At 62.3% G+C, this 56,809-nt stretch carries 48 protein-coding genes and 7 pseudogenes (2 of these 55 only partly in view); 19 read left to right on the top strand and 36 right to left on the bottom strand.

What is annotated here, in order from left to right:
• Positions 1–374: the 3' portion of a hypothetical protein gene (locus tag NKH16_RS19790; RefSeq protein WP_352901293.1), read on the top strand. 427 nt of this gene lie to the left of the window's left edge; the window shows 374 of its 801 coding nt (coding positions 428–801); the start codon falls outside the window, past its left edge; the stop codon is at positions 372–374.
• A gap of 732 nt (positions 375–1,106) precedes the next feature.
• Here the strand turns inward: NKH16_RS19790 and NKH16_RS19785 are convergent.
• From NKH16_RS19785 to NKH16_RS19745, 9 genes and pseudogenes are all read right to left on the bottom strand, one after another.
• Positions 1,107–1,421 (bottom strand): annotated as a pseudogene (locus NKH16_RS19785) (DUF736 domain-containing protein); the annotation flags it as partial.
• 716 nt (positions 1,422–2,137) lie between these two features.
• On the bottom strand, positions 2,138–2,665 hold the full coding sequence (locus NKH16_RS19780) for a hypothetical protein (RefSeq protein ID WP_352901290.1): 528 nt from the start codon (positions 2,663–2,665) through the stop codon (positions 2,138–2,140).
• 200 nt (positions 2,666–2,865) lie between these two features.
• The gene (locus tag NKH16_RS19775; protein ID WP_352901287.1) at positions 2,866–3,375 is read right to left on the bottom strand and encodes a GNAT family N-acetyltransferase; all 510 of its coding nucleotides are present in this window, start codon (positions 3,373–3,375) and stop codon (positions 2,866–2,868) included.
• A complete protein-coding gene (locus NKH16_RS19770; protein ID WP_352693593.1) occupies positions 3,375–3,656 on the bottom strand; it encodes a type II toxin-antitoxin system TacA family antitoxin in 282 nt (93 codons plus the stop codon). The genes NKH16_RS19775 and NKH16_RS19770 overlap by 1 nt, the downstream gene beginning before the upstream one ends.
• Positions 3,657–3,814: 158 nt before the next feature.
• Positions 3,815–4,234: a hypothetical protein gene (locus NKH16_RS19765; protein ID WP_352518116.1), complete on the bottom strand. Its 420-nt coding sequence runs from the start codon at positions 4,232–4,234 to the stop codon at positions 3,815–3,817.
• Positions 4,224–4,484: a type II toxin-antitoxin system prevent-host-death family antitoxin gene (locus tag NKH16_RS19760; protein ID WP_352518109.1), complete on the bottom strand. Its 261-nt coding sequence runs from the start codon at positions 4,482–4,484 to the stop codon at positions 4,224–4,226. The genes NKH16_RS19765 and NKH16_RS19760 overlap by 11 nt, the downstream gene beginning before the upstream one ends.
• A 62-nt stretch (positions 4,485–4,546) precedes the next feature.
• Complete coding sequence (locus NKH16_RS19755) at positions 4,547–5,488, bottom strand: DUF2493 domain-containing protein (RefSeq protein ID WP_352814023.1); 942 nt, start codon at positions 5,486–5,488, stop codon at positions 4,547–4,549.
• Between the two features lie 248 nt (positions 5,489–5,736).
• Positions 5,737–6,792, bottom strand: coding sequence for a DUF7146 domain-containing protein (locus NKH16_RS19750; protein ID WP_352725379.1), 1,056 nt, complete (start codon positions 6,790–6,792; stop codon positions 5,737–5,739).
• 12 nt (positions 6,793–6,804) lie between these two features.
• A complete protein-coding gene (locus tag NKH16_RS19745; RefSeq protein WP_352901281.1) occupies positions 6,805–11,310 on the bottom strand; it encodes a strawberry notch-like NTP hydrolase domain-containing protein in 4,506 nt (1,501 codons plus the stop codon).
• Positions 11,311–11,493: 183 nt separating this feature from the next.
• Between NKH16_RS19745 and NKH16_RS19740 the strand changes: the two genes are divergently transcribed.
• Positions 11,494–12,687 carry a DUF1173 domain-containing protein gene (locus NKH16_RS19740; protein WP_352689067.1) on the top strand — a complete coding sequence of 398 codons (1,194 nt, stop codon included), beginning with the start codon at positions 11,494–11,496 and terminating at the stop codon, positions 12,685–12,687.
• A gap of 35 nt (positions 12,688–12,722) precedes the next feature.
• Here the strand turns inward: NKH16_RS19740 and NKH16_RS19735 are convergent, their stop codons facing one another.
• A complete protein-coding gene (locus tag NKH16_RS19735; RefSeq protein WP_352901278.1) occupies positions 12,723–13,406 on the bottom strand; it encodes a transposase in 684 nt (227 codons plus the stop codon).
• 463 nt (positions 13,407–13,869) lie between these two features.
• Here NKH16_RS19735 and NKH16_RS19730 point away from each other — a divergent pair, with 463 nt between their 5' ends.
• On the top strand, positions 13,870–14,265 hold the full coding sequence (locus NKH16_RS19730) for a hypothetical protein (RefSeq protein ID WP_352453160.1): 396 nt from the start codon (positions 13,870–13,872) through the stop codon (positions 14,263–14,265).
• Positions 14,266–14,683: 418 nt separating this feature from the next.
• Here NKH16_RS19730 and NKH16_RS19725 read toward each other — a convergent pair whose 3' ends face one another.
• The 5 genes and pseudogenes from NKH16_RS19725 to NKH16_RS19710 form a co-directional block, all read right to left on the bottom strand.
• Complete coding sequence (locus NKH16_RS19725) at positions 14,684–15,316, bottom strand: DUF1419 domain-containing protein (RefSeq protein WP_352901319.1); 633 nt, start codon at positions 15,314–15,316, stop codon at positions 14,684–14,686.
• A gap of 134 nt (positions 15,317–15,450) precedes the next feature.
• Positions 15,451–15,813: a hypothetical protein gene (locus NKH16_RS19720; RefSeq protein WP_352689058.1), complete on the bottom strand. Its 363-nt coding sequence runs from the start codon at positions 15,811–15,813 to the stop codon at positions 15,451–15,453.
• Positions 15,814–15,943: 130 nt separating this feature from the next.
• Entirely contained in the window at positions 15,944–16,177 is a 234-nt protein-coding gene (locus NKH16_RS35040; protein WP_502911720.1) for a UCP036055 family protein, read from the bottom strand.
• Positions 16,178–16,269: 92 nt separating this feature from the next.
• A pseudogene (locus NKH16_RS35035) lies at positions 16,270–16,401 on the bottom strand (UCP036055 family protein); the annotation flags it as partial.
• A 71-nt stretch (positions 16,402–16,472) separates the two neighbouring features.
• Positions 16,473–18,623 carry a ParB/RepB/Spo0J family partition protein gene (locus tag NKH16_RS19710; protein ID WP_352901274.1) on the bottom strand — a complete coding sequence of 717 codons (2,151 nt, stop codon included), beginning with the start codon at positions 18,621–18,623 and terminating at the stop codon, positions 16,473–16,475.
• Positions 18,624–18,807: 184 nt separating this feature from the next.
• Here NKH16_RS19710 and NKH16_RS19705 point away from each other — a divergent pair, with 184 nt between their 5' ends.
• Together NKH16_RS19705 and NKH16_RS19700 are read left to right on the top strand one after the other, a co-directional pair.
• The gene (locus tag NKH16_RS19705; protein WP_352901271.1) at positions 18,808–19,428 is read left to right on the top strand and encodes a DUF433 domain-containing protein; all 621 of its coding nucleotides are present in this window, start codon (positions 18,808–18,810) and stop codon (positions 19,426–19,428) included.
• Positions 19,425–19,946 carry a DUF5615 family PIN-like protein gene (locus tag NKH16_RS19700; protein ID WP_352901268.1) on the top strand — a complete coding sequence of 174 codons (522 nt, stop codon included), beginning with the start codon at positions 19,425–19,427 and terminating at the stop codon, positions 19,944–19,946. Before NKH16_RS19705 ends, NKH16_RS19700 begins: the two co-directional genes overlap by 4 nt.
• A gap of 255 nt (positions 19,947–20,201) precedes the next feature.
• Here the strand turns inward: NKH16_RS19700 and NKH16_RS19695 are convergent.
• Positions 20,202–21,396 (bottom strand): annotated as a pseudogene (locus tag NKH16_RS19695) (DUF932 domain-containing protein).
• Between the two features lie 325 nt (positions 21,397–21,721).
• On the opposite strand from NKH16_RS19695, the gene NKH16_RS19690 reads away from it, so the two are divergent.
• Entirely contained in the window at positions 21,722–22,234 is a 513-nt protein-coding gene (locus NKH16_RS19690) for a Ros/MucR family transcriptional regulator (protein ID WP_502911718.1), read from the top strand.
• A gap of 264 nt (positions 22,235–22,498) precedes the next feature.
• Here NKH16_RS19690 and NKH16_RS19685 read toward each other — a convergent pair whose 3' ends face one another.
• The 6 genes and pseudogenes from NKH16_RS19685 to NKH16_RS19660 all read right to left on the bottom strand — a co-directional run.
• Positions 22,499–23,632, bottom strand: a complete 1,134-nt coding sequence (locus tag NKH16_RS19685; protein WP_352901265.1) for a substrate-binding protein — start codon at positions 23,630–23,632, stop codon at positions 22,499–22,501.
• 74 nt (positions 23,633–23,706) lie between these two features.
• Positions 23,707–23,979 carry a hypothetical protein gene (locus NKH16_RS19680; RefSeq protein WP_352851851.1) on the bottom strand — a complete coding sequence of 91 codons (273 nt, stop codon included), beginning with the start codon at positions 23,977–23,979 and terminating at the stop codon, positions 23,707–23,709.
• Between the two features lie 90 nt (positions 23,980–24,069).
• Positions 24,070–25,647, bottom strand: a complete 1,578-nt coding sequence (locus tag NKH16_RS19675; protein WP_352618170.1) for an HD domain-containing phosphohydrolase — start codon at positions 25,645–25,647, stop codon at positions 24,070–24,072.
• 199 nt (positions 25,648–25,846) lie between these two features.
• A pseudogene (locus NKH16_RS19670) lies at positions 25,847–25,948 on the bottom strand (IS21-like element helper ATPase IstB); the annotation flags it as partial.
• A 45-nt stretch (positions 25,949–25,993) separates the two neighbouring features.
• Positions 25,994–27,226, bottom strand: a complete 1,233-nt coding sequence (locus NKH16_RS19665) for a serine hydrolase domain-containing protein (protein WP_352901262.1) — start codon at positions 27,224–27,226, stop codon at positions 25,994–25,996.
• Between the two features lie 282 nt (positions 27,227–27,508).
• Positions 27,509–27,631 (bottom strand): annotated as a pseudogene (locus NKH16_RS19660) (tyrosine-type recombinase/integrase); the annotation flags it as partial.
• 243 nt (positions 27,632–27,874) lie between these two features.
• Between NKH16_RS19660 and NKH16_RS19655 the strand changes: the two are divergent.
• The 4 genes from NKH16_RS19655 to NKH16_RS19640 all read left to right on the top strand — a co-directional run bounded on the left by NKH16_RS19655 (position 27,875) and on the right by NKH16_RS19640 (position 34,245).
• Positions 27,875–31,234, top strand: coding sequence for an nSTAND1 domain-containing NTPase (locus tag NKH16_RS19655; protein WP_352901259.1), 3,360 nt, complete (start codon positions 27,875–27,877; stop codon positions 31,232–31,234).
• 89 nt (positions 31,235–31,323) lie between these two features.
• Complete coding sequence (locus NKH16_RS19650) at positions 31,324–32,343, top strand: WD40 repeat domain-containing protein (protein ID WP_352901313.1); 1,020 nt, start codon at positions 31,324–31,326, stop codon at positions 32,341–32,343.
• A gap of 586 nt (positions 32,344–32,929) precedes the next feature.
• Positions 32,930–33,652, top strand: a complete 723-nt coding sequence (locus NKH16_RS19645; RefSeq protein ID WP_352901256.1) for an antitoxin Xre/MbcA/ParS-like domain-containing protein — start codon at positions 32,930–32,932, stop codon at positions 33,650–33,652.
• Between the two features lie 71 nt (positions 33,653–33,723).
• The gene (locus NKH16_RS19640; protein ID WP_352901311.1) at positions 33,724–34,245 is read left to right on the top strand and encodes an RES family NAD+ phosphorylase; all 522 of its coding nucleotides are present in this window, start codon (positions 33,724–33,726) and stop codon (positions 34,243–34,245) included.
• Positions 34,246–34,678: 433 nt separating this feature from the next.
• Here NKH16_RS19640 and NKH16_RS19635 read toward each other — a convergent pair whose 3' ends face one another.
• Positions 34,679–34,963: a hypothetical protein gene (locus NKH16_RS19635; protein WP_352453834.1), complete on the bottom strand. Its 285-nt coding sequence runs from the start codon at positions 34,961–34,963 to the stop codon at positions 34,679–34,681.
• 491 nt (positions 34,964–35,454) lie between these two features.
• On the opposite strand from NKH16_RS19635, the gene NKH16_RS19630 reads away from it, so the two are divergent.
• From NKH16_RS19630 to NKH16_RS19620, 3 genes are all read left to right on the top strand, one after another.
• Positions 35,455–35,709 (top strand): transposase, encoded by a 255-nt coding sequence (locus NKH16_RS19630; RefSeq protein ID WP_352509701.1) that lies wholly within the window; start codon positions 35,455–35,457, stop codon positions 35,707–35,709.
• Between the two features lie 94 nt (positions 35,710–35,803).
• Positions 35,804–36,187, top strand: a complete 384-nt coding sequence (locus tag NKH16_RS19625) for an IS3 family transposase (RefSeq protein WP_352509700.1) — start codon at positions 35,804–35,806, stop codon at positions 36,185–36,187.
• Positions 36,184–36,600: an integrase core domain-containing protein gene (locus NKH16_RS19620; RefSeq protein WP_352509699.1), complete on the top strand. Its 417-nt coding sequence runs from the start codon at positions 36,184–36,186 to the stop codon at positions 36,598–36,600. Before NKH16_RS19625 ends, NKH16_RS19620 begins: the two co-directional genes overlap by 4 nt.
• Positions 36,601–37,404: 804 nt before the next feature.
• Here NKH16_RS19620 and NKH16_RS19615 read toward each other — a convergent pair.
• Positions 37,405–37,656, bottom strand: a pseudogene (locus tag NKH16_RS19615) (phasin family protein); the annotation flags it as partial.
• Between the two features lie 107 nt (positions 37,657–37,763).
• Complete coding sequence (locus NKH16_RS19610) at positions 37,764–38,015, bottom strand: DUF982 domain-containing protein (protein WP_352901250.1); 252 nt, start codon at positions 38,013–38,015, stop codon at positions 37,764–37,766.
• Between the two features lie 1,260 nt (positions 38,016–39,275).
• On the opposite strand from NKH16_RS19610, the gene NKH16_RS19605 reads away from it, so the two are divergent.
• A complete protein-coding gene (locus NKH16_RS19605) occupies positions 39,276–39,521 on the top strand; it encodes a hypothetical protein (protein ID WP_352901248.1) in 246 nt (81 codons plus the stop codon).
• A gap of 216 nt (positions 39,522–39,737) precedes the next feature.
• Complete coding sequence (locus tag NKH16_RS19600) at positions 39,738–40,127, top strand: MAPEG family protein (RefSeq protein WP_352901245.1); 390 nt, start codon at positions 39,738–39,740, stop codon at positions 40,125–40,127.
• Positions 40,128–40,214: 87 nt separating this feature from the next.
• On the opposite strand, the gene NKH16_RS19595 is transcribed toward NKH16_RS19600, so the two are convergent.
• From NKH16_RS19595 to NKH16_RS19580, 4 genes are all read right to left on the bottom strand, one after another.
• Entirely contained in the window at positions 40,215–42,086 is a 1,872-nt protein-coding gene (locus tag NKH16_RS19595; protein ID WP_352901308.1) for a potassium transporter Kup, read from the bottom strand.
• 131 nt (positions 42,087–42,217) lie between these two features.
• Positions 42,218–43,069 carry a DUF4118 domain-containing protein gene (locus NKH16_RS19590; protein WP_352901242.1) on the bottom strand — a complete coding sequence of 284 codons (852 nt, stop codon included), beginning with the start codon at positions 43,067–43,069 and terminating at the stop codon, positions 42,218–42,220.
• Between the two features lie 824 nt (positions 43,070–43,893).
• On the bottom strand, positions 43,894–44,070 hold the full coding sequence (locus tag NKH16_RS19585) for a hypothetical protein (protein WP_352901239.1): 177 nt from the start codon (positions 44,068–44,070) through the stop codon (positions 43,894–43,896).
• A gap of 296 nt (positions 44,071–44,366) precedes the next feature.
• Positions 44,367–45,281, bottom strand: a complete 915-nt coding sequence (locus NKH16_RS19580; RefSeq protein WP_352901236.1) for an alpha/beta fold hydrolase — start codon at positions 45,279–45,281, stop codon at positions 44,367–44,369.
• 258 nt (positions 45,282–45,539) lie between these two features.
• Here NKH16_RS19580 and NKH16_RS19575 point away from each other — a divergent pair.
• Positions 45,540–45,995 (top strand): annotated as a pseudogene (locus NKH16_RS19575) (SOS response-associated peptidase family protein); the annotation flags it as partial.
• A 27-nt stretch (positions 45,996–46,022) separates the two neighbouring features.
• On the opposite strand, the gene ligD reads toward NKH16_RS19575, so the two are convergent.
• The 4 genes from ligD to NKH16_RS19555 all read right to left on the bottom strand — a co-directional run bounded on the left by ligD (position 46,023) and on the right by NKH16_RS19555 (position 52,548).
• On the bottom strand, positions 46,023–47,015 hold the full coding sequence (ligD, locus tag NKH16_RS19570) for a non-homologous end-joining DNA ligase (protein WP_352901233.1): 993 nt from the start codon (positions 47,013–47,015) through the stop codon (positions 46,023–46,025).
• A gap of 79 nt (positions 47,016–47,094) precedes the next feature.
• A complete protein-coding gene (locus NKH16_RS19565) occupies positions 47,095–50,355 on the bottom strand; it encodes an error-prone DNA polymerase (protein WP_352901230.1) in 3,261 nt (1,086 codons plus the stop codon).
• Complete coding sequence (locus tag NKH16_RS19560) at positions 50,352–51,875, bottom strand: Y-family DNA polymerase (RefSeq protein WP_352901227.1); 1,524 nt, start codon at positions 51,873–51,875, stop codon at positions 50,352–50,354. The genes NKH16_RS19565 and NKH16_RS19560 overlap by 4 nt, the downstream gene beginning before the upstream one ends.
• Positions 51,790–52,548, bottom strand: coding sequence for an ImuA family protein (locus tag NKH16_RS19555; protein WP_352901224.1), 759 nt, complete (start codon positions 52,546–52,548; stop codon positions 51,790–51,792). The genes NKH16_RS19560 and NKH16_RS19555 overlap by 86 nt, the downstream gene beginning before the upstream one ends.
• Before the next feature lie 226 nt (positions 52,549–52,774).
• Here NKH16_RS19555 and NKH16_RS19550 point away from each other — a divergent pair, with 226 nt between their 5' ends.
• From NKH16_RS19550 to NKH16_RS19540, 3 genes are read left to right on the top strand one after another with little or no spacing between them, the layout of a single operon-like run.
• Complete coding sequence (locus tag NKH16_RS19550; RefSeq protein ID WP_352901222.1) at positions 52,775–53,440, top strand: DUF6088 family protein; 666 nt, start codon at positions 52,775–52,777, stop codon at positions 53,438–53,440.
• Complete coding sequence (locus NKH16_RS19545) at positions 53,437–53,661, top strand: hypothetical protein (protein ID WP_352901220.1); 225 nt, start codon at positions 53,437–53,439, stop codon at positions 53,659–53,661. Before NKH16_RS19550 ends, NKH16_RS19545 begins: the two co-directional genes overlap by 4 nt.
• 13 nt (positions 53,662–53,674) lie before the next feature.
• Positions 53,675–54,124: a hypothetical protein gene (locus NKH16_RS19540; RefSeq protein ID WP_352901218.1), complete on the top strand. Its 450-nt coding sequence runs from the start codon at positions 53,675–53,677 to the stop codon at positions 54,122–54,124.
• 58 nt (positions 54,125–54,182) lie between these two features.
• On the opposite strand, the gene poxB is transcribed toward NKH16_RS19540, so the two are convergent.
• The 3 genes from poxB to NKH16_RS19525 all read right to left on the bottom strand — a co-directional run.
• Positions 54,183–55,916, bottom strand: coding sequence for a ubiquinone-dependent pyruvate dehydrogenase (poxB, locus tag NKH16_RS19535; RefSeq protein WP_352901215.1), 1,734 nt, complete (start codon positions 55,914–55,916; stop codon positions 54,183–54,185).
• Between the two features lie 103 nt (positions 55,917–56,019).
• The gene (locus NKH16_RS19530; protein WP_352718684.1) at positions 56,020–56,517 is read right to left on the bottom strand and encodes a Dps family protein; all 498 of its coding nucleotides are present in this window, start codon (positions 56,515–56,517) and stop codon (positions 56,020–56,022) included.
• A 46-nt stretch (positions 56,518–56,563) separates the two neighbouring features.
• A protein-coding gene (locus NKH16_RS19525) for a cupin domain-containing protein (RefSeq protein ID WP_352901211.1) crosses the window boundary here: on the bottom strand, positions 56,564–56,809 show its 3' end. Its footprint extends 804 nt past the window's final position; 246 of the gene's 1,050 nt are visible here — the last part of the coding sequence; its start codon lies off the right edge, out of view — the gene reads right to left on this strand; it ends in the stop codon at positions 56,564–56,566.

Here is a 56,809-nt window from a genome sequence, read left to right as displayed (position 1 = left end):
GCCTCACCTCAGTCGAACTCCAGGGCTGGCTGAAGATTGCAGAGCCCGGCCGCACGCAGCTCGCCGTGGAATACCGCGCCACCACCGGATCCAACGTCTTTGTCAATGCCGGCTGCATTGCCTCGCTCTGGCTTGAAGACCGCTCGATTGGCTCCCAGCACGGCGAAATCCCGATGCCCGCCAGGGAGCAAAAAAGCGTCTCCTTCATCTTTGGCGCCGATCTCCAGCCGGGTCTCTACAAGCTTCGCGCCTGGCTGGCCTGCACCGAGCCGCGCGACCTCCGTGCTCTCAACGCTCAACTGCTCATCAAGACGCCTGGCGATATGAACCTGCGCATGATCGACAGCGGCGAATTGCTGCACCAGGGGTCGTAAAAGGTCATGGCGAGAACCTGCTCAGGTGATCGCCGCCTCCAGGAGTTACCGGAAAACATTTTGGCCTTGCTGTTGCCCCTCCTCGAGGTGCTGCGATTTCGGTCGGTACAATCTACTGCCGCGCCCGTCGTCGCCGTCGACGGGGTGGCGACGATGGGCCGAATGAATCCGTCCATGATCGGCGGCGGCGAGTGCTGCACCTGGGCGCTAATTCAAAGCGTCGTCCACTCTCTCCGTGACGCCCGTCCGTTTCGCTGTCGACCGGCCGCACTGAGGCTGATAGACATTGGTCTCCAGCCACTCTGCATGAGAAAAGCCCGGCGACGGAGCGCTCCGTCGCCGGGCTTTTGGGGCACGTTCGCCCAGTCGGGCTCATTGAGGCGGCGCCCGATCAGCCACAGCCGCCTTGTCTCCGATGAGTTTCGCCGCGAGATCCGCCGGCAGCGGCATGAGATCGTAGCCGTGTAAGATGGTTGCATGGCGAAGATCCTCAAGCGCTTCGAACGCGCGATCGCGGGTGCCAAGCCAAAGACCGGGCTCGTCGGTTTCATCGTGCGGGAACGCGTGCAGGAAGTAGGTCCGAAGCGGTGGGTCGTAGCCGATGACGGCGTCTGGATCCGAGCGGACCTGTCCGGTGACGGTGCCACTGACGGTGATGGTGTAGCGCCTCATTGCAACCTCCTTTTGCCGATGGGGAAGCCGGCCCCTTGCGGAGCCGGCCACCGATGCCCGGTTGTTCCAGAGGATGACCTTCTTGTTCTCCTCGCCGCCCGGGGCGGGTGCGAGGTTGCCGAAGATGACGCCGATCTCAGGGGCTTCCAGCTTGACCGAGAGGTATTCCTCGCCCGAACGCTGGGAGGTGCGGTGCCAGCCGGCTCCGATCTCGAAGCCCGTACGCTTGTTGACGATCCGGTAGTCGGGCGCGTCCTCGCGAGACTTGTTGGTGTTCGGGATCACGGTGATCGGGGCGTTGACCCGGAGCGTGGCAAAGACGCCTTCCATCGAGCCGTCGGACTTTGTGGTGAGGTTTGCGATCGTGGTGGCCATGGTAGTTCTCCTTCGGTTGCATCGGGACCATTCCCGATGGCGCCAAAGGAGAGGGCCGTCCTGCTGCGGTCATCTCGGCGAAAATTCTGGAAAATTCTATTTGCCTAGAAATAACGGGCAGGCCCTTCGCCTGTCCGCAGACAAAAACAGAAATCGAATTTTCCTGAATATTCGCCGAGTGTACCCCCAACGGGGGTTGACCGCACAAAGCAGGCGGTCGTCTACAAAGGCGACATGAAACGGGAATGGCCCCGGATGGGACCGAAGGAAAAGAACTCAGGCCGCCATCACTAGACTAGACCGCCGACGCAACGCTGCCGGATCGCAGGAACATGCTGCAGCCTCTCGGGTCATGTCGTCGGCATCGCCAACACGTCGAACAGCAGCATGGCGCGTGAACCGCCTTGCGCGTTCGGTATGGCGGCACAGCGGTTTCAAGATCGGAGCCGGCTGGCAGCGAACTTCACGCCCCACGGTGGCGGTGCCTAGCAACCAGGTTGGATGACCAAGCAAGCAGGATGTTGTTCGGCACGCTTGCACCTGCTTCAGAGGCGAGAAGCGTCAGGAGGATCATCCTGCACAACGCCGGCTCTGCGCGTGGGCCGGTTTCGAAAGGGCCGGCTCATGCCGTTCATAGAAGTGGAGGTGGCGGCGCGGGGCCGGATCAAGCATATCGGAGGTCGGCCCCCCGGGCTGTCGGCGGAACCGCGCGTACATCATCCCGGCAATGCCAGACGCTCGTCCGGCATCATGCGGGCTTCGGCTTGGCGGCGAATATCCGGACCGGCATGGCGGAGCATGGCGCACCAGTCTTGCACATTGTACGTGGTCGCCATGCTGCCCCTGGCCAGATCGGAAATGACGCACGGCTTGTTCGCGATGGCGAGCCGAAGCACGTTGACGGCCGTGCCGGGTGATGCGCCGTCCCAGACCATCATGCCAAAGTCGGCGCGCCGTGCCATCTCCCGGTCCTTGGCACCGTGGAACCCGTGAGCGCCTTCAAGAGACGGGACATGGTAGGCAGCCCAGTCGCCCAGATTGTTGTGGGGTTCCTTGCCGGCATGGGAGATCCCGACATGCTCGTAGCCGTAGCCAGCGAGCAGGCCCTGCGCCTCGGCATCGGCTCCGGGCGCGTCGCCAATCAGCACGCCGTGCTCGGCAGCAACGATTGCGCCGATGCGAGCAATGGCAGGTTCCGGCAGCTCGAATATCTCGCGTGATCCGCCTATGAATATTATCGACATGGTGACTTTCCCTTCTCTCCAGCGTCCCCCGCCCCGCGCCGGCCGCCCTCTCCCTCTGGCCCTGCGCGAGGGATCGTCGCCCGAAGGCCGAGGCGGCGAAGCCGGCTCGGGGAACGGCGGGACGCCGCGACTGGAGCCCGGCTGGCCGCAGGCCGGCGCGCCCGGACCCTGCCGCTGCCGGAGGCGTTACGCGCGTGGAGCTAGTGACCTTTGTCGGCCAGCCAGAGGCTCACGTCCTGGATCGAGCGCATGAGCACCGACGGATTGTCCCGCGCGGGAATGAAGCCCCAGCTCTGCCAGTTGCGCTCGGCCTCGGCGTCTATCGCCCGCACCACCACCGCGCGGCCGCCGACGATGTCGGCGCTGGCGACACAGCGATGCAGCGCGTCCTTGACCAGGCCGCTGCCGACGCTTTGCCCGGCATGGCGGTGGCTGACGGCGAGTTGTCCGATCAGCAGGCAGGGGATCGGATCGGGCGGGCGTCCGGTGCGGAAAGCGCGCGGTGCGCTGTTTGGCTGGATCACGCCCGGCGCGAGGCCGTAATAGCCGACGACTGTTCCCTCGTGGTGAATGACCAGGACGCGGGTAAACCCGCGGGCCTGGTTCGTTCGCGCGAAGCCGGCCATCCAAGCGTTGAGCGCCGACTTGCCGCAATTGAAGCTGTCGAGGCGGTGCGCGTCATCGAGGAGTTCGATGCCTGAAAGCGCCACTAGCGGTTCCCGAACGGGGGCCGACGCAGCCGCTCGGTCGCCTTCGGCGGGGGCGCAGCGGCCGGGGCTGAGATCGCCTGCATGAAGGCGTCATAGGCTTCCGGGGACACGCGGATGACGGTTTCGTTGAGGATGGCCGCCTGCGCCTCGTGGAGTGCTGCGCGCCGCATGAACTCCGTGCGCGACAGGCCGAGCAGCTGCGCGCCGCGGTCGATGATGGTGAGATCATCGCTGCGAAACCGCATCGAGACGGATATCTTCCTATTTGCGGCGGCAGCCATGGTGCGTTCCTGTGCTGGAATGGGTATACGTCGGTGCAATGGGGCATGACACCGGATTTGCGTAACGAACATTCCTGCTCCTGCGACCGGCGTACAGGCATGCGGAAACGGCGGACTGATCCGATCCGAGGTATGCTCCCTGCCGCGAAAACAGAACGTCAATCCAGACGGCTGACGCGGCGGCCCTCGCTGCGCGCTTCGATAAAGGCGCCTGCGATCTTCATCATGAATGCCTTGCTGAAACGACCGAGGGGCTTACCGTCGGATTCGATGTACCAGGAGCGTTCGGCAATATCGTAGTTGTATTCGTCAACCACGATCCAGCAGCGTTTGAGATCGGTCAGACCGGCGCGGCGGCACTCGATAGCGGAGACTTCCAAACCGACCCGATCGCCGGGCGGTGGCTGGGTGGTTATCGCCAGGAGCGCGAGATGGGTCAGGCCATCTCTTGCGCCGCCGACAGCGATGACCACGCAGGTCGGCCGGCTCTTGCGGCCTTCCGTTTCGCCGCGCTCGTGTTGCCATGCCCAAAGATACGGGTAGGAAATCACCTGACCAGGCAGAAATCTACCGCTCATCATCGTATCCCTCCCCGCGCGCTAGTCGGTCGATCTCGGCGGCGAAGAGTTCCGTGTGTTCCTCCGGCATCTCGGAGACATGGTATGCGCGGCGGGGATCACTGCCGATGCGCATCCGTTCGTAGTGCTCGTAGCTCATCAGCACGAACCGGGGTTTGCGGTGCTTGGTGAGAATAACGGGTTCGCGGCTGGCAACGTCGGTGACGTCGCCAACCTGCTTGTTGAGATCCCCTGTCGTGAACTGACGCATGGCTGTACTCCTTGTCGATCTCCATATTATCCAGATTTTCTTGATTTGCAAGAAAACGGCGCTCACGCGCCTCCCTCCGCGAACCGCCAGACGGGGATGCCGAGCCGACGGGCCTTGTCGGCAAGGTTGTCGGTGATGCCGGAGCCGGGAAAGACGATCAGGCCGTAGGGCACCACGGAGAGAAGCTGGTCGTTGCGGCGGAACGGAGCCGCCTTGGCGTGCCGGTTCCAGTCCGGCTTGAAGGCGATCTGGGTGACCTTGCGGCTCTCGGCCCAGCAGGCGGCGATGCGCTCGGCGCCGCGCGGGCTGCCGCCGTGGAGCAGCACCATGTCGGGATGCTTCTCGCGGGCCTTGTCGAGCGCCTCCCAGATCCGGTCGTGATCGTTGCAGTCGAGGCCGCCGGCGAAGGCGATCTTGGTGCCGGCCGGGACGAGCACCTCGGATTCGGCGTGGCGGCGGGCGGCGAGGAAGTCTCTGGAGTCGATCACCGACGCGGTCATCGCCTGATGAGAGACCTTGGAGCCGGTGCGCGGCCGCCATGCCGATCCGGTTTGTGCTTCGTAGAGGTCGGCGGCCTCATCGCGCATGATTTCGAGCACGTTGCGGCGCTCGATATAGGTGATGCCCTCGGAGGTGAGCCGTTCCAGCTCGACGGACTTCACCTCCGAGCCGTCCTGCTCCTGCTGGCTCGAACGCTGGGCCTCCTCGTTACGATCGAGGCTGCGGGCGACGCGCTCGGCGGCGCGGTGGAAGACGTTTGCGAAGGACCAGAGCAGGTCGTCGAGATCGGGTTCGAGCCTGGTGTCGCCAAGCATGCCGGCGAAGCTCTCGACGATCCCGGCGAGGCCGGCCCGGATCACCTCGTCGTCGGGAAGTGGCCGAGGATCAGGTTCGTCCTGATGCGGGCGATGGCCGTACATCTGCAGTTCGAGGATGACGCGGTCGGTCGGCGAGGAGGCGTGGTAAGGCTCGTAGCCGTCGTCGAAGGGAAGCTCGTAGGTCATGGCGTGTCTCCGTCGGTTGCGGCCGCGCCCATCGCGGCCTGACAGCGCATCCCGGCCGCGCCCCGGGGCGCGGCCGCACCGAAGGCCGAAGCGCGAGCGGAGGACGGCGCAGCCGTTGCGGCCGTGACCCGGGGGTGGCAGGGATCGCCTCTCGGGCAGGCCGCGGGCGCAGCCTCTCCGGCGGACCGCCGCCATGCCTGCAGGCTATCCGGCGACGCCGTGCCGGCCCGCCTGCCAGCCCGACCCGTTCATCCGGGCGACAGGAAGAGACGGGCATCATCCGGGACGAGCTGATCGCTGAGCCATGCCGCGAGATGGGCCGGGCCGGAATGGCGCAGATCGTCGTTGAAATCGCCGAGCTGCGGCCGCAACACCAGGGCGAGGATCCCGGCCTCGCCTGCGCGTTGGCTGAGGCGTTCGATGCCGTGCCGGCCGGCAGCGTCGGCATCGGCTGCGATGTAGAGGCGGCGGCAGCCAAGCGGAAGCCTCAGGCCGGCGAGGTGATTGGCCGAGGTGGCGGCCGCCACAGGCAGCGCCGGTATCACCACCTTAAGCGAAGCCATCGTCTCGAAGCCCTCGCCGGCCGCCATGACCGGGACGGGCATGCCGGGCTCATGGCCTAGCCAGATGCCGTTGCCAAGGAGATCCCCCAGCGAGCGGCGTGGATCCGCGAGTTGCGCCTTGCCGTGACCCGAAGGATCAAGCCAAGTCCGTTGCAGGCCGGTGATACGCCCGTCGAGGTTGGTGACAGCAGCAATCAGCGCAGGCAGGGTCTGCGTCTCGCCCGTTACGAGATTCCTATGGTAGCAGCCGGGATGGAAGCGCAGCGCGCGCTCGTGCGTCGAAAGCAGAATGCCGCGGCCGGCAAGATAGCGTTCGGCCAGCGTGCCGGCGATCGGCTGGGACATGGCGAACAGACGACGCGCAGCCTCAGGGGAGCCGCGTTTCGCGGCTGGCTGGCACTGCGCGCCAAGGGGCTGAGGCTGGGGCTGGGGCGGTGGCAGCGGCATGGAGAGGAAGCGACGTGCTTCATCCGCGATGTCACGGAAGTCGACGAGGCCGCAACTTTCACGGATGACATCGAGCAGATCGCCAAATTCAGACGTCGCCTCGTCGACCCACCTACCCGCCGGGCCCTTGGCGTTTGCCCTCAGCCGCACATGCATGGAACGGCCGCGCGTGTTGTGGACATCGCCGACCATCCAGTAATTGCCGGAGCGATGGCCGTTGGAGAGATATTCCCGGCACACCGCCTCGGCGTGTTCGCCAAGGCGGCGTGCCAGCTCGGAGGCCGAGCCGGTCATGATCGCCTCCCCTCAAGTCGCCGAGGTACGGTCGGTGACACCAACCAGCGTATGGCGGTCGAGGAGCGCGGCGAGGATGGCGGACCCTTGCGCGGTCGTCGGGATGAACAGCCGGAGCTTCCAGGAGATGATCTCGGAGATCAGTCCCAGCGCCTTCAGCCGAGGGACCATCGCGTCGGTGAAGCCGACCAATTCGACACGGTAGTCGTTCATGATCCGACTGCGGCGCAGGATCAGGCCATCGGCGAGTTGCAGTCCAATCCGTCCGTCGGCGAGCCCGGTCCAGGCATCTTCCGGCGCCAGCCTCGGCACATCGTCGAGACCCAGATTGCGGAACATGGTGGCGACCAGCGTCGGCGCGATGTGGCGGCCGATGATGCGCTCCCCGGCATCGGTCTGGATTCGATAGACTCGACAGTCGCCGTCCGGCAGCCGACGCCAGATCGGCAACAGCAGACCCGTCACGATGTGAAAGGTGCTGGTGGTGAACTCCGGGACGGCGGCGACTTCCGAGTCCCACAGCTCGCAGAAGAGTTTTCGGTCGGTCGGCTGCCAATGGGTTTCGGCAAGTGCGTCGAGGCCGAAGCGCAGCTCGTCGGTCGGCCGCAGCAGGCGCGCGCGATGCTCGACGGTTCCGTCGTCGAGCATCAGGCTCGCCGTCGGCAGCCGGATCGCCGCGCGGCTCGACCGTGTGTTCACCAACAGAACCGATTGGGGCTCCGCCCGGACGATGGCCAGCGCGTCGACGAGGCCGAGCGGCCGGATACGGTCCTTGCGCGCGACGGTGAGCACATGTGACTGCGCGCCGGAGACTGGATGGGTATAGACGGTCCTACGATCGGTGACGACGATGCTCTCCGCCGTGATCGTCTCCAGACCCTTGTCATAATTGCCGGCGGCTATGGCGCCTTCTATTCTTCCCGCCATCAACTGCTCGAACACCTCGAACAGCAGGTTCTGGGTCTCGATGCGCAGCGCCAGCAGGCGATTGAGCCAGGTCGTGATCGGCGGCAGCTCGTCGCGCAAACCACCTTCATCCGTCGTCAGCGACAGGCCGGTTACCGTCTCGAAGGTCGTGAGCGAGCAGCCGTCGATCTTGCCCTGGTGCAACAGAAGATAGAACTGGCGAAGGGCCGCACGGGCATAGGGGCTTTCGAGATTGTCCTCGGACCGGAACAGCCCTGCCCCGCCGGTCTGGCGCTGGCCGCGCGTGATCGCGCCAAGCGTGTCGAGCCGTCGCGCGATCGTCGACAGGAATCGCTTGCCAGCCTTCACGTTGGCGGCCATCGGCCGGAACAGCGGCGGTTGCTTCTGATTTGTGCGGTGGGTCCTTCCGAGACCCTGGATGGCGTTGTCGGCGCGCCAGCCGGCCTCGAGCAGATAGTGCTTGCGCAGCCTCTGGTTCCTGGCCCCGAGATCGGCGTGATAGGAGCGGCCTGTACCGCCGGCGTCGGAGAAGATCAGAACGCTCTTGTCGTCATCCATAAAACTCTGGGTCTCGGCCAGATTGGCCGAGCCAGGGCGGTTTTCCACGGCCAGCCGGTCGATGCCGTCGCGGCCGGTCTTCTTGACGATGCGGCGCGAGCGGCCGGTCACCTCGGCGACGGTGTCTGTGCCAAAATGATGGATGATCTGGTCGAGGGCGCTGCCGACCGGCGGCAGCGATGCGAGTTTTTCGATCATCTCGCCGCGCCGGCGAACCGCCTCGCGGCACTGGACCGGGTTGCCATCTTCGTCGTGGACAGGCCGCGAGTAGACGTTGCCCTCCGCGTCGGAATACTCCTCGAACAGTTGGGTCGGGAAGGAATGCATCAAGTACCCCCCGACATACTCGCGCGGCGTGATGTCGACATGCAGGTCCGACCATTCCTCGGTGGGGATCTCGGCAAGCCGTCGTTCCATCAGCGCCTCGCTGGTCGAGACGATCTGCACGACTGCCGCATGCCCGTCGGCGAGGTCCTGCTCGATCGCGCCGATCAGGGTCGGCGTCATCATCGAGGTGATCAAATGCGAGAAAAAGCGTTGCTTGGTACTTTCAAAGGCTGAGCGCGCCGCCGATTTGGCGTTGCGGTTCAGCGTGCCGGACTCACTGGTGATGTTGGTCGCCTCGAGTGCGGCGGTCAGGTTGTTGTGAATGACCTGGAAGGCGTCCGCATAGGCGTTGTAGATGCGGATCTGCTCCTCGGACAGCTCGTGCTCGAGGAGTTCATATTCGACCCCGTCATAAGAAAGCGAACGCGCCGCATAGAGGCCGAGCGACTTGAGATCGCGGGCGAGCACTTCCATCGCCGCGACACCGCCGTCCTCGATCGCGGCGACGAATTCGGCACGGTTGGCGAATGGAAAATCCTCGCTGCCCCAGATGCCGAGACGCTGCGCATAGGCCAGGTTCTCGACGGCGGTCGCACCGGTCGCGGAGACGTAGACAACGCGGGCATCGGGCAGCGCGTGCTGCAGCCGCAGGCCCGCCCTGCCTTGTTGGGAGGGCGCGACGTCGCCACGCTCACTTTTGCCGCCAGCGGCATTGGCCATGGCGTGGGCCTCGTCAAAGACGATGACGCCATCGAAAGATTTTTTCGCCCCCGACGGGTTCTCTCCAGCCCCTTCGGCCCCTCTCGCCTCTTGTCCGACCCAGTCGAGGAGCTGGGCGATCCGGGATTTCTTGCCCTCCCGTTCCTGCGAGCGCAGGGTTGCGTAGGTCGTGAACAGGATGCCTTCGGCAAGGCGGATCGGCGTGCCCTGCCGATAGCGTGAGAGTGGCTGCACGAGGAGTTTTTCCTGGCCAAGTGCTGCCCAGTCTCGCTGAGCGTCTTCCAGCAATTTGTCGGACTTGGAAATCCAGATCGCGCGGCGCCGCCCCTGCAGCCAGTTGTCGAGGATGATGCCGGCGACTTGCCGTCCCTTGCCGCAGCCGGTTCCGTCACCCAAAAACCATCCACGCCGAAACCGGACAGCGTTCGTAGCTCCTTCTGGCGCGGCCGAGACGACATCGCAGGTCTCGTCAACCGTCCAGGCGCCGGTGAGATGACCGCAATGGGCTTCGCCGGCATAGATGACGCTTTCGAGCTGGGCGTCCGACAGCAGGCCCTCGTCGATGATCGCATCAGGAAGAAGCGGCCGATAGGAAGGTTTTGGTGGCGCGACGGCGGCCATTGCGGCCGACTGTACGAGGGGCGTCGGATGCGGTTTGGCGCGGGGAATGTCGATCGACTGGAGCGCGTAGGGTTCGTAGATTGACTCGGTGAGCCGGCCGCCCTCCTCCGGCATCCAGTCGCGCAATTCGTAGGCAAGGGGAACAGCCGGCGTGCTGTTTGCCATGACCTGGCGAGCGGGCTTCGCTCGCGCAATCGGACGGACCGATTGCATTGCCTTTGGAGCAGCCGTTGAGACAGCGAGGGGTGCGGCTCTCCGGGATCGGGCAGCCATCTGCATGGCGGCATTGCGCAGGATGCCGCTGGACAATGCACCGATCGAATCCGGGAATCCACCCAAAGTCCGGGGCGGCAGATCGGAGATCCAGGAGAGCAGCGTTTCGACATCCTTGGCCTTGCCCGGCAAGGCGACGAAACGCGACGGATCGACGGCCGGCACCTTGTCGATGATCGTCAGGCGGGTCTCGGTGGTGGTTCCGTGGCGGGCATAGACGCGGCCGTCGATCGCTGCGGTGAAGATGACCGTGCCCTGCTGCTGCAGGCGTTCGAAGGCGAGCCGCCATTTCGGGTTTTCGGGAGACAGCCCGGCGCCGGCGATGGCGACAAGACGACCGCCCGAACGCAGGCGTGCGAACGCGGAAGAGAGGTGCCGCCATGCCGCATCGGCGACATGGCCGTCGACATAGGCGCCGACGCTGAAGGGCGGATTCATCAAGACGAGGGACGGCTCCATGGCCGCGTCGAGATGGTCGTCGATATGGGCGGCGTCGTGCCGCGAGACGGGGAACTGCGGAAATAGCAGGCCGAGCAGATCGGCCCGCGTTGCGGCAAGCTCGTTAAGCGCGATCGAGGCGCGCGCCATCTCGGCATGGACGGCGAGCAGACCGGTGCCGGCCGACGGTTCGAGAACGAGGTCGCAAGATGCGATCGCCGCGGCGTGCGCCGTTACGAAGGCCAGCGGCAAGGGCGTGGAGAGCTGCTGCATGGCCTGGCTCTCGTCGGAGCGTCGCGTATGGGTTGGAAGAAGGTCGGCGATGCGCTTTATCATCGCTAGCCTTGCCCGCGGCGTGGCGGACCGGGACAGGATCGCGGGGCCGAACCGGCGCAGAAACAGAACCTGGGCGACTTCGAGGGCCTCATAGGCGTCCTTCCAGACCCAGCACCCTTGCGCATCGCTGCCGCCAAAACCTGTTGTCATGGTGGTGCGCAGTTCCGCAGTGGTGACAGACTTGCCCTGCTCGAGGAACGGCAGAAGCCGCATTGCCGCTCGGTAGATCGCCTGGGCGGTGTCGAGGGCGTCTTGTGCCGGCGCGCCGAGGGGAGCGGCCGTCCGGGCAACGGCAGATGTGGTCGAAACAATGTTCATGGAGATGTCCTTTGCGAGAGGGAGTGGCGCCCGCGCCGGCACTCTCTCCGCGCCAGCCGGGCCGCACTCCTTCCGGCTCCCCTTTGCCTCTGCCGCGATGCACCAAACGGGTTGCGCTCTGCGCAAAGCCATGACTTGAATGCGCGGACAGGGATGCGGCGGCGACCTGGAGCTGCGGAGGTGATGCGACGGTTCAGAATTGGCAGTGAGGTCTACGAGGAGGGAGCGCCTGACCTGCAGGCGGCGCTGGCGAACGCCTATGGCCGCACCGAGCGTCCGCTATGCCTGTGCCGCGAGCCGGGCTGCCCGATGTACATCGCCCGCATCGGCGACCTTCACCTGATCAAGCGCATGCCGCTGAGCGGCAGCGGGCATGATCCATCCTGTGATTCATATGAATCGCCTTACGAGCTGTCCGGCCTGGGCGCCTTGATGGGCAGCGCGATACAGCTCGATCCGCAAAGCGGCTTGGCGGCTTTGAAACTCGATTTCAGCCTGTCGAAGACGGGGAGCCGGGCAGCATCCGCGCCTGCTGGCGAGAGCTCCGCCAGCGTAACTGGAGACCCCAGGAGGATGTCGCTGCGTGGCCTGCTCCATTATCTATGGCAGGAGGCCGAATTGACGGTCTGGACATCCCGATGGGCTGGCAAGCGACATTGGTGGAATGTCCGCTGGCATCTGCTTGAGGCTGCCGGGCAAATGACGGTGAGGGGCGGACCGCTCGCGGATATCCTGTTTGTGCCCGAGCCGTTTCGCGCCGAGAACAAGGAAGCGATCGAACAACGTCGCAACGCGGTTTTCGGCACGGCGCTCCCGCCAAAATCCGGCCCACGAAAGCTACTGGTTCTGGTCGGCGAAGTGAAGGAAATCATGCCCGCCCGATCCGGTCGGAAACTTGTCGTCAGACATTTGCCCGGCTTTTCCTTTGTCATCGACGATGCATTGCATCGGCGTTTGCAGGCACGTTTCGAGAGAGAATTGTCGCTGTGGGGAGCGGATTCCAGCTCACATCTGATAGTGATCGCGACCTTCGGACTGAACCCGGCCGGCCTCGCCGTTGTTGAGGAGGTCGCATTAATGGTGGTATCCGAGAACTGGATCCCTTTCGAGACGGTCTCGGAAAAGCGGCTCGTTGACGCGCTCGCCCGCCTTCGCGAGAAGAGCGTGAAGGGATTGCGCTACGACCTGCAAACCGACCACCCGATCGCCAACGCTTTGCTCCAGGACAGGCAGCAGCCGACCGCACTCTTTGTCGTCCCGGCCGGCGCGGACGAAGCGTTCGAGGCTTCGCTCGACGAAATGATCGCCGCGCGTCCGGAGATCGGCTTCTGGGTGTGGCGGGTCGGCGAAGGCGATATGCCGCCGTTGCCGCTCTGAGCGTCGGCGGAATTTCCGACGAGGCTCAGTATGTCTTACCCCAGGCCCAGCTTCTTCTTGAGCTCGGCATTTTCCTTGCGCAGACGGTCAGCAAGCAGGTTCTTAAGGCGCTTGTTTTCTTCCTCGAGCGCGAGCAGGTCCTTCAGATCGCCGCTATCTGCGGCTGGCGCTGCAATCTTCTTCCACTGATAATAGGTCTGCTCCGAAATGCCGGCTTGGCTGACCGCACTCTTGCTGGTCGCACCCCCAGCGATCGACTTCTCGATCTGGGCAAGCTTCTGGGCGCGTTCCTTCTCAGAATAGGTCTTCCGGGCGGTCCGCACCGCCACCGCAGGTTCAGCCGCCTGAGGCCCTGGTCTCGCCCCGTTCTTGCGGGTCGGCTTGGCGAGCTCTGCCTTCGCTTTCCTTGCTCGCGGAACTTTCTTCTTCGCTTCAGGGGCTTCCACTTTGGCTGGTGCCACTGTGGTCTGAACAGTTTGAGCTTCCTGAGAATCGGCCATGATATGCTCCGCTTGTGGATTGTCACCGTCATCAGCATCGATGGGTCTTATACTGGAGTCAATGAGCTCAGAACCTGGCAACTGAGCACCATCAGACAGCTGCGTCATCTCGGTGACAATTTTGGACAGGTCGAGAGCACCCCAGATCGAATGGCTTGGCTTTTGCTTGCGGCGCTTCTGTTTGACTTCCACGATAAATGGCCGGATCTGGCGCTTCATAGTCCCTTCCTTGATGTGAGGACGACTTGCAGCCAAGTCGCTGTTTCGCGTCAGCGAGTATTCTGCGCCTAGGCATCTTATCGCTCTTGCCGAGCTTTATCGGAGAAGGCCAGCGACGAGCAAGCGAGGTTTCCCTGACCTCGGGGACTGGCTCGATCACCGGGACGCAAACGGTCTATTGCGAGCCGAGGTCTCATTTGACGCGACCTTCAGAGCCTATCCATGCCCGCCATCCACAGGCGCCACTTCGCTCGATCCACCGGCAGCTGACAAATTTCGACATGCTGACGAGGCTCGCATGCTCCAGGTTCGGTAAAGAACCCCCCTGCATCGAGCGCCGCCTACGCCGTCATTCGTTGCCGCCGGGCAAACGGACAAGGACTAACAGCCGTCCGCATCCGATGACTGTGCACAACCGACTGCATCGATTGCAATCCTGATTTTCTTGGGAGCAAATCTTCTCATGGCGGCGGATGAGCTGGACGCGATTGTTTTCGGGATGGCGGTCGACAGCGTCCGTGCGCTTCCTCTTGGATTCACGGAAAAAGTCGCAGAAATTGCCAACCGAAGCCACGGCGTCCTGCTTTTTGATTTGCGCATCGATGGCGACTTGGAAATGCAGCGGATCGCCGCCGTCCGATATCCAAGCAACCAGACAGGCATTCTGGCGCTGGACAAGCAGGGCTCGGCGATCAGCCATTGCATGGTCAACGGCACTTTCTCCAGCTTTATCGCTCCCTTGGAGGACTGGAACACTCTGCCGCTACCGATGCAGGCCAGGACGAGTATCGCCGGCCCGGCCAGCCTCTTCATCGGCGCCTTACGCAATGCCGGATACATCCTGCGCGGCAGGTCCTGATCCGAAGTTTTGCGCGGTGACTGGCCGATCATATCGTCGAACCAGTCGGCCACACGGCTTCGCTAAGGGCGATTACCCACGGTGATCAGGTGACAAGGATCATCCGAGTTGAAGCCTGACCCTGATAGGTGGCTCGCTGGACTACGAGCACCTGGTCGGTGCTGGCCTTAAATACCGTGAAAATGCGCCGGCCGGCGGCGACGCACTGATCGAGCAATGTCGGTTGCCGTCACGGTATCTTGGAAAGCGATAGGGCTGCGTGCAAGCGATCGTAATTTGCGAGAGCGTCTCGCCCGTCGGCGTCCGATAGTACGCCTCCTCGATAGACATCGCGCCGCATAGCCTATCCGACGCGCCTCATTTCAGCGGAGTAGGCGGACCGTGCTAATAGGGACGTTTCGCTTCCGAGCGGCAGCTCTCAGGGATGACCTTTATCGTCGCCTCCCTTCTTTGAGTTCCGGCTTGATCGGGCGGAGGACAGGAGTTCGTCAATCTCGAGATCCGACAGATCATCGAGCAGCTTGAAGACAGCATCATGCTTTCCGGCGTTAATGAGAATCGTGCGTTTGCCGCGATGTTCGGCCCACCCGGTTCCGGGATTTGCATTGCGGGCGATGCCCCTGAGTTCGACAGGGGTCATGTTCCAGATCGCCTCGAGCTTCTCCGCGCGGGTCATGCTGTCGCTCGCGCCGGTCTCGTGGGGGATGATGGCGGCGCGCATCTTGTCCGGGGATTGCCGGTCCGTGAGGTCGCAAAAACCATGAAAACAGCGTTCGCGGCCGCGGATCCGGATCGTGAAGAATACGCTGGTCACGTTGCCGGCCTTGAACTCCGACATGCCGAACATGCCGGTGCGCATGAAGAGCGGCGGCAGCAAACCGAGCATGAAGTGATATTCTGACGCGGTGATCTGGAACCACTCGCCTGAATAGGGAGTGCCGGAAAGCGGATCGATGCCGGGAGTATCCTTGTGTCGGCTGAACAGTTGGAACATCTGCTCGCGGGTGGCGACGCCGTCGAGCACCTTCCTGAAGGGTGGATGTGCGGTCATGGGATTCTCCTGAACGCGGGTCGGCCACGCGTGGCATGAACCGCGTCGTCGCAACTGTTTTGGTGGTGTTGTGGCTGTCGACTGGCCGAGCCCGCGGCCGGCGCGTGCACCGGCGATGATGGGGTTTGCAGGGTTCAGGCGGCACGTCGCTCGGAGGAACGCGAAGCGTCTCGACCAACCCCAGTGATGGCACGCACGGCGGCGAGCGCCGGGATGTCGTCGAGCATGCCGAGCGCGACGAAGTGGTTGGCCCCGCCGACATAATCCTTGCGGCCCTTGCAGGTGCGGATCAGGATGCCGTGACCTGAGGACAAACCGAACTGGCCGACCTGAATGTAGGTACGGTGATGGTACAGGGTGACTTCGCCGGAAACGGCAATACCCGCCTTGTTTGAGCGCAGGTCAAAGCAGCCCGATGGCAGGTTTAGTTCGGCGGCGAGTTTCTTCAGCCGTGAACGCGCTGTCGTGTGAAAACGCCTCTTCTGCTTGCTCGTCATAGGAGCAGCTTCTGTTCCAGTCGAACACGTCGATCTCCACGAAATGAACAGGCCCGTGATCGCTCACGCGATCCCGGGCCCGTCATCGGGTGGGGTTAAATGGTGGAACGGTCAGGCGGCCGCGCGGCCCTCAATGACGTCGGCGCCGACCTCGTCCCGCGGAGACTTCCTCGAGATAGGCCCGACCATACTGGTTGTTGGCGAGCCAGCGTTCGGCCGCCTCGCGATCCTTGGCGAGATAGAGCAGCTCCGGGCTGTCGCCGCGTTCCTGCAGGACGCGGACCATGCCGATCGTGGGACGCTCGACGATCTCGAAACCCAGGTCACTCTCGACGGACCAAGTGCGCCTGACCGAGACGACGATGATGCCGCCCTGATCGAAATCGCCCTCATGCGGGTGAAGTAGGCCGGCGAGCTATAGGTCGCGCGCTCGCGCGGCGGTTCCTTCGTGACCAGGCGACCGACGCCGTTGCGGCTTTCCCAGGCCGCAAGTTTTTTGGTGAAGCGAGCCGGCGGTTTCGCGGTGCCGTCGCTGTACCGGATAACGCTCCCCAGAGGAGCGGATTCGTACACGATATGTGCGGACATGCGGTTTCTCCATGCGGAAAACGAAAAAGGGCCCGGCGGGAGTGCCGGGCCCGCTGCGAGCGTGAGGCCGACTATTCAGCGGCCTGGAGGTGGTCCGCCTCGTCGCCGTCGCTGGTCACCGGCTCATCGGAGGACGGATCCGCATCGTCGGCGAGAAAGGCCGGCAGCTCGGCGGCATCGCCGTCGCGAGCCGCCTCGTCCGACATATCGCCGGCGACCGCGTCGCCAGCATCGGTAGCCACTTCATCGACCTCAAGACGCAGCGGCTCGGGCAGCCAGTTCGACCCTTCGAGAAGACGCGCGGCCTCACGCGCCATGATGTCCTTCTTCATGTGGTCGATCAGCTGCGCGGAGTCTGCGCCACGAGCTTCATGGACTGCCTGTAGAATCCGCGCCTTGGTGAGCCGCCCGAGGAACTCGACCCTAGGCGTCCAGCCGGCGTCGACCATGTCGAACTGGAGGGAACGGCCAAGCACGTCTGCATGCTTGAGCGCCTTCGGTCGCCTGTTCCAGGGTTCGACCACCGCATTGAGGGTCAGCGAGACGCAGTGCGCGAACAGCGCGTTGCGGCTTGCTTCGTCGAGGCCGAGAAGGAAGTTCCACAGGCCATCCGCCTCATCGGGCAGATCGCGATCCCAGGCTTCATGGCGCTCGGCGATCTCCTTCGCCCAGGATGTCTCGGCAAGACCGTCGACCTGGCTGAAGCCGCCGCTCTTCAGGCTGATCTCCAGGCACGTGTCCGGCGCGAAGCGATAGAAGACCTGCAGGACGAAGGCATGGAGTGCGGCAACGAAGGCGATGTCGACGTCACCGGCGAGCGCGTTGCGCAGTGCAAGCGTCCGCTGCGCGGTCAGGTCGAAGACGAGCCGATCGGGCAGCGGCTTGATGCCATCGTCCTCGCCGTCGTCACTAGCGCTGTCATTCACCGGCTTGCCGTTGACGACAACACCATCGCCATCATCGTCGCCATTGGATCTGGCTTCGTCTTCAGCATCCTGCTCCTCGCCCTCACCGACATCGCCGGTTTCGGTCCGCGGTTCGTCCTCGGACCGCACGAAACCGGCGTCGACCTGGAGCTTGCCGTTCGCGGCAAGGGTAACGAACACACCGGCGATGGCCTTCTGGGCGGGATCGTAGCTTTGAGGACGATCATCGATCGCGTCGAGCTCTGCGCCCAGCTGGTCGAGCTTCGCCTCGATCGCTTTGTCGGCATCCTCGGCCTTGGCATAGTCCGCGTCGAGCTTGTCGTATTCGGCCTTGAGCGCGTCGTAGCGTTCGATCTCCTCGGCGCTCAGCTCCTGCGGCTCGGCATAGATGCGCCGCATGCCGGAGGTATGGCCGTAGGGAAAGCTGATCGCCGCCTCGACCCATTTCCAACCTTCGGCGCGGATTGCCTCGGCATCCACCTTGAGTCTCTCGAAGACAAGCTGCTCGAGGAGTGCCGCATCCTGGAACCAGCCGCCGGAGTCCTGCTCGAAGAGATCGCGCAGGATGACGCCGCCGGCAGCTTCATAGGTTTCGGCGCCGACATAGACGGCCCGGCGATCATCGGCTCGGACCGTGGTCTCCGTCAGCAGGCGCCTGATGTAATAGGGTTCCTGCATGTGCGAGCTGGCAATCCGTTCCCAGACCTGCTCCTGACGTGCATGATCGTCCGAGATCAAAAACGCCATGATCTGCTCAAGCCGGATTTCGTCCTTCCCGTAGAGACCGAGAAGCCTCGGCGACACCGATGCCAGCCGCAGGCGCTGCCTCACCGTCGCAGGCGATACGAAGAAGCGGGCGCCAATCTCCTCCGGATCGAGGCCCCGATCGCTGAGCGTCTTGAAGGCCCGGAACTGGTCGAGCGGGTGCAGGTCGGCGCGCCGCAGGTTTTCGGCAAGCGAATCCTCTTCGGCCGAGGTCTCCTGCCTGCGGTTGACGATGCAGGGGATCGGCTCGTTCTTGGCCAGGCGCTTCTGCTTGATGAGGATGGCGAGCGCGAGATAGCGACGGCCGCCGGCGGGCACCTCAAACATGCCGGTCTCCTCGCCCTCGCCGTCGAGCACGGGACGGACGTTCAGGCTCTGGATGAGCTTTCGCCGTCCGATGTCTTCGGCCAGCTGCTCGATCGACACGCCGTCCTTGATGCGCCGAACATTCTTTTGCGACAGCATTAGCTTGTCATAGGGAATATTCTCCGCGGCGTTCATCGCGATCTTCTGAATGGCGTTCTTTGCCATGGTCAGGTTCTCCATGACGGGCGGCCCGGGGCCTCTCCCCGAACCTCCAAGCCCGTCAGGAATCTCCCCTCCCCCCTCTGCCTCCAGGCCTCGCGCCGGCGCCGGCCGCCTGCCGCAAAGCTTCGCTGGACTGCGGACGGCAGAGTGACTATATATCTTCCATGAACGTGGAAGGATTATTGTCATGCCAGGGTTTAGTACCGAAGTGCTCACCGCCAATGAGGCGGCGGCGGTAACGCAGGTGCCGCTTAAGCAGGTGCATCGCATCATCGATGCCGGATTGCTACGCGGCCGTGTCGAGACACGCCGCGGCAGCCGCGTCATCATCGGAGCGGGTCTCGTCGGCCTACGCCTCGCCTGGCTGACGGCGGAGACGCTGACGCCTGCCGCGCGGCGGCGGATCGTTGAGCACGCCATTGCCGATGATGCTGCGCCCGTAGTCGCGGACGATCCGCTTAAGGTCGACCTGAAGCCGATCACTGCCGGGGTAAGGACCGGCCTCAGCCGGCTGAGGAAAGCCAAGGCCATGGTGGCGCGCGATCCAGCGGTACTTAGCGGTCAGCCGGCCTTTGTGGGAACACGCGTGCTTGTTCATGACGTTGCCGACCTGCTCGCCAATGGCGATACTCCCGAGACGATCCGTGCCGCCTATCCGCAACTGACTCTCGACCGGATCAGGCTCGCGGCCGACTATGCGCTCGCCTATCCGCGGCGTGGCCGTCCGCCGGTCAAGCCGGCGTGGCGCAGCACGGCGGCGAAGTCGACACGCACAATCCGTCTCGACGATCTGCCGGCCGTTTCGTGAAATTCCTGATCGACGAATGCCTGAGCCCAGAGCTTGCGAAACTGGCGCGCGAACGGGGTTTTCCAGAGTCGAGCCATGTGCGCTGGCTGGGCCTCGCCGGCGCCAAGGACCATATGGTGACCCGGCGCGCGGTCGATGACGGCTATGTGCTCGTCACGCACAACACGACCGACTTTCGCGGCCCCTATCGCCGCGAGGAGCTGCATGTCGGGTTAGTCGCCTTCAACACCGCCCCTGGCCTGATGAGCCTCGATCTCCAGCACAGGCTCTTTCATCTCGCCCTTTCGGAGCTCGGTGGCGAGGAGGCATGGAACAAGTGCTGGAGATTACGGTGGATGTCGCGCGTACCATCACCATCGAACGGTTCAACCTCCCCGACTGACGGACCTCCGCGTTCGTTTCCTGCAATCGGGCTGCCAGAAGCCGCCGCTCGCACAACGAAAAAGCCCGCCGCGGGAGGAGGTGCGGCGGGCTTGATTTGGACGACAGCATTCGGGAGGAATAAATGCCGTCCCTGATCGCCAAGGTCGGGAGGAGGTGACCCGGACGAAACTCGATACCGACAGGCTACTCCCTTCCGCGCAGCCGAGAAGCATTAATTGTGCATAGCAGCATTGCCGTTTTGTGCGGCGCACATCCGGGCCGGAGAGATGGGTTTTCCCGGGTACCAGCGCAGGCCGTATGCTGCGCGCCGCAGCGATGCACATGTTGGAACACTGGCAGCATCAGCAGCCCAGTGACGTTCATACGCCTCGGCGCACAGCATTGCGGTATCATGCTGCCAGATCGGGCAGCTTCTTGGCCTTGCCCTCCAGCTCCAGGCGAACGTCCTGATGCGGCTTGTCGCGCGCCACCCGCGTAATGCCCTGCACGAAGTCGAAAATCGAGGCGGGCGGGTGCCCTTCCTCCGAAAGCACGGCATCGATGATCCTCGTGGTCTCCGCCTTGGAGAAGCCGCGCTTGCGCAGGAAGCTCTGGCGATCTTCATCGTCGCGAGCGACGATCCGCTCCCGCGAAGCCTTGATGCCATTGACGAACGGCATGGGCGAAGACTCCACGAACTGGATCAGCGCTGGTTCGGCTTCCAGGGCAAAACGCGAGGCGGCATATTTGGAATGCCGGATGGTGATTTCCTCGAAATTTTCCACGCCCCACAGACAACGATTCTGGCAAACTGCACGTAGATAGAAGCTGGCGATTCTGAGCGTTCGGGCGCCGACTTCGGAGTTCCAGCAATAAACCCCCTGAAAAAGACGTCGGGCGAGCCATCGGGCAGCTTGCCGGCTTCGATCGGATTCAGGTCGTCGACGAGGAAGACAAAGACATCACGGTCGGACGCATAGAGCGTTGTCGTGTCGTTGGAGATGTCGACGTTCGGATTGTAGATTCCCGTTGACCAGTCGAGCACGCCAGGCACTTTCCAGCGCGTGTCGCCGCTACCGTTGCCGGCGATCTTCTGCACGGCATCGACCAGTTCTGAGTCAAATATTCTGCCGTAGTCGGGGCCTGTTACCGCCCGCAACTCGAGGCGTCCGTTCTCGATTTCCAAGCTCTTCATCTGCTCGGCGCGATGATTAAGAAGACCGTGCTGAAGGTTGATCGCCGCAAGCGGGGCCGGAAGCTGGCGCAGATAGGCGGCTGGCGCGCCGACCAGGCTGGCGAGTTGGCCAAGCTCCAATGCGTTGGGGCCACAGAGGCATGCGCATCGGGCAGCATCAGCCTCAGGCGCTCCGGGTCGTCGCGGCTGGCCTCGACGCGGATCAGCTCACTTTCAACGATGCGGGTCTTGCTGCGTTCGGACCGCCGCTTCACCGAATTATGGAGATCGGTGAGAGAAAGGTAGCGCTCGTCCGCCGGCCGGTTGAACCACTCGGAAGAAACGCGACCGACACGTTGGCCACGGCTGACATCCACCTTGTAACCGCCCCGTGGATTCACCGCAGGAGCGAGAACTTGCAACTGGGTCATGGAACTTTCTCCGCGACGGGCGCCGGAAGCCTCTCTTCCAGCCCTCGACCCGTCACGCGGGCCATCCACCCTCTCCCTCTGCCGTCCGGCAAACGGACAAACGCCGCGGCCCCACCTCCGCAAGGAATACACGTCAGAGAATCGATTTGACCGCGTGCTTCAAAGCCGGGACGCCGGAAGCGATGGTCCTGCTGTTGGCGGAACCGCACGCGGCAATCGCTACAAGGTCGTCGCCGGAGCGGATCGGCCATGTCGACCAGTGTCACGCGACTGCCGAAACAACAGAAATGCAACAGGTTCGTTGCTATCGGAAGCGGTCGTCATTATGAAACGACTGTTCGACGCCAATCGTTTGATCCGCCAGGAGTATTTCGTGACCGAAGAAACCGAGAGCAATACGGAGAAGCTCATCGAACTCACGGCTGATGTAGTCTCAGCCTATGTTTCAAACAATCCGGTGCCGGTCGGTGAACTACCCGCCCTCATCGGACAGGTCCATGCCGCCCTGAAGGGCACGACCGGCGGTGTGGTGTCGGAAAGACCTGAAGTTCTCAAGCCTGCCGTGCCGATCAACAAGTCAGTGACGCCCGACTACATCATCAGCCTGGAGGACGGGAAGAAGTTCAAGTCGCTGAAGCGGCACTTGTCGACCCATTATGGCCTGACTCCGGATGAGTATCGCGCCAGATGGGGCCTGCCGGCGGATTATCCCATGGTTGCGCCGAACTATGCCGCAGCGCGCTCAGCCCTCGCTAAAACCATGGGCCTCGGCCGCAAGCCGAAGGAGCCCGAAGAGCCGGCGCCCGCGAAGCGTCCCCGCAAGAAGGCCACAGCCTGATTGTAGCCTGAGGGGTCGGTTGGGCGCGTTCCCGCCTGGCAGCTTTGGGGCCGTTTGCGGACTGTCCGTTCGGGATGGCGAGATTAGAAAGCGGATGGACGCGTCCAGCGTATCGCGGACCGCAACGCGCCACCGCCGGAGATAGCGCTGATGATCTTCAGTTGCTCTGTATGTGCGACTGGAATGCACTATTGCCCGTTTGGGTGGCAGGGCAACTTGCTAGCCGCCCTGCCACCTGGAAGAACAGTCATCGACGCGGCCGGCTCAGCCCGCTTTGCTGAGTTGGAGTTCGTCGCTAAGCGCGCGCTCGTTGGGATCGATCGGACCCAGGTTCTTGACGACCCGGAATCGACCGCCCTGCGCCTGCGCGATGTACATGTTCATGCGAACATGGTGCTGGCCGGGGACCATTTCGGCCGGGCCACCTGGTCCCTCGCTGATCCGCGAGTGATCGAGCGCCCGGATGACCGTATCACGCTCGACCGTGCCGGCCTCATTGACAGCCGCTTCCCACATCTTGATCGCCCGGTAGTGGCCGGTGCAGCCGCTGCCCGCGGTCAACATGGCGCTGCCGGGGAAACGGTCCTGGTAGCGACGCAAGAGCGCGCGGCCAAACGGATCCTCGAGTTCCTGATAGTAGTCGAGGCAGCTGTAGAGGCCCTCGATCTGCTCGGACGGCACGAGATTGAAGAAGTTCTCGTCGAAGTAGGTGCAGATGATCTTGCCGTCCCGCTTGCCGAAACCGGCCTTGTGCAGTTCTTCGAGGAACGGAGTCAGGCCCGGCGGGACGAGGGTGTTGAAAACCACGTCGGTGCCGCTCGCCATGATCTGCTCGACCGTCCGCCGGAAATCGACTGTATCGAGCGGGAAATACTCCTCGCCGACGACCTCGCCGCCATTGGCGCGCACCACCCGGCTCGCGGCCTTGTTCAGCAGATGGGGCCAGATGTAGTCGGCAGAAGGCAGGTAGAACTTCTTCGCCCCGGTGCTCTTCATGAACCAAGGGATCAGCGGCTCGACCTGCTGCGTGGGCACTGGACCCGTACAGAAGATCAGGGGATCGTTTTCCTGTCCCTCGTACTGCTCGGTGTAGATGTAGAGCGTCCTGCCGCGTGCGACCGCTTCGCTCTTGATGGCCTGGCGGGTCGAGCTGTAGATGCCGCCGACGACCAGATCGACCTTGTCGACGTCTATCAGTTTTGCAGTCCTTGCCTTGGCGGCGCTGTCGTTGGTCTCGCCATCCTCGATGACAAGCTCTAGCGGCCGGCCGAGCAAACCGCCTTTGGCATTGATGTCGTCGACGAGCATGGTGGTGAGGTTTGCGTTGGCGATGCCCATGAAGGACAACGGGCCGGTGAGTTCGGCGACAAGGCCGATCTTGATGGGTTTCGGATCCATTTGATTTCTCCAAATCTGGGGGTTCGTCGGGGGGGCGCCGCCGCCGGGCGGCAGGCGGCGCGCAGTGCGGGATCTCAGGCCTCGTAGTGGCCGAGCAGCAGTGCCGCCTGCGGCTTGCCGACGTGGCCGGCTTCCTGCAGGATCGCGGGCACCTCCGGATCCGACACGAAATTCTTCCAGCCCTCGGCGTCCCAGTCGAAGATCGCCCAGATGCGGTCGGGCTCGCTGGGGTCGCGGAAGACGGTTGCGCCGTTCGAGCCGTGCAGCCGGCGCTTGTCGGCGCCCTTGGTCGAAAAGATGCGGATGAAGCGGTCGACGTCCGCCACCTTGGTCGTTGCGAGAAGCATCTGATTTCCTCCTGTCGGTCGCGGCCACCATCGGTCCGTCGACAGGATCACGATGCGCGCCCCGGAGCGGGCGCACATGGGGTGTATTCCCTATGCCTGCGTCTCGCCCGGCCGGACAAGGCCATGCTCGACCGCGTAGAGTGCCGCGGCGGCGCGGGTGGTCACGCCGATCTTGGCATAGACGCTCTGGATATGGTGGTCCGCCGTCTTGGGCGAGATATCCAGCTTGCGCGCCGCTTCCTTCGCGGTAAGGCCGGCGGCGATCAGGCGCAGCACCTCGATCTCACGCGGCGTCATTCCGGCCAGCGGCCGGGGCGGCGCCCGGCGCGACGGCTGTCCGGCGAAGGACAGCACGGCCTCGGCGGCATCGGGGCAGATACAGCCCTCGCGAACGGCGGCGCGCAACTGCGTGGCCGCCGCCTCGCTGGACAACGCCTTGCGGTGCGGACGTTCCTCTCGCGACGTCTGGAAGGCTTCGGCGGCGGCCAGGATTCTTGCCGCCGGGGACAGGTCGGAGCCGTGGACCTTGCGGTGATAGCCCGAACCGTCCAGGCGTTCGTGATGGCGAAGCACGAGGGCGGCCATCGCCTCGCCCTCGCGGCCGAACGAGGCCAGCGCCCGCTCGCCATAATAGGCGTGCAACTGCGCCGCGTCGCGCTCGCGCACCGACAGCGGACCGTTGCGCATCCAGGTCGCCACCGGCACCACGAGTTCGCCTATGTCATGGATGCAGCCCGACCAGCGCAGCGCGCGGACGTCAGGGTCGGGCAGCCCGATCCGTTTCCCCGCACCCGTGGCCAGTTCCGACACCATCCTCGAATGGCCCTGCGTAAACGGCATGCGCATGTCGATCATGTCGGCGATGGCGAGGAACGCCTCATCGCAAGCCTCCTCATCCAGCGTCACCGGCGGATTGGGCTCAAGCGCCAAAATGGTCGCGCGGTCGACCGTCGCGCCGATGCCCTCCATCAGCGTCGGCGCGTTGGCCGAGACGAGCCGGGCCAGTTCCGCTTCATATGGGCCATCGCCGCGACTGGCGATGGTTTCGGCCATCCCTTCGATACCGACGGCATCGCAGAGCGCAATGGCATCCTGTGCCAATGTGATCAGGCGCACGGCTGGCAGGACATCCTCGCCGCTCAGCCCGCGCGGCAGGCCCTTGCCGTCCCAGCGTTCGTAGATCTGTCCAAGATTGCGTCGCATCTCCTCCGACAGGCCCAGCCGCTCGCCGATCCGTTGCGCGACCTCGCAATGCGCGGTCAGGACCGGGCGGGCCACGGCGATCGCCTGCGATAGCCCAGCCTCGATCGCCTTGGCCTGCGCGTCGGGCTCAAGATCGTAGTAGAGCCGCTTGAAAGCCTGGACGAAGACTCTGCCCAGCTCCGCCCGGTTGCCCATATCGAGACCGACAAGATCCTGGCGGAGCGCAATTTCGTCGCCGAAGGTGGCCGACAGGAGGTCCGTGTCCGCGTTGCAACCGACATAGCGGAGCATAGACTGGTGGTAGGCATTGCGCCGATCCTGCTCGGAAACGCCCGCAAGATCGGCAATCCGCATCGCAAGCACGCAGGATTTCAGTGCGAAGTCGCGAGAATGGCCGGTGGCAAGGTCCGAAGCATAAGCGAGGACCATCATGAAATCCGCCCGGCGGATCGAGACGTCTGTCATCGCCCACCTCCCAGTGGCTCTACGCTAGCCCCGCCTGCCGTTAATGCCTAGGGAAAAATCCCAACCGTGGTTGTGCTATCCTGCGAGAAACAGAATGTTCCGTTTGCGGGCCGCAAGGGGATAGGCAGCTTCAGGCTGCGGTTCCTCAAGAGCGGACATTCAGGTTGCGCGGGCATCGTCGTGAGATGACCGATGCCGGAAGCGAGGTCCGCTCGTAAAGCCGGCTGATGAGATGGAAGAGCAACTGCCCGCCGGCTTGGGCGAAGAGCTCATCGAGCACGACGAAGCCGAGCCGGCCCAGCTTGCTAAGCGCAAGGTTGCTCCGCGCAGTTTCTGTTGACGAGTCTCAGGCCCCTGTCAACGCACCATGGACGAGTGCGCGCAGCTCTTTGCGCACCGGAATGGCGCTTGAAGGCAGCAGTTGCGTGAAGAGAATGACAACCATGTCGTCGACCGGGCTTACCCAGAAGAAGGTGCCTGCCGCCCCGCCCCAGCCATAGTCGCCCACTTGCGCCGAAATTTGTGCCTTAGCCGGATCGAGGACGACGGAGCCCAACAGACCGAACCCGACGCCGTCAAACTGGGTTTCGGCCCAAACTTCGGTTGCCATCGAGGCAAGATCTCCCGGTAGGTGATTGCACGCCGCCAATCTCAAAGTGCGGGGACTGAGGATGCGTTCGCCGTTGAGTTCACCTCCAGCCCGCAGCATTTCGGTGAACCGCCAATAGTCGTCGATGGTTCCGACGAGCCCGCCTCCGCCGCAGAACGTATCAACCTTGCCTTGCCGCCACTCCGAAACCTCCGGCGCTTCGTGCAATGCCATTCCGCCAGCCATAGCCTCATAGAGCGGGGGAAAACGGCTGATCTCAGACCCCGGCACAGAGAAGCCGGTGTCGGTCATGCCGAGGGGCTCGAAGATGCGAGTCGCGAAGTACTTGTCGAGCGTCATTCCGGAAACGACTTCCACGATGCGGCCGATGACATCGGACCCGGTGCTGTATTGCCATTTCGTGCCCGGCTCCCATTCCAATGGCAACTCGGCGATCCTGCGCACCATGTTGTCGAGCCCACCGTAAGCAAGGGCGAGGCCGAGTTTTTCCTTGGCATAAGCTTCACCGAGCAGTCGGGGGTTCGTAAAAAGGCTTAGGCCAGATGTGTGGGTCAGCAGATGGTGAATCGTTATCTTCGTTTTGATGGGCACTGTTTGGTCCAGCGACGTTGCGCCCGGTATCAGAAGTTGCCTGTTTTTGAATTCCGGCAGGTAAGCTTCGACCGGATCGTCGAGATGCAGGCGCGCCTCCTCGTACAGCATCATCAGCGCGACGGCGGTGACAGGCTTGGTCATCGAGTAGATGCGGGCGATGAGGTCGCGCTGCCAAGGCCGCTTGGCTTCGACGTCGGCGTGCCCGGCGCAGTCGAAAAAGGCGAGTTCTCCATGACGCGCGATGAGCACCGCACCACCCGGCCAGCGCCCGGTGTCGGCATATCGCTGCATCCACCGCTTCAGTCGCGCCAGCCGCGCCTTGTCGAAGCCGAGGTCCGCAGGATCACGAACTGGTTCGCTACCAAATTGACTCATCGCGCAAATGTCCTGTCGCCGGCGAAGGCCCTTTGGACAATCCTGCGCTCTCCCCGCATTATTGCCAATAGTTGCCTGCTTGACCTCCAGTGAAGTTGCAGACGACGTCTGCTCTCAGGATGCCCAAATGCGGTCCCCTACGGCAAACTTCGGGCGCAAACGTGTCATCTCGCCTGTTCGCTCGAAGGCCGCTTTTGAGATTAGGGCTATGGTCTGCTCAACGACCGACATGAGGCGCATTTCAGTTCGCGGCCCCACCGGGATCGTGGGAGCCGCTTTTGGTCATACCTCGGTCGCCTCGGCTAGCTCTAAGGCATCTTCTACATCTACACCGAGATACCGCACTGTATTCTCGATCTTGGTGTGGCCGAGCAGGATCTGAACTGCACGCGGACTGACCGAACGCGGCTATTGCGGCCACACTTTGCACACCAGAAACGGACGCAGCCGGCTCGAAGTCGAGCGCCTATGGGACGGACGAGTGCTAGTCGACCACAAGCGTCAGCGGTGCTGCGGCAAATGCGGCAAGGAAGTTGGTAAGCCAGAGCTCCCTTGAGGCCAATTCGGTGCCTCTCCCCACAGGGCGCCATTTCCGTTAGGATGCTCCGAGATGGCGGGAGGTATGACCTGGATCGCGTTCACCGTAGAATGGCTACCATCCTTGCTGCCGACGCAGTTGGTTACAGCCGGCTGATTGGCAGAGACGAGGAAGGGACACTTGCCACCCTGCGGACGCATCGTCAGATCATTGACCGACTGATAGAGGAACATCAGGGACGGGTGTTCGGGAGCGCTGGGGACAGCGTCATCGCCGAGTTCGCAAGCCCCGTCGAGGCGCTTCGATGCGCCACTGAAATCCAGTTCCAAGTCGGCAGACAAAATGCTGAGCTGCCCGAGTCGAGCCGCCTGCGCTTTCGCATCGGCATCAATCTCGGCGATGTTGTCGTAGAGGGCGACAATCTCATGGGCGACGGTGTGAACGTCGCCGCCCGTCTGGAGGCGCTGTCACCTCCAGGTGGAATATGCATTTCGGAAGCGGTCTACACGCAGGCCCGCGATCGGCTCTCGCTCGAATTCGTCGATCTTGGCGAACAAAGGATGAAGAACATCGCCCGGCCTGTGCACGCGTACCGCGTGCCTCTCGCTTCAGAGGAGCAGGTCACGTCGCCTTTTCGAGGTCTCAACCCCTTCGAGTTCGAAAACGCCGACCTCTTCTTTGGCCGAGCTCGGGCGACTGCTGCCTGCATCGAACGCCTGGAGCAGCAGGCCGCCAACGGCAAGGCATTCCTGCTCATCTATGGTATGAGCGGTTCCGGCAAGTCTTCTCTCCTTCGAGCAGGGCTGCTGCCTTCCATCACTCGAACCGGTGCAGCGGCTGGCATCAAGTTTTGGCGCCGCTGCCTAATCCGCCCTTCCGACGCCCCTGATGCGGTCGCCTCGCTGGCCGCTGGGCTGCTTCGCGAAGGCGCCCTGCCGGAGCTGGCTTGCGAACCGGCAGCGCTGGCTCAACTCTGTTGGAGTTCGCCTGATCGAGCTCTGTCGCTCGTCCGCCAGGCTCACGCCAAAGCGGCGGCCGCCGCAGGTTCAGCCTCCTCACAAGTGCGATTGGTAGTGGCGATCGATCAGATGGAGGAGCTGTTCACGACGGAGCCGGCATCGCGCGAAGTGCTAGTACGGCTCCTCGCGGCACTCGCCAGCAGCGGACTGGTCTGGGTGATCGCGACGATCCGATCGGATTTCTTTCATCGTTGCGGCGAGGTCCCGGGTTTCTGGGCACTCAAGGATGGCCTCGGCAGCTATGAACTCCTGCCGCCGACCGGCGCTGAGATCGCCCAGATCATCCGCGAGCCGGCACGCACCGCCAGGCTGCGCTACGAGGAGACAGCCGAACGGGGCCGGCTGGATGATGTCCTGCAGGAGGCAGCAGCTGCTGATCCTAGATCTTTGCCGCTTCTCGAATTTGTGCTCGACGCTCTGTACGATGCGGGGCGAGAGCGCCGGATCCTCACCTTTGCTGCGTATCAGGCACTTGGCGGCTTGGAAGGGGCGATCGCGCGCCGCGCTGACGAAGTCGTAGACGCTCTCCCGCCGGACATCCAGGAGGAGCTACCAGTCGTATTGCGTGCCCTCACCACGGTGCGCCCAAGCGATGAGGCAGTTGCGGCGCGTCCGGCCTTGCGCGCGGAAGTCACGGGCACGCCTCAACGATTGGCTCTCGTTGAGGCGTTGGTCGCCGCTCGCCTTCTCGTCAGTGATGAGGATGCCGCAGGCCACGTCTACGTGCGCGTGGCACACGAAGCTTTGTTGAGCCGCTGGCCGCGCGCCAGCGACATTGTCAATGCGAACCGGAGCTTCCTCGAGACCCGCGCTCGGGTCGCGGCTGACGCCAACCGCTGGCATGCCGACAACCGGAACCGGGAGCTTCTCCTGCCGTCCGGCAAGCGGCTCGCCGAGGGCGAGGAATTGCTGCAGTCGAGACGGGTAGAAGTCGACGATCAGATCGTCGACTACATTGAGACGTCTTCGCGTGCTGAGGCGGATAGAGAGGAGAAGGACAGGCAGGCAGAGCGGGCACTCATCGAGGCGGCTGAAGCAGCAAAGCGGGAGCGCCTGGAGCGCGAGGCCGAGCGCCGCAGTCTTGCGGCCGCGGCTGCGAGCCGGCTCGCGCGACGCACGCGCTATGCGGCCATCGTCGCCACGGCGTTGGCCCTTATGGCCAGCGCAGGCGCGTTCTTCGGGTTCAGAGCACAACAGGCAGCAACACGGCAAGCCGAGTTGGCGATGGCCGCCAAAAAGGGGGCCCTTGAGGCGCGCGATCAGGCGCTGCGCAATCAGTCTCTTTCGCTTTCGTTTCTTTCGCAGCAGATCGCGGCGAGCGGCGATACGGAGGCCGCGATCCTGTTGGCGCTGGAGGCGCTGCCGAAGAGCGGATCGGGAGCCGCGCGGCCAAATCTCTTTGAAGCAGAGGCCGCACTTTTCAACGCTCTGTTGGCACACCGCCAAACGGCGGTGTTCAAACACGACGCCGGAGTGACGCAGGCAGCCTTCAATCGAACCGGCGATCGCATCGTCACTGCATCCTACGATAAGACCGCGCGCATTTGGGATGTCGCGAAGGGTAAAGAGATTGCAATCCTGAAGGGCCACAAGGGACCTGTCGAGAGAGCCGGATTCAGTCCGGACGGACGCCGGGTCATTACAGCGGCAAGGGACGGGACCGCGCGCATCTGGGATGCCGACTCTGGAGCGCAGCTTTTTGTTCTTCAGCCGGTAGGCGGCTCCTTTCCTACAGCAGTCTTTGACCCAAGCGGCGAGCGCGTGCTGACCGCGGCCGGAAACAATCAGGCTTCGCTTTGGGACCCGCGAACTGGAACGAAGATCCTGAGCGTAGACAGCCGTGGAGACGGATTGGCTGGCTTCAGCCCGGATGGTCGCAGCTTTGCGACCTCAGAAGGACAGACCGTTTTCATCTGGAATGCGAAAGATGGCGCGCTGATCCATCAATGTTTTATTGGCAGTTTTGCATCCAAGCTCACATTCAGCCCGGATGGAAGTCGGCTGTTGGTAGGCACGTGGTACACAGTTTCATTTGACAGTGTCCCCGCGCTTTGGGACCCATCGAACGGAACCGAAATCGCAAGGCTCCTTGGCCACAAGAGCGACACCCAATTACAAGGCGCAACGTTCAGTCACGACGGCCGCCGAATTGCAACGGTATCACTCGATGGTAGCGCGCGTCTCTGGGACGGAAACTCTGGAGGGCTAATTGACGTGCTCGGCCAAGAGTCCCCGAACTTGAAACAGAGTGACGCCGGGGACGACCGTGATCAGGAAATGAACAGCGCTTTCAGCCCCGACGATCGCCTCCTGGCCACCGCTTCCATAAACGGTCCGTTACGCATTTGGGACGTCGGTCGAGCGTCGCTGTTCGCCACCATCGCTGGCCATCGTGCCTCACGGCTTCACATGATGGCACCGCTCGCCTCTGGGACGTCGACGGAATTCTGACGACTACCCTGTCCAACGCAAATCGTCCCACCTTCGCGGTGTTCAGTCCCGACAATATGCATCTTCTGACTGGAGGCGGGGACAGCGCTGTGCACCTTTGGGATGTGGTAACCGGTCGCAAGCTGGCCGACCTCGATACGCACGAAATCGTCCAGAACGCAATGTTCAGCCCCGATGGAAGTCGCATTGCAACTGCATCCCTCGCGGGCCGAGTCCTCATCTTGGACGTCGCGAGCAGGAGCGAGATCGCACGGCTCAAATTTCCAGGCGGGCTGTTTCAAATTCAGTTCAGTCCGAAAGGAGACCTCCTGGAGGCGAGTTCGACCGACGGCACCGCGCGGTTGCGGAACGCGGCGACTGGCGCCGAGGTCTCCACTATCCAAACAAGTGCGCAGGTTGTTTTCGACCCGGACGGCGATCTCGTCCTCGCCGCGACCAGCGACAACGCCGCGCACCTGTTGAAAACGGACGGGACCGAACTGAAGAAACTGGTCGGGCATGAGGGTCGAATAACCGGGGCAACGTTCAGTCCGGACGGCCAACTGGTCGCCACGGCCTCACTCGACCACAGCGCGCGGATCTGGACAGTCAAGGACGGGAGCACCCTCGCCATCCTGAGTGGTCACCGCGATGAGCTCACCGAAGTCGAGTTCAGCTCGGATGGTCAGTCGCTTCTGACTGCCTCACGCGACGGCACTGCACGAATCTGGAGCGTCCTGGACGGAAAGGAAAGGGTCGTTCTCAGGGGGCACACCGGCGCAGCGACCAGTGCGCAATTCAGTCCTAACGGGCACTATGTCCTGACAGCCTCAACTCAGGACGGCACGGCCCGGCTCTGGGACGCGCGGACAGGACGCGAGATGGCAGTGCTTGCCAGTTCGAAGGATGAGCACAAGCGGCCGGCACCGATACGCGCGGCCTTCAATTCAGATGGAACGAGGGTCGTGATCGTGCCCTATGATGAAGACGTTCGCCTCATACGGGTTTTTCAGACACCCCAAGATCTCATCGATTTCGCGAAGCAAACTGTTCCACGCGAACTGACCGCGTGCGAACGGCGTCGCTTCTTCCTTCCCGTTGAAAGCGACCTTGGTGATTGTCCAAGCTGATGTCGCCCAAAGTCCATGGCCGGTGACGCTATCTCGACTGCTACGCCGTAGCCGCCGCAATCGCACTGCTTCCATAGTTTTGCGGGGGGAGCAGTACGCGAGTGGCCGCGCTACTTCCCTCGTTTTTCGATCTTTAGGTTTGGGAGGTCGGGTCGCTTGGATTCCACCCCGGTCTCCTTCAAGGCCGTGTATTCCACTTTTTGAGTAGCTTCTCTGTTTTGGCGCGCTCCTTGTTGAGAGCGTTCTGACCTTTGACCTTGGGCATCCGTCCTCCATTTGGTTCGCTGTCGTTCGCCAGAAAATATGATTGCCAGCGATATCGCGCGAGATGTCAGCTCTGAGGCCGCGGCAGAGATTACGTCAATGACCGAAATCGGGCGCGAAGCGGTCATTCGCCATGCGATGGTCAGAGGTCCTTTTCGGGTCATGAGCGTTGGTTCTGTGGACGCCGCCTTTCGGGAAAGGGATCCGGCGTCAGGAAGGTCCGGAATGGGTCCAGATCACCAGCCAAAGGTGCAAATTTGCCAGACTACAATCTGGACATTTCGCACAATCCGTACTATCTAGGGCGAGAAATATGGTACCAATGGTGGTCGATATGAACGCTCGCAACGCGGCAGTTCGCGCAGATGCAAAGGTCGATCGTGAGACGGTCGCTGACATTCTCGATGTGTTATCGCGACGGCATCCAGGAATATCCAAGTCCGCTCTGAAAGCCGCCGGCAAGGCGGTCGCCGCGCTGACGGCGGTAACGTCTCGTCTGTCCCCTGCCGAGCAGCGCCAGATCGCTGCGCACGAACAGGCACTGGCGAGAGCAGTGGAGAATGTGGTTACGGAGCTCGCCCGACCCAGTAAGATACTTGCTCCAGTAGAGGTCGAAAAGCCCCTGGAGGTCAGCCAAGGCGCAGGCCGCGGGAAGGTCTTTGATCTTGAAGAGGGCCGGCTGCGCCTCGCTGAATATGCAACGCCGACACGCCTTGAGGATTGGGCTGGTCCTGTCGCCGGTCCCGGCGAGATCGAAAAGATGTTCGGGACGAAGCGTTCGACCCTGCACGATTGGCAAAGGCGCGGAGCCGTGATCGGACTGCTCAAGGGCGAGCGGAAGCACGTATTTCCGCTCGCCCAATTCGTCGACGGTCGTCCTGTTGAGGACATGGCCCGGATCACGAAGATCATCGGGAATCCTCGTGCGACGTGGCTGTGGCTGACCCAGCAGCATGTGAGCGACACCGGCGAAACTCCGCTCGACCGACTCAAGGCTGGGCGCATCGATGAGGTCGTCGCTGACGCCGAGTTCGATTTCGGCTGATCGTGGAGCTTGACGCCGAAGTCGTCGCGGACCTGGCAATTAGGTTCCAGCCGCAACACTACCTGCGGGCAATGCGACAGGAGTACGCAGCTACTCCATTGGGCATGGGGTTCGGACAATCGCGCTTCGCAAGCCCCGACCGGTCCTTCATGGTCCTCTACATTGCTCGCGACCTGGCGACGGCGATCGCCGAGACGATTATTCGCGACCGGTTCGAGGGAAAATCTTACCGCATGCTGCATCTCTCGGAAATCGCTGGCTGGGCCGTGTCCGAAGTCTCTGCTACGTCGCCCCTGACGGCGATCGACGTCCGGACCACCGGCCTGCTGCGGCTTGGGATCAGCACCGACGCTGCACGTGCCAAACAACAGGAGGAAGGCCGGAAGCTGAGCCAGGCTCTCTTTAACGGGTTCGCAGTTGACGGGATCCTTTACTATTCGCGGCTGACCGGAGCGGAATGCGTGGCGGTCTACGACCGCGCCGTTGCGGGCAGGCTCAAGGCCCGACGGGCCACGGCGCTCGAACGGCATGCCGAACTCGTGCCGGCGTTGAGGCAGCTGAACGTTCGGGTTATCCGCGGCGACCTTTCGTAAGGAGCCGTCGGGCTATCTCTAACCTAGATCACTCGTGCTGCGCAACGCGAGCGCTGGCGCGTGACGCAGGATGGCATGAAAACATCACATCTGGAGCAATGGCTGAGAGGGTTTAAGGCAGAAGTCTCGAAACTTCCGCACCTGGAACGGTACACGCCTACATTGCTAGACGGCACGCCTCTGTTCCGGCAAAGCTGCGAATCGCGGGGCCACTGGCAATCCGCAGGTCGGTGGGTTCAGGCAATGCTCATTGAAAGATGGGCCGCCGACGTTCCTTTCTTCCTTTGGCCGTAAAGCTCGGCGGGTTGTCGGTCTCAATTGCCGTCTCAAATTGATCGGCGGGACGCGGATGGCTAGCACGCTGCCGTTCGAACGCATCAGCGTCGTCGGCGCCTTGCTTTTGTGTCGGAACAGAAGACTTGCCTTTGGGTGATCACCCGTCATGACTAGGGATGAAGCAGAACAGGGTGTTCGCTACTTTTGCACAAAATGGGCTGAAGAGCGCGGGCTTCCTCATCAGCCAGAGAATCCAAGATTTTCCGATTTCTTTTCTTGGCTTGAGCAGAAGTCGCCGGGCCACTTGAAATTCCGAAGCAGCACTTCGGTGCGGGACGACGTCGAGCGATGGTTCATCGACGAATTCAAGCAAGGTTGGCGCTACTAGCAAGCGATTTCCGGAGAGGCCGGTGCCGTGCTCCGGGCCACCTTCCGCGATCACGCCATACCCACTTCACTTGCCTCTGTTAGCTTCTTCCTGCGGCGGGAGACCCCAATCCCGCCTGGCCGGCGCCTAACAGGCAAATCTACCCCAACGCCCCCAAACGGCGCCGGCCACCTTCCCGCGAGCGACTGTCAGCCGCTCTAGTGGATCCCGCCAGGAGGTTGTAGATCGAGTGTTCCTTGACGTTTATATGCTGCCCAAGCCTCGGCAGGCACTGCCGAATCCGCCCGGGCCAGCCAGTCCGCGCGCTCAGTCTCGGTAAGTGAATTCCACCACTGCATGCCGGCTATTTCATCAGCGGTCGGATTCCGGTTCGGTTCGTCTGCCATTTTCTTATCCTTGGATAAGACTTGAGTGGCGCAGGCCCGCAACTATCAGAACGGCCAAAAGCCGGCCAAAAAAGCCGGCATTTTGGAGTGCGCCCCTGAGGGTGGACAGATCGGGATGTGTGGATTGACCAGCCTTCCGGGTTTTCGGAGAGAGAACCCATGGCAAAGCACCGCAGTCACAGCATCGAGTTCAAACGCCAGGTCGCGCAGGAGTTCATCGCCGGCGAGACGCTGCACGGCTTGGCTAAGCATCACGATGTCTCGCGCAACCTGATCCGCATCTGGGTGCGCAAATATGAGCAAGGAGCGTTCGACGATGATGCGCAGGCCGCTGACCTGATCCAGGAATACGAAGCCCGGATCGCAGCGCTCGAACGGTTGGTCGGTAAGCAGGCTCTGGAACTGAGTTTCTAAAGGGGACTCTGAGAAACGCACCGCGGCCGAGAAGCGGGATTACATCCGTCATCACCGGCCCTGCGGCATCAGCGTTGCCGAAGGATGCCGGTTGATGGGAATCGCGCGCTCCACCTACTACGATCCCCTGGAGAACCCGGCCGACGACACCGCGATCGTCGAGGCAACGTTCTCGATCAGCGACGAGTTCGAGTTCTACGGTTATCGCCGTGTCGGTGCTGCGCTGCGTCAGCAAGGCCTCGTCGTGAACCACAAGAAGATCCGGCGCCTGATGCACGAGCATGATCTGCAGCCCAGGATCAGGCGGCGCTTCGTGGCCAGCACCGACAGCGATCATGATGGCCCGATCTTCCCCAACCTGGCCAGGGACATCGTTGCAACCGGCCCGAACCAGATCTGGGTCTCCGACATAACCTATGCCGCGCTGCCGACCCGCTTCGTCTACGTCGCAGTCATTCTCGACGCCTGGTCGCCATGATCGCCGGTTACGCCATTGGCCGATCGATCGATGCGCGGCTGACGATGGCAGCCTTGAAGGCGGCCATTGAACGGCGCCAGCCGCCGTCCGGCTGCATTCATCATTCCGATCGGGGCTCCCAATACGCTGCGCAGATTTACCGCGAAGCGCTGGAAACAAACGGCCTGACGGGCTCGATGGGCCGCAGAGGCAATCCTTACGACAACGCCAAGGCGGAGAGCTTCATGAAGACGCTGAAGGTCGAGGCGGTCTACCCGATGGCCTTCGAAACCTTCGACGACGTCATTGATCACCGTCCCCGCTTCATCGAGGAGGTCTACAACAAACGCAGGCTCCATTCGGCGCTCGAATATCTGAGCCCGCAGCAGTTCGAGAATCAACCCATCCGGCAGACTGGCAAATCAGCAGCCTGATATCTGTCCACCTTCAGGGGCGCACTCATTTCGCTGCTCCACTGCATGAAATTTTGGTACCAGCCAGACACCGTTTCCTAAGCAACCTGCAGTGCGCCCAAGAAGAAAACGAAACAGATAGCTTGCCAAACCCCTCGTCACCTTTCGGGTCGTTGCTCTGGTAAACGTAAACCTGTCGATTGAACGTGGTCCTCTAACGGACCCGGTCGTCGCGGTCGCGTTCCCTTCTTTATAGTTCGTCGCGCCCAACTCCTCGAGGCGAGGGATATGCTGTTGCGCCGGATCGGTCCGCGTCGTTTCGCTGCCGCGTTGTGCGGCCTCCTTGTCGCTGTCTAACTTATCCTGCAGCCGATTTGTAGCATCTACGGTCGACCCAGGTCGGACGGTTCGTCCGGCCGGCGCTCGGCCTCCTCGGGGCGACGATCTCGCTGCTGTTCGGTCACGGCATCGACATTTGCAGGGGTTTTGCCCTGCACTTCTGCCGGCCCCTCTCGGGTCTGCTCTGCCGCCTCGATAGCGCGCTTAAGCTCCGGATCGTTCTCGGCTACCTCGCATATAGGTGTTGCCCTGGACGGCAAGCTCCGCCGCGCGAGCCAGTCCGCGCTCAAAGTCAGCTCGGAATAGCCTTGGAGCAAATTATCGATGCCATCAGAGACATGAACGCGTCGCTAGACGACCAGCGATCAAAAACCGAGGCCCGCCTTCCAAAGCTGACGTAAGAGACACATAGCCGGTCAGCCCAAAAGAAAAAGGCGGCTGGAGAAGGGCGTCGTTTTGCGGGTATCTCCGATCGCCTAGACTCAATCAGGCGACCTTGAGATCCTTCATCGCCTTTTCAAAGACATCCTTGATTGGCTTGGATATATCTTCGGCAGCCTTGGTCGTCACGGCCTGAAATTCCTTGGCCTGCTCTACGGTCAGTTCGACCTGCTTGCGCAAGAAGGCAGCCTGCAGCTCGAGGAACTCGGAGGGCGCCCTCACGGCAACCAGGGCTTCGAGGTGCGAGAAGCCGGCTTCGGCATTGGCGCGCAGAGCAGCAATTGTCTTCAGCGACATTCGCGTCGGCGTCTCCGCATGATCGACGCACGATGTTTGCACAAATGTAACGGCCGCTGCAAGAGTGATGCACGATGGACAGTGGTGGGGCACGCATTGACGAGATGTCAAGCGTTCAGGATTTTCGCTTCCTTGGCGGCGTTGAGAAATGCCACGCGCGCTACCTCCGGTGCGCTGCCGCCGCCGAGCACCTTCATGCACGCCATGCGAGCCTGGATGCGGCGCCCGGTTTCTCCAATGGGCCAGCGGTAAAGCAGCATTTCGGCGGCTTCGCGGGTGCTCGAAACACTGACTTTGCCGGAGGACAGCAGAACGGTCACGGGCTCTTCGAGCGTGCCGACGTCTCGTTCGCAGGTCATATGCTGGTCTCCTTTCGCAATCGCCCCAAGACCTTACGGGTGAACCATCCGTTCCGTTGCGTCACGTTTGTCCCGGTGGGCGAACATTCTGTGAGGATGGGAGCTCGTCCAGAGCGCGGGCTTGATCGCTCAGACTAGACTCGCCAACCCGTTGCGGTCCTCAAATAGCGAGAACCGTCCTTATCGTTACGAGCCCGCTATGCGTTGGTCAGTTGCCGGCGCTGTATCGGAGATCGAAGTCAATACTCATTTCTGGGGATGTCCCTTTGCAGTTAATTATGAGAATCGCATGTCAATCATTTCAGTTGGTTAGCTGTGCACTTAATTTGAAAACGTGCACTTAATTTGATAATCATACCGGGCCATTCGCATTTAATGTGAGAAGCAGCGTCGGCAACGTAACGGGCTCGAATTTCCCGAAGACAGGGTATGAACATTCAAAGAATTCATGATCTTCACGCTGATGCGATTGCAGTTAAATTGAGAATCCGGGCTGTCCCATTCTCGCAATTAATTGCCAAACCTAGCCGAAGCGACCGCATTCTCATCATTAACTGCCAAGCGACACTACGTTGCATTATCGTCGGTTGAAGTCGGAGCGTTGAAAATTTATCCCTCACGCACAGTTCTCGAATTTACGATCCTCGTTCTTTTGCTACTCATGGCGTATCGGATCGCCTATCTTGTTGCGCGGAGTATATAAGCGCGTCCAAGACCATGCAGGGCCGGCGCCAAGGGGCAAGCGCCCATAGGAAAGCCCGCTGCCGGTTCGACAGCGGGCTTACAGGACACCCTTGGAGTGTGCGGCTACATCCACGACCACCCACGATCATAATTCACGATGAGCGGATAGTTCCCGACAATCTCCACCGGCTCGACTGCATCAGTGATTTCTAATAGTTGATGCTTGCGGCAGGTGGTGCCCTCCATCGCCTGCCGAAGATCGGTGTCCTCCGATCGGCCCGCGTCCTCCGCCAGAGGCGCGGGCTTCAAATTGCACAGGGGGAAGCGATGATCGATAAGCCGGTCACAACCTATATCGTGTCGGTGTTCGAGAAGCCGCATTGGCGCGCGGTGCAGGCCTCAAATGCTCAATGCGAGTTCCAAAGGCCGTCGCGGTCGATGCCGGAGAGGCTAGAACGTGCCGCGGACGGGGCTACGGCGGAACTTCAAAAGGGCGACCATTAGGCGGATCCTTGGCGGACACCAAGCTCGACTCATCCGCACCGTCGCTGTACTTGGGCGGAACTCCGCCGCGACATGGTGCGGCTGCGCCTGGTTCGTGAACAGATCAATGCCATCGAGCAGGAACGCCTGCAAAAATGGGCGCCTCATACGATGATTCGCTTGATCTCAAGAGTCATCAGCGTCGGCGAGCTTGTCATCCAAGAGAAGAAAGATGCGTTCCTCGATCGTGTCCGACGGTACGAGATTGTAGACTTGGGCGGTGTGAGCCTGAACGATCGCGGATTTCGCCACGCTCGTGGAAGAAGACCGCGCGCTTGAGCTTGGACGCGGTCACCAAGCTCTGGACATTGCCCACCAGGGAGTGGTTTATCCTGTGCTGCTGCCTGAGCTAACGTCGACTTCCCAGGCTCAGATCGAAGCGGAAAAAGCGGCCGTTCGGACGACGGCTCGCCATGGTTGGTGAGCGCCTTGGGTCGAGCCTCGGGCCTGATGCAATGGCCGGCTCGTCAATATAGTGGAGCGGATACGGCAGTGATGACGGGCGACCTCTGGGCCTTGCTTGCGGCCCTGTTGCTGGCGAGTATTCAGCTCACCATTGCGAGTGTTCTAACACTGCGTCAGCTTGGGGGGTCCTGGGTCGCGGGACCGCGCGACGAACCGCGTGAGGTAACTGGAATCAGCGGCCGCTTCGTTCGAGCCCATCGCAACCTGCTTGAAATATTTCCGCAGTTCGTCGCCGCGCTGTTCCTCGTGCACGCAGCTCATGCGTCAGGATCGCTGTCGGTCGTCGGAGCCTGGTTGTTCGTCATCGCCCGGCTCGTTTATGTTCCCGCCTATGCCTTCGCACGTCCAGGCGTGCGGACGATATGTTGGATTGCCGCATGGTTCGGCATCGTCCTGATCGTGGCCGACGTGTTCGTTTGATCGCTTCCGCTCGCCACCCTTAGTCTAGCACACGTTCGTAAGGGCTGCTTGCGCCAGAAGCAGGTTTAACGGAGCAACCCAGTCGGATCAGATCACCACCTGCGTGCCGATCTCGACAACACGGCCGGTCGGGATCTGGAAATATTCCGTCGCATCGGCCGCCGAGCGCGCCAGCCCGATGAACAGCTTGTCCTGCCAGACCGGCATGCCGGAATTGGGCGATGCCTTGAGCGAGCGCCGCGACAGGAAGAAGGATGTCGACATGATGTCGAACTTCCAGCCCTGCTTGCGGCAGATCGCCAGCGCGCGCGGGATGTTGGGCTGCTCCATATAGCCGAAGGTCAGCGTCACCCGCATGAACAGCTCGTTGACGGTCTCCATCTTGACGCGCTCGCTGTCGGGCACGACAGGCTGCGGCGCCGTCACCACCGAAAGGATGACGTTCTGCTCGTGCAGCACCTTGTAGTGCTTGAGGCTGTGCATCAGCGCGGTCGGCGCGCTCAGCGGATCGCTGGTCAGGAACACCGCGGTGCCCGACACCAGATGCGGCTTCTTCTTCAGCAGATTGCCGGCAAGGAAATCCAGCGGGATCTCGTTCCGGCGGGTCTTGTCGAACAAATAGCGGCTGCCGCGGATCCAGGTCCAGATAATGAGGCACATCACCAGAGCAATGGTCAGCGTAACCCAGCCTCCTTCGATCACCTTAATGATGTTGGAGCCGAGGAATACCAAGTCCACGATCAGGAAGAGTGCCGACGCCGAAAGGGCAACAGTGAGAGACCAGGTCCAGATTCGGCGCATAACAATGAAGAGAATCAGGTCGGTGACCACCATCTGGCCGGTGACGGAGATGCCGTAGGCTGAGGCGAGATTGCCCGACTTCTGGAACCCGAGCACCAGCATCATGACGCCAATGCCGAGCAACCAATTGACCCGCGGAAGATAGATTTGGCCCTCTTGCGTCTCGGATGTGTGCAGGATGCTGAATCGCGGCAGAAGATTCAGCTGGACAGCTTGGCGCACCAGCGAAAACGCCCCGGAAATGACAGCCTGACTGGCGATGATCGTAGCGGCGGTGGCCAAGGCGACCATCGGCACCAGCGCCCAGCGAGGCTGCATGTCGAAGAAAACATTCTGCGGCAGTTCGGTGCGGGTCAAAACAAAGGCGCCCTGCCCAATGTAGTTGAGCAGGAGGCACGGGAACACGATCCACAGCCAAGCCACCACAATCGGTCTGCGACCAAAGTGGCCGAGATCGACGTAAAGCGCCTCTGCGCCAGTCACAGCCAGGAAAACAGCACCGATTGTACCCAGCGCAAGTGCTGGATTGGTCGCGAGATAATGGACGGCGTAATAGGGATTGACAGCCCACAATACCCCAGGATTGGTGACGATGTGGCTTACTCCAGAAACCCCTAACGCGACAAACCATGCGAACGTAATTGGCCCGAAAACGCCTCCAATAGTGCCGGTCCCGAATCGTTGCACGGAGAAAAGCCCCGCCAGAATAACAAGTGTGACTGGCAACACGTAAGGCTCAAGCGCTGGCGTAGCGGTCTCAAGACCCTCCACTGCAGCCAACACCGAGATCGCCGGCGTGATCATCGAGTCGCCCGTAAACAACGCCGCGCCAAGGACGCCCAAGACCAAAATGGCAGCTGAGCGCGCCGGAAGGCTACTGCCGGCCAGGGACATCAAGGAGAGCGTGCCGCCCTCGCCCTTGTTGTCCGCCCGAAGAACAAACGTGACATATTTCACCGTGACGATGAGTGTCAGTGCCCAAATGATCAGCGAAAGAATGCCAAGCACGTCCTCACGTGCCACCGAGCCGTCCGATGCAGCAACAAACAGGGCCTCGCGGAATGCATAGAGAGGACTTGTTCCAATATCGCCATAAACAATGCCGAGCGCGCCCAGAACCAGTATTCGCAGGCTCTGCTGAGAGTGGATGTCACGCATCGCGGGCTGTGCTGCTGCACCCCCGCCGTCGCCTGCATCGGCATTGCTCATGAACCTGCTCCTCCGGTTAGAGCAAACGTTTCGAAGTCGTTGTCCTGGCGCCGTTTGCTGACTTTCGCGTTCCCGGGTGTTTACGGTCGAGCATGCCGGAAATGTTGACGATCAAGGGCCAGCGCCAGGAAGCGACCCACGATATCGACTGATGTCGAAGGCGCCGCAGGATGTTCATCGGGGTCGAATGCGAGCCCGATGGCGGCGCGCGGCCCCCCTGCCGTCGTTTTTACGGGCCAAAAGTCGAATCGCGAGGTCAACGCCGGGTAAACTCCGGCGCTCACAACAAGTCCCGTTGCCAACGACGATTGCGCCGCCTCTATTTCCGCTTCCTGGAGTGCTATGTTGCCGACTTTCTCGACGGAAACCACTTTGCCGTCCAAAACGAGAATGACGACGACAGGAACTTGGAAGAGCGCTGCAAGCGTGTGGCAAGTGATCGAGACGATCGCCTTCGCATTGTCGATCCCGGCGACGTCGCGACTATAGGTTTGCAGCATCGTTGCTTGCTTCCTCAGCAGCGCCGCTTCAATTGCGCGGCGTCGGGAGGTAAAGGCAACGCCACTGACGACAAGTCCGACGACGAAAAGCAGTCCAATCGCCCAGATGTTTGCCGGGTCATCGACGATCAGTGTGTGGCGGGGCTCGGTCAGGAAGAAATTGTAGGCGAGTGCGCCGAGTATCGCCGAAGAGAGCGAGGGGCCCAAACCGAGACCGACGGCCCCTAAGATCACCGGCACCACAAATATGAGCGAGATGTTCGGGATCGCTACTTGGCTGTCGACACCGACAGCCACGACCGTCGCGAAGGCGGTCATTGCAAACGAAGCAAGATAGCGCACCGCGGCGGGAGCATCCGCCAAGCCGAAAAGCGAATCGGCACCTGGCGACGATGTCATGTCCTGTTGCAGCCTCGGATTGACATCGGCCATCGCATCACTCCCTGCCGGGGTCGCCGCATGACCAAACGTAGGTCGATACGCATAAAGGTTCCATTCGTGCGGGAGCCCCACGATATAAAGATTTCATAAAGGCGGCGGCCCATCGCCGACCCTGGAGCCCCTCTTTTGCCCTGGCGGGGAGATTAACTGCCGGTGCATCACGCGACTCGATCGATGAAACGACCACTCCGCAGTCGCGAGGCGGGAAGCAAGCCGACAATTTTAACGTTGGAACGGCTTACAGAGTGCCGGCAATACAGCCGCCCTTTTCCCACAAACGATCGGAAAATGGGAAACGAGCCGCTCCGGTCAAACGACGCTTCTGTTGCGGCAGGAGAAGCGGGATAGGTCGATCCTGCTCGCTCGGACAGCACAATGGCTGTCTCTACAGCCCCAATTCCCGGTCGGCTAAGTCTCGCACCACACTCATCACCGGTCAGTTTTGGCCGCCGCCCAGATCCGTCCGGTTTGCTCGGGACTGATCGGCGCGATGATCCGGAACGCGCCTAGCCCGGACTCATGTGGCGCGGCGAATTGATTTCGATTATTTCGTCGCTGGATTTCACACCGAAGGTTTGGAAGGTCTTCGGACTCAACCTTCTCGCCGACCCTCGATGACCATCAGATCTTCAGACAGACTTGCTCACGTTGGCCAATCACCGGCACCAATGTGGTTTCGACGGGCGCCTCTTGAACAAGCACTCGATTGGAATGCAGGTCGAACGTTTGCGGATGGTTCAATCGACGGCCCGCGCCGTCGGACATTTCTGACATTCGGGACTAGCCATAAAGCAGAAGTTGGTGCGAGTTCAGGATCACTCCTCGCCAGCATGCCTTCGAGGAACGGCGTTCATGATGGCCTCCGCCAGTTCTTTGAGGACGGTATGGCCGTTCGATGCGGCAAATAGCCTGAACTCCGCTTCTGGTAACTCTGGCAGGCCGTAGCTTTTGGGTACCCTGACCAGGCCGTTGCTCAGCTGGCTGGCGATCATCGGCGCTACAGCAAAGCCCGTCGACTGGATGAGCCTCGACGACTTCCTTGCACGGCGCCCAAAAGATGCTCCAGCGATCGCGCTGTGGAGTTTCGCGATTTCGCCACAGCAACGATATTGGACACCAGCCTCCGCCGATCCATCAACGCAACGGACGCCACCTTGGATCGGCCAGTAGTCGATGCTCAGGACGACACAATTGCTCGGCGTCAGAAGATGCCCTGGCCAGCATGGGCTGGCTGGTCATTGTAGCTCTCCATCGGGTTTGCGCGCCGGCCTTAGCGGGCATGGATAGGCTACTTGGAGAGGAAGTCCGTGATGAGCTTGACCGTGGCGTCCGGGTTTTCCTCCATGATCCAGTGACCGGAGCCCGGTACGATCCCAACAGTCACATGGGTCGCGACATAGCGTAGATCGTCTGCCTGGGCCGTGCCGAAAGACTTTTCAGCGCCAACGGCTAGCACCGGCATCGAGACTTTGCCGCCCTTCGCCAAAAACTCCTTGTTGTCCGCTGCATCCTGGTTAAATGCGGCGAATTGCTCGAAGGCGTCGTGCATGGCGTGAGGTCGCGCGTAAAGTACGGAGTAGTGCTTGCGCGTTGCTTCGTCGATGGCCTTCGGATTGGCTGACAACTCGTTCCAGAAACGGTCGAGATAGATACGCTCGCGCCCTGCTACCAGCCGCTCCATGTCGGGACCACGAAAGTTGAAATGCCACAGCAACGGCAGGCGGATGATGTTGTCCCAATCACCGATGCCCGGCAGCGGCGCATCGATCACAACCCAGCGGGTGACTCGATCGCGATACTGGGCGACGAAAGCGTAACCCACCATGTTGCCGATATCGTGGGTGACGAGGTCGGCCTTCTCGATCTTCAGATGGTCGAGGATACCGGCAATGTCGACGGCCTGGTTTTTCTTTGTGTAACCGGTGTCGGGATGGGCGGAAAGTCCCATGCCACGCAGGTCTGGCACGATTACGGTGTGATCTTGCATCAACTTTGTCGCAACAGGCGCCCACATGTCGCCACTGTCGCCGAAGCCGTGTAGCAGCACGACGGCGGGGCCCTGTCCCCCGATGCGGACATTAAGGCTCGTGCCGTTGGTTTCGATCGATTGCGTCTTGAAGCCTGGCGGGAATGGGACGACCCGCGCCGTGGCCGGCAAGCTAGCGAGCAGCAGACCTAGCACTGCCATGATCATCCTACACATGTCGTCCTCCGTGAACGTTGTTGCACTGAGCCATGCCGACGTCGGCGTGTGGCTGCCGATCCGCTTCGAGGAGGAGCATAAGGACTCGCAGACGGCCCCAATAGGGGCTCCGTGGGGATTTCTGCAATAATACTCGCTAAGGGAATTTGAAGTTGTTTGGATTGAAGCGGTTCGCGCGAATCGGAAGCGTTTGAGGGGTCGGTCAATTTCGTTCCAGAGATAGTCGCCGGTGAGCGCGATATGGGCCCAGGGTCGGCCGACATGGCGCCGATCATCAGGACGATCGAGGGCGTGCTCGGCCGACTTGGTGCAGCGGCGCTGGAGCTGGCCCGGACCGAACAAGGGCCCGTCTATAATTTCCGTTCAGAGGGCCGGGAGTTCTCGTCGAACCGGTGCCTCATCGTGGCGGACGGCTTCTACGAGTTCACCGATCCGGAAGGCCCCAAGAAGAAGGGCAAGGACAAGTGGCTCTTCACAAAGAAGGAGGAGCCGATCTTCTGCATCGCAGGCATCTGGCGCGAAACGCCTGAGGTCGGCGAGGCATTCACCATGCTGAAGATGGAGCCAGGACCCGACATCGCGCCCTTCCACGACCGGCAGATCGTCATCCTCGATCGCAGCGAGTGGGCGGATTGGCTCGACCCTTCGGTGTCGGCCAAGTCACTGATCAAGTCCCTTCCACCCGGCACGCTGCAGATAGAGCAAGTCGGATGAAATGAAGCGATCGGCGACCGATGCCGATCAGGGATGGGGTACGGAACGCACCACCTGCCGGGCCGGCTTGTCCTGCCGCTCGCCTTGGTACGAAACCTGGCGCAGGAGATTGTCTTCCGTCCAGGTGAGATAGGTGACCTCGACCACCACTTCAGGCCTGACCCAATGGACGCGCGACAGCTCAAGCGGCGAGCCGAACCGGCTCTCACGTGGCGGTGGGGCATCGAGGGGCATTCGAGCTGCCTGAAGTGGTTCAAGCCGGCGAGCCAATCGCTTGAGCTCTGCAACCGTGATGCCCGTGCCGGCGCGGCCCGCGTACATCAGACGACCACCATCGGTATAGTAGCCGAGAAGCAGCGAGCCGATGTGCGGCCGGGTTCCAGTCGGATCGGTCCAGCCGACGACGATGAATTCCTCTCTGTTGAGACACTTTGACTTGACCCATAGCCCGCGATTGCCGGATGCATAGGCGCTGTCGATCCGCTTTGAGATAGCGCCCTCGAGTGCAAGCCGGCAGGCGTGCTTGCGGAACGCAGGCCCGTCGCCGATCACATGATCGCTGAAGCGCAGGCCGGGCATGTCGGTCGAAAAGAGGCCTTCCAGCCGCGCCTTGCGGTCGATGAGCGGCAGCTTCGCAATGCTTTCTCCGTTCAGGAACAGAAGATCGAAAGCAAAGAAGGCAAGATCGCCCGTGCGGCCCTCGTCCATAGCGGCCTGCAGGCGGCTGAAGGAGGTAACACCGTCGGCCCGAACGGCGCACAGCTCCCCGTCGACATATGCGTCTTTCACCGGTAGCGCGCGCAGGGCCGCTATCGTCGCTTGATAGCGGTGCGACCAATCGAGGCCGGTGCGGGTGAGCAAGCGGATGTCGCTGCGGTCGATCCGCGCGTGCATGCGGTATCCGTCGTACTTGATCTCGTGAAGCCAATCGGGGCCGTTGGGCGCTTCGTCGACCAGGCGCGTCAGCTGAGGCTCGATCCGTTTCGGCGGCTGCGTTTTGTTCGGCTTTGTGGGTTTCACCGTCTTCCGCGCCAATTGAGGTAAAGCGTCGTCATGCGGGCCAGACTACCACATGATGACGGTATATCCGCTGCAGCTTCTATCGGAAATCCCGCGTCTTCACCTTGATGCGGTCGATGTGCTCGTAGGGATCTACGATATCGCGCGCTTTCGGCATGCCGCGGGGATCGATCCCCGATCCACCGTGATGGGCCTCGTCACCGCGGCCGTGCGGCAATGGAAACGGCGTCTCGCGACTTCCCACGCTGGCCAGCTCGGCCGACAGATCGGTCAGCTCGTGAGCGACAAGATGCACCACCTCGCCTTCGCGCTGGATGCGGCCACGCACGCCGAGCATGGCCGACGAAAGAAGCACGCGCCGGAATTTCTCGAACACCTTGACCCAGACGACGACGTTGGCGGCGCCCGTCTCGTCCTCCATGGTGAGGAACATCACGCCTTTGGCCGAGCCCGGCCGCTGCCGGACCAGCACCAGGCCGGCGGCCTGGACCCAGCTTCTGTCTCGCGCCTGCATGGCCTGCTGACAGGTTACGATGCGACGGCGACGAAGATCGGCACGCAGGAACGACATAGGGTGGCTGCGCAAGGTCAGCCCGACATGACCGTAATCCTCGACCACTTCGCGCCCGGCCGTCATAGGCCTGAGCGTGATGACAGGCTCGTGGATCTCAGGCACCGTTTTCTGTTCATGGGACGTGGCGGCCGCGAACAGCGGCAAAGGTTCATCGCGTAGCGCCTTAATCGCCCAGAGCGCATCGCGGCGGGCAAGGTTCAGATCCGGCAGAAATGCGTCGGCCTCGGCGAGCTGCACAAGCGACGCCGCCGGCACGCCGGCGCGGCGCCACAGATCGTCTACCGAGGCGAAGGGTTCATCGGCCCGCGCCGCGACGATAGCGGCCGCGTCATCATTGGCGAGACCCTTCACCATGCGCAGGCCGAGGCGGACAGCGAAGCGATCTTCCACATCGGTCGGCTCGAGCGTGCAATCCCAGCGGCTGGCATTGACGCAGACCGGCCGCACCTCGACGCCATGATCGCGTGCGTCGCGCACGATCTGGGCCGGCAGATAAAAACCCATCGGCTGCGAATTCAGAAGTGCGGCGCAGAAGACATCCGGATGCCAGCACTTCATCCAGGAGGACGCGTAGGCGATCAGCGCAAAGGAGGCGGCGTGGCTTTCGGGAAAGCCGTAGCTGCCGAACCCCTCCAATTGCGAAAAGGTCTTTTCGGCAAACTCCGGCGTATAGCCGTTGGCGATCATGCCGTTGACGAGCTTGTCACGGAACTTCGAGACGCCGCCGGTGTGCTTGAAGGTGGCCATCGCGCGGCGCAGCTGGTCGGCCTCGCCGGCGGAAAAGCCGGCGCAGACCATGGACACCTGCATCGCCTGCTCCTGAAACAGCGGCACGCCGAGCGTCTTGCCGAGAACGCGCTCGAGCTCTGGTGTCGGAAACGTCACCTCTTCCGTCCCATCGCGCCGGCGAAGATAGGGATGGACCATGTCGCCCTGGATCGGCCCCGGCCGAACGATCGCGACCTCGATGACCAGGTCGTAGAATGTCCGGGGCTTCATGCGCGGCAGCATCGACATCTGCGCGCGGGATTCGATCTGGAACACGCCGAGCGTATCGGCTTTGCGGATCATCGCATAAGTGCGCGGATCCTCGGCCGGGATCGTCGCCAGGTCGAGAGCGATGCCCTTGTGCTCGGACAGGAGATCGAATGACCGCTTCATGCAGGTGAGCATGCCCAAGGCCAGGACATCCACCTTCATGAATTTGAGAGCGTCTATATCGTCCTTGTCCCATTCCACCACCTGGCGGTCCTTCATTGCCGCCGGCTCGATCGGCACGAGGTCGTCAAGGCGATCATGGGTCAGGACAAAGCCGCCCGGATGCTGCGAGAGATGACGCGGCGTGCCGGCAAGTTGCTCGGCGAGTTCAAGGGTCAGCCGCAGCCGGCGATCGCCGAGATTGAGATTGAGCTCGCCGGCGCGCTGCTCATCGACCGCTTCGCCATGGCCCCAGACCTGCGAGGACAGAAGTTTGGTCATGTCCTCGGGCAGGCCGAGCGCCTTGCCGACATCGCGGACAGCACCTTTGGTGCGATAGCGAATAACCGTGGAGCACAATGCTGCGTGATCGCGACCGTAGGTCTCGTAAACCCACTGCATGACGATCTCGCGCCGTTCATGCTCGAAATCGACTTCGATGTCGGGCGGCTCGCGCCGTTCCTGCGAAACGAACCTCTCAAACAGGAGGTTGTTGCGTTCGGGATCGATGGAGGTGATGCCGAGCACATAGCAGACCGCTGAATTGGCGGCCGAGCCGCGGCCCTGGCAGAGGATGTCCTGGCTGCGGGCGAAGCGAACGATGGAGTTTACCGTCAGGAAGTACGGCGCATATTTGAGCGTCTGGATCAGCCGCAGCTCGTGCTTCAGGATCTTGATCACTTTGTCGGGCAAGCCCTCGGGGTAACGGCGGGCCGCACCTTCCCAGGTCAGTTTTTCCAGCGCCTGCTGCGCCGTGAGGCCCGGCATCGTTTTTTCCTCGGGGTATTGATAGGCGAGCTCGTCGAGCGAGAACCGGCAGCGGCCGGCGATGGCGATCGTGCACGCCAGGGCCTCGGGATAATTGCTGAACAGCCGCGCCATTTCATCGCCCGGTTTGAGATAGCGGTCGGCATGACGTTCGCGCCGGAAGCCGGCGTCATCGATGGTGACGTTATGGCGAATGCAGGTGACTACATCCTGCATCATGCGGCGGGCCGGCTCGTGGAAAAGCACATCGTTGGTGACGACGGTGGGCACCCCCATCGCGGCCGCCAGGTTAGCCAGCTCGTAAAGCCGGAGCTGGTCGTTCGGACGCCTGCGCAAGGTGAGCGCCAGATAGGCGCGATCGCCGAAAGCCTCGCGCAGCCGCCGCAGCCGGACGGCGCAAAGATCATCGGCTTCGTCCGGCACCAGGACCGCGATCAGTCCTTCGCCATAGGCAACGACATCAGCCCATTCGAGATGACACTTGGCTTTTCCGGCCCGACCCTTGCCGAGTGACAGCAGCCGACAGAGACGCGAATAGGCCGGTCGGTCGGTCGGATAGACAAGGACCGACATGCTGTCGGCGAGATCGAGACGGCAGCCGACGATTAGCCGGACGCCTGTGGTTTTCGCCGCTTCGTGGGCGCGGACTATGCCGGCAAGCGAATTGCGGTCGACGACAGCGAGCGCTTCGACGCCGAGCAGCGCGGCCTGCGCAAACAGCTCGTCGCAGGACGATGCCCCACGCAGGAAGGAGAAATGCGAGGTGACCTGCAACTCGGCATATCGGGTTCCGCCAGTCATCCGAAGATCCCGTGCATGAACCATTTGTGCGATCCGGTCGCGGCGTCCTCGCCGTCGCCGGCGCGGTAGACCCAGTAGCGCTCGCCGTTCTCGTCCTCGACCTGGAAATAATCCCTCACCGCCGCGAGCTCGGCGTCGCGCTTCCACCATTCCCCGAAGACGCGTTCCGGGCCGTCTGCCCGTTTCACGCGCCGGCGGACGCCGCGCCAGGTAAAGGTCACGGGCGGATGGTCGGGAAGAAGTGCTACCGTCTCGATCGGTTCCGGCCGCGGCAGCAGCCGCGACGGTCGCGGCCAATGGCCAGGCCAGCCCTCGCCGGTATCAGGCGCCATCGGGGCAATGCGCTGAACGGAGCGTTCGGGAACGTCGCTCTGCACCGGGGCGAAGCGATAGAGCCGGTCCTCGCCGACGCGGTTGGCGAGGATGTCGATCACATCCGAGACGTCCGGCTCCGGCGCCTCGGCGAGTGCGGAAATCATCTGCTTGGCCCGCAGCGGCTCGGCAACGGTCGCGGCAAGCCGCATCAGCTCGATGCCGAACCCTGGATCGATAGTTTCTATTTTATCTGTGAGAAGCCGGGTCAAGCGCTTCGTGTCACGCACCGGCATTGCAGTGCCGATACGGATCGCCTCGACGCGGTTATCGACACGGAAAAACAGAAGATCGAGCCGGCGTGCGCCAAGCCCTTGCGTCTCGAGTGAGGCGCACAGTTCGGCGACCAGCTTGCCGGTATAGCGCGCGATGGTTTCTGCCGCGCCGATCGGTTCGGCAAAATTGCGGCGTACCTCGACGATCTCCTCCGGCCGGATCGGCTCGATCGGTTCGCTCACTCTCCCAAACGCCTGGTCGAGGCGGCGACCGGGTTCCGGTCCGAAACGCAAGGCGAGCGACGCGCGTGGCGTAGCGGCGAGGTCCGCAATTGTCTCGAAGCCGAGCCGACGCAGACCATCGATCGTCACGGCGGGTAAGCGAAGCGCCGCGATCGGCAAAGGCTGGATCGCCTGTGCGATCTCACCAGATGGAACCGCAAGGATCTGCCGCGTGCCAAAGCGCGCCAGCGCGTGGGCTGCACCCCAGGTATCAGCGACCGCGGCACGCGCGGCTAGACCGGAGCCGCCAAGTCGCTTCACCATATCGGTGAGCATTGCCGCCTCGCCGCCGTGCAGATGGTCGGCGCCGGTCGTATCGATCACAATGCCGTCCGGCGCATCGGCAGCGACGATCGGCGCATAGCGGCGTAGCGCCCACAGCGCCAACCGCTCGAGCGCCATGGCGTCGGCATCGGGCTCGGCATCATGGACGATCAGGCCCGGGACCAGCGCCTGCGCCTTGCTCGCCGGAATGCCGATGCGCAGGCCCGCTGCGTGGGCTGCAGCATCAGCGGCAAGCACGACACGGCGGCGCCCGTCACGGCCGATGAGGACGAGCGGCGTCTCAGGCGGAGGCGCGGCGGCGCCCGATTTCCTTCTGAAGCGGTCTGTCGGCCACATCGGAAGGAAGAGCGATACGACCCTTGGCATCGCAAGCCTCCACTATGAAATCTGCACTCTCTCCTGCACGGCATCGGATCAGTTCAACGTGCCAGCGCGCCCGTCCAATCCCCGGCACCGGCAATGGTGTCGACGGCAGGACCGACACCCGCCAGCGTGTCTCGGCGGCGGTTGGCTGCCCAAAATCAGTTGCCTCCGTCTGCCGACGCCAGCGGCGAATGGCGATGCCGATGGCGCCGGAGCTTTCGGCGGCAAGCTGAAGCCGCCGTGAGGCCGTCATCGAAAGCCGGGCAATCTCGGCAACGACAGCGCCAAAACCTCCGCGAAGACCCTCTTCGAAACAGGCGAGAACGGATTTTTCGTCGCCGGCTTCGACATAGATTACCCGTCCCGGAGGAAGGCCGGCCTGTTCGATTGCAGGCGCGAAAAGATCGGGCCGGGTAACGCACCACAGCACCTTGCCCACCGTGCGCGCGGCAATACCGGCAGCGAAGAGTGCCGCGGCTGCGCCATCGACGGCGCCATTGCCACCGCCTGCGACCTCGTGCAGACCGCCAAAAGCCAATCCCCCTCCCGGCAGAACCCTGTCAATCGCGGCCACTCCGAACGGCAAAACCGTACGCTCGCGTGCATTTCCGCCTTCGAGGCGCGCGATGCGTTCTCGAAGGTCGGAAATGGCAGCAGGGGGCGCCGATACACTCATCTGACCCTTGAAACGCGGAAAGCCTGTTATATGTTCTACATTTGTTCTCGTCTTGGTTAAGAGTCAACCGGGACAATGTCGTGCCCCTGCGGAAGGAGGCATTCGAGGCTCTCGGATAGTCCAGAGCGCGGGCCATAGGGCCATATACTTCAATGCGAAAATGCGAGTTCCAATTTTGGAGTTTTGGGCCCCGCGGAGTGTCCGAAACTTGTAGCATATTTCGGACATGCCCATAGTTGAGCCCGATACCGATCTTCGCTCGCGCCTGCTTGCCCGCATTCAGTCCAAACCCGACGAGGTCTGGACCCCCGGCGACTTCGCCGATCTCGGCGCGCGCGCCGCCGTGGACAAAACCCTGCAGCGCCTGACAGCCGCCGGGGAGCTGCGCCGGATCGACCGAGGCCTCTATGACCGGCCGCGCACGAACAACCTGACTGGCCGCGCCACCGTACCGGATTACCGCGCTGTAATCCGCGCCGTCACGCGCCGCGATCGGGCGCGCGCCGTCATCGATGGTATGACGGCCGCCAACGACCTCGGCCTGACGACCGCCGTCCCCGCCCGAATAGAAGTACTGGTCGATGCGCGGTTGAAGCCAATCAAACTCGGCACGCAGGAAATCCACTTCAAATACGCTGCCCCTAGCCGCCTCTATTGGGCGGATCGGCCGGGGATGCGGGTCGTCCAGGCCTTGCATTGGATGCAAGGCCTGCTGGCCCAGAAGGGCGAACGCAAGCGTATCCAGGCGACGTTGCGCCGCCTGTTTGCCGACCCCAGGCACGGCGAGGCCATACGCGAGGATCTGCGCGCCGGCCTCTCCGCCGTGCCGATCTGGATGCAGGAGTTCCTCCGCGAAATCCTGAGCGCGGACCCGCACGAGGCGAAGCCATGAGTACTGATGCTTACCGCCAAATCATCGCGGCATCCCCACGTGACCGGCTCGACGTGTTCCTCGCCACGGCCAATCGGATCGGAGCTCCGGTGGGCAATGTCGAAAAGGATTTCTGGGTCTGTTGGACCCTCAATTCGCTCTACCACGAACGGCCTGAGGGGGAGCCGCGGATGGTCTTTTCCATATCGGGGATGACGCTTGCCAGCGTGTGGCCGTTATAAGGATTGCCGGGCAGTGCCTTTGAATTCCGTCCCAGGCGCCGATAAGCAATCGACTAAGCAGATGGGGGTCACGAGCGCGGTCAACACGGCCCTTCGCTTGGTCGAAGGCGAATGCCGCGGCGAGCTCCTCGGTCTTGCGGCGACATCGCTCGACAAACCAGTCATGTGCGGGATGCTCGGGTGCGGACGACTCGGCCGACAGGATTGCGAACAGCCTGAGTATTCCTGGGCGTTCGAGGCCCGAGCGGGCCCGCTCCAGGGTGGCATGTGCGACTCCGTACTGCGCGCGGGCAGCGCCAAAATCGAACATCTCGTTGCCATCGGTCTTGTCCGCACGCTCAAGCACGGCTTCGAGGAGTTCAAACTTCGTCCCGAAGTGGTGTACGATGCTGGTCAAGCTCAAATCCAGCTCACGAGCGATGTCGCGCAACAGGGCGAGGCAAAAAGACCTCGGGGTGATTAAGGACGAAGCCCATGTCCGATAGGCCCGCAGCGGACTTCTCTTCAGAAGAGGTCATTTCCTAGCGGGGCAGCAGATTGGTGGCGGCGAGATCGATCACCTCATCGCCGCGACCGCTCATCACGGCGCGGATCATCCACAGGCCGAAGCCCTTCATTTCGGCGCTGGTGATCGTGGGCGGCATGGACAGCTCCTGTGTGGCGCTGACGACATCAAGCAGGGCCGGTCCGTCATGGGCCAGAATGTCGGCGACTGCACCGGGCAACTCGCCCGAATCCTCGACGCGGATGGCATGGATGCCCATGGCCCGTGCCATGGCGGCAAAGTCGGGATTATCCAGCGACACACCGGTTTCGAGAAACCCGCCCGCTTTCATTTCCATGGCGACAAAGCCCAGTACGCCATTGTTGAGGATGATGATCTTGACCGGCAGATTCTGCTGGCGCAGCGTGATCAGGTCGCCCATCAGCATCGAGAAGCCACCGTCGCCGGCGAGCGCGACCACCTGGCGGCCGGGCTGCGCCGCCTGGATGCCGATGGCTTGCGGCATGGCATTGGCCATCGAACCATGTGCCAGCGAACCTACCAGCCGGCGCCGGCCATTCATCTCGAGATAGCGGGCCGCCCAGATGGTGGGCGTGCCGACATCGAAGGTGAACACGGCATCCTCGGCTGCCAGGTCACTGACCACCTTGGTCAGATATTGCGGATGGATCGGCCCGCGCCCTGCGGTGCCCGCGGCCAGATCATCGAGCCCCTTGCGTGAAGCGGCGTAGCGCTTGAGCGATTTATCCAGATGTGCCCGGTCTGTGCGCGCCGGCACATGGGGCAAGAGCGCGGCAATCGTCAGCCCCACATCGCCGACCACGCCGACGTCGAGACGTACCCGGCGCCCCAGGTTCTCGGGTCGAATATCGACCTGGGCTATTTTGCATGTAGACGGCAGGAATTGCTTGTAGGGGAAGTCGGTCCCCAGCATGACCAGCAGGTCGCAATCGTGCATGGCCTCATAGCCCGAGGCAAAGCCGATGAACCCGGTCATTCCCACGTCATGGGGATTGTCGTATTCGACATATTCCTTGCCGCCCAGGGCATGGACGATTGGCGCTTTCAGGGCCTCGGCCAGCGCCATCAGCGGCGCATGGGCGCCGGCACAACCGCGACCGCCGAACAGTGTCACCTTGCGCGCCTCGCCGATCAGTTGCGCCAGCGCCTCGATGTCGGCATCGGCCGGGTAAACCTGGGGCAGAGACGGCAGCAGACTTTGCCGGCTGGCGACAGCGTGAGCCGGGGCGTCGCGCAGGGCGACGTCGCCGGGAATGACCACGACGGCAACGCCGCGCATGCCCACGGCAGCGCGAATGGCATTTTCGAGCACATATGGCAGCTGGCTCGGATCAGACACCAGTTCGCAATAGTGGCTGCATTCGGCGAAAAGGTTCTGCGGATGTGTTTCCTGGAAATAGCCGCTACCGATTTCAGCGGTCGGAATCTGCGCCGCGATCGCGAGTACCGGCGTGCGGCTGCGATGGGCATCAAACAGACCATTGATCAGATGCAGATTGCCCGGGCCGCATGACCCCGCACACACTGCGAGTTCCCCGGTAACCTGGGACTCCCCTGCGGAGGCAAAGGCGGCAACCTCTTCATGCCGAATGTGGATCCATTCGATCTCGTCATGGGTCCGCAAGGCATCGGTAAACCCGTTCAGACTGTCGCCAACCACGCCATAGATCCGTTTCACGCCGGCGGCGGCCAGTGTCTCGACCATCAGTTCAGCAACATTCCTGCTCATGGCAAATCGCTCCGGCTCGGTGGCCGCGCATAGCGGCGGCGTGGTGAAAGGTCAGGCCCTCAAGGGGCAGTGGCGCCGGACTGGCCGGCACCACCGTGCAAAGTCAGGCGCGACGGTTGGATTCGTAGAGGAACCACACGCGGCGCTCGGTTTCGTCGATCCAAACTTCGATCAGGCTGGTGGTCGCAACATCGTTGTACTCATCGGCAGCACCGTGGCAGGCCCGCAGGATCACGAGCAGCTGCTGGTTGTCGCTGGCCAGTTCGGCCAGCATGTCGCCGGGGGTAACGAAGGCGGCATCATTGTCGGCAATACGCTGTGTGCGGGCAATCTGGCCGATCGAACGCAGGGTGGTGCCACCGAGCTTGCGGGCCCGCTCAGCGATCACATCGGTCATGGCAAAGATTTGGTCGCCCTGCTCGTCGAGCATCAGGTGATAATCGCGGAAATGTGGCCCAGACATATGCCAATGGAAGTTCTTGGTCTTGAGATAGAGCGCGAACGTATCGGCCAGCAGGCCCGTCAGGGCGGCCGAAATATCATGGCTGGCGTCATTGCCCAGGTCGGTGGGGGTAAGCAGGGGCGCGGTCAGGTTGCTCATGTTGAATTCCTTCTGGTTGGGTAGGCGTTTGAAAGGGGAACGGCGGCTAGATCACGGGGTCGATAGGATTGGTGCGCGGCACGAGGAGCGGGTCGATCTCGGTGAAGGGAAAATGCGGCAACTGGTCTTCCGCAATGCCAAAGGACTGCGCCAGCACGCTGCGCGGAAACACATTGATCAGCGACCGGTAGCCGACGTCCCCGGGCGATACCTGGTCAAAGAAGATCAGGGCGTGGAACGTGCCCGCTCCGATGTTTTCGATGTGGTGGGGATAGGCCGGCGGGATGAAATA

Origin of the sequence: Mesorhizobium sp. M1307, assembly GCF_040318155.1 — a bacterium.
Taxonomy (GTDB): Bacteria; Pseudomonadota; Alphaproteobacteria; order Rhizobiales; family Rhizobiaceae; genus Mesorhizobium.
This window is presented reverse-complemented; position numbering and strand designations above follow the sequence as displayed.

Excerpts from the sequence above, each read along its gene's own strand:
- NKH16_RS19780 (WP_352901290.1), bottom strand. The coding sequence starts at position 2,665 with ATGTCGATAATATTCATAGGCGGATCACGCGAGATATTCGAGCTGCCG.
- NKH16_RS19770 (WP_352693593.1), bottom strand. The coding sequence starts at position 3,656 with ATGGCTGCCGCCGCAAATAGGAAGATATCCGTCTCGATGCGGTTTCGC.
- NKH16_RS19765 (WP_352518116.1), bottom strand. The coding sequence starts at position 4,234 with ATGAGCGGTAGATTTCTGCCTGGTCAGGTGATTTCCTACCCGTATCTT.
- NKH16_RS19760 (WP_352518109.1), bottom strand. The coding sequence starts at position 4,484 with ATGCGTCAGTTCACGACAGGGGATCTCAACAAGCAGGTTGGCGACGTC.
- NKH16_RS19755 (WP_352814023.1), bottom strand. The coding sequence starts at position 5,488 with ATGACCTACGAGCTTCCCTTCGACGACGGCTACGAGCCTTACCACGCC.
- NKH16_RS19750 (WP_352725379.1), bottom strand. The coding sequence starts at position 6,792 with ATGACCGGCTCGGCCTCCGAGCTGGCACGCCGCCTTGGCGAACACGCC.
- NKH16_RS19745 (WP_352901281.1), bottom strand. The coding sequence starts at position 11,310 with ATGAACATTGTTTCGACCACATCTGCCGTTGCCCGGACGGCCGCTCCC.
- NKH16_RS19740 (WP_352689067.1), top strand. The coding sequence starts at position 11,494 with ATGCGACGGTTCAGAATTGGCAGTGAGGTCTACGAGGAGGGAGCGCCT.
- NKH16_RS19735 (WP_352901278.1), bottom strand. The coding sequence starts at position 13,406 with ATGAAGCGCCAGATCCGGCCATTTATCGTGGAAGTCAAACAGAAGCGC.
- NKH16_RS19730 (WP_352453160.1), top strand. The coding sequence starts at position 13,870 with ATGGCGGCGGATGAGCTGGACGCGATTGTTTTCGGGATGGCGGTCGAC.
- NKH16_RS19725 (WP_352901319.1), bottom strand. The coding sequence starts at position 15,316 with ATGACCGCACATCCACCCTTCAGGAAGGTGCTCGACGGCGTCGCCACC.
- NKH16_RS19720 (WP_352689058.1), bottom strand. The coding sequence starts at position 15,813 with ATGACGAGCAAGCAGAAGAGGCGTTTTCACACGACAGCGCGTTCACGG.
- NKH16_RS19710 (WP_352901274.1), bottom strand. The coding sequence starts at position 18,623 with ATGGCAAAGAACGCCATTCAGAAGATCGCGATGAACGCCGCGGAGAAT.
- NKH16_RS19705 (WP_352901271.1), top strand. The coding sequence starts at position 18,808 with ATGCCAGGGTTTAGTACCGAAGTGCTCACCGCCAATGAGGCGGCGGCG.
- NKH16_RS19690 (WP_502911718.1), top strand. The coding sequence starts at position 21,722 with ATGAAACGACTGTTCGACGCCAATCGTTTGATCCGCCAGGAGTATTTC.
- NKH16_RS19685 (WP_352901265.1), bottom strand. The coding sequence starts at position 23,632 with ATGGATCCGAAACCCATCAAGATCGGCCTTGTCGCCGAACTCACCGGC.
- NKH16_RS19680 (WP_352851851.1), bottom strand. The coding sequence starts at position 23,979 with ATGCTTCTCGCAACGACCAAGGTGGCGGACGTCGACCGCTTCATCCGC.
- NKH16_RS19675 (WP_352618170.1), bottom strand. The coding sequence starts at position 25,647 with ATGACAGACGTCTCGATCCGCCGGGCGGATTTCATGATGGTCCTCGCT.
- NKH16_RS19665 (WP_352901262.1), bottom strand. The coding sequence starts at position 27,226 with ATGAGTCAATTTGGTAGCGAACCAGTTCGTGATCCTGCGGACCTCGGC.
- NKH16_RS19655 (WP_352901259.1), top strand. The coding sequence starts at position 27,875 with ATGGCTACCATCCTTGCTGCCGACGCAGTTGGTTACAGCCGGCTGATT.
- NKH16_RS19645 (WP_352901256.1), top strand. The coding sequence starts at position 32,930 with ATGGTGGTCGATATGAACGCTCGCAACGCGGCAGTTCGCGCAGATGCA.
- NKH16_RS19640 (WP_352901311.1), top strand. The coding sequence starts at position 33,724 with ATGCGACAGGAGTACGCAGCTACTCCATTGGGCATGGGGTTCGGACAA.
- NKH16_RS19630 (WP_352509701.1), top strand. The coding sequence starts at position 35,455 with ATGGCAAAGCACCGCAGTCACAGCATCGAGTTCAAACGCCAGGTCGCG.
- NKH16_RS19625 (WP_352509700.1), top strand. The coding sequence starts at position 35,804 with ATGGGAATCGCGCGCTCCACCTACTACGATCCCCTGGAGAACCCGGCC.
- NKH16_RS19620 (WP_352509699.1), top strand. The coding sequence starts at position 36,184 with ATGATCGCCGGTTACGCCATTGGCCGATCGATCGATGCGCGGCTGACG.
- NKH16_RS19610 (WP_352901250.1), bottom strand. The coding sequence starts at position 38,015 with ATGACCTGCGAACGAGACGTCGGCACGCTCGAAGAGCCCGTGACCGTT.
- NKH16_RS19605 (WP_352901248.1), top strand. The coding sequence starts at position 39,276 with ATGGTGCGGCTGCGCCTGGTTCGTGAACAGATCAATGCCATCGAGCAG.
- NKH16_RS19600 (WP_352901245.1), top strand. The coding sequence starts at position 39,738 with ATGACGGGCGACCTCTGGGCCTTGCTTGCGGCCCTGTTGCTGGCGAGT.
- NKH16_RS19595 (WP_352901308.1), bottom strand. The coding sequence starts at position 42,086 with ATGCGTGACATCCACTCTCAGCAGAGCCTGCGAATACTGGTTCTGGGC.
- NKH16_RS19590 (WP_352901242.1), bottom strand. The coding sequence starts at position 43,069 with ATGGCCGATGTCAATCCGAGGCTGCAACAGGACATGACATCGTCGCCA.
- NKH16_RS19585 (WP_352901239.1), bottom strand. The coding sequence starts at position 44,070 with ATGATCGCCAGCCAGCTGAGCAACGGCCTGGTCAGGGTACCCAAAAGC.
- NKH16_RS19580 (WP_352901236.1), bottom strand. The coding sequence starts at position 45,281 with ATGTGTAGGATGATCATGGCAGTGCTAGGTCTGCTGCTCGCTAGCTTG.
- NKH16_RS19565 (WP_352901230.1), bottom strand. The coding sequence starts at position 50,355 with ATGACTGGCGGAACCCGATATGCCGAGTTGCAGGTCACCTCGCATTTC.
- NKH16_RS19560 (WP_352901227.1), bottom strand. The coding sequence starts at position 51,875 with ATGCCAAGGGTCGTATCGCTCTTCCTTCCGATGTGGCCGACAGACCGC.
- NKH16_RS19555 (WP_352901224.1), bottom strand. The coding sequence starts at position 52,548 with ATGAGTGTATCGGCGCCCCCTGCTGCCATTTCCGACCTTCGAGAACGC.
- NKH16_RS19550 (WP_352901222.1), top strand. The coding sequence starts at position 52,775 with ATGCCCATAGTTGAGCCCGATACCGATCTTCGCTCGCGCCTGCTTGCC.
- NKH16_RS19545 (WP_352901220.1), top strand. The coding sequence starts at position 53,437 with ATGAGTACTGATGCTTACCGCCAAATCATCGCGGCATCCCCACGTGAC.
- poxB (WP_352901215.1), bottom strand. The coding sequence starts at position 55,916 with ATGAGCAGGAATGTTGCTGAACTGATGGTCGAGACACTGGCCGCCGCC.
- NKH16_RS19530 (WP_352718684.1), bottom strand. The coding sequence starts at position 56,517 with ATGAGCAACCTGACCGCGCCCCTGCTTACCCCCACCGACCTGGGCAAT.